Origin of the sequence: Streptococcus sp. M143 (genome assembly GCF_000162495.1) — a bacterium.
GTDB lineage: Bacteria > Bacillota > Bacilli > Lactobacillales > Streptococcaceae > Streptococcus > Streptococcus dentisani.
Genome location: NZ_GG730093.1, coordinates 62465 through 109260, shown reverse-complemented (window position 1 = coordinate 109260; position 46796 = coordinate 62465). Strand labels below are relative to the sequence as shown.

39 protein-coding genes and 1 pseudogene (1 of these 40 cut by a window edge) are annotated in these 46796 nt (G+C 43.1%); 13 read left to right on the top strand and 27 right to left on the bottom strand.

Going from position 1 to position 46796, the window contains the following annotated elements:
• Positions 1–3 precede the first annotated feature (3 nt).
• The 5 genes and pseudogenes from HMPREF0850_RS0103125 to HMPREF0850_RS04720 all read left to right on the top strand — a co-directional run bounded on the left by HMPREF0850_RS0103125 (position 4) and on the right by HMPREF0850_RS04720 (position 4695).
• Positions 4–1683 carry a DUF2971 domain-containing protein gene (locus HMPREF0850_RS0103125; RefSeq protein WP_009013835.1) on the top strand — a complete coding sequence of 560 codons (1680 nt, stop codon included), beginning with the start codon at positions 4–6 and terminating at the stop codon, positions 1681–1683.
• A 155-nt stretch (positions 1684–1838) separates the two neighbouring features.
• Positions 1839–2165 (top strand): PadR family transcriptional regulator, encoded by a 327-nt coding sequence (locus tag HMPREF0850_RS04735; RefSeq protein ID WP_000273860.1) that lies wholly within the window; start codon positions 1839–1841, stop codon positions 2163–2165.
• Complete coding sequence (locus HMPREF0850_RS04730) at positions 2152–2745, top strand: DUF1700 domain-containing protein (protein ID WP_000198660.1); 594 nt, start codon at positions 2152–2154, stop codon at positions 2743–2745. Before HMPREF0850_RS04735 ends, HMPREF0850_RS04730 begins: the two co-directional genes overlap by 14 nt.
• Complete coding sequence (locus HMPREF0850_RS04725; RefSeq protein ID WP_001229031.1) at positions 2738–3670, top strand: DUF4097 family beta strand repeat-containing protein; 933 nt, start codon at positions 2738–2740, stop codon at positions 3668–3670. The genes HMPREF0850_RS04730 and HMPREF0850_RS04725 overlap by 8 nt, the downstream gene beginning before the upstream one ends.
• 62 nt (positions 3671–3732) lie before the next feature.
• A pseudogene (locus tag HMPREF0850_RS04720) lies at positions 3733–4695 on the top strand (DUF6574 domain-containing protein).
• A gap of 62 nt (positions 4696–4757) precedes the next feature.
• On the opposite strand, the gene HMPREF0850_RS04715 reads toward HMPREF0850_RS04720, so the two are convergent.
• The 11 genes from HMPREF0850_RS04715 to HMPREF0850_RS04665 all read right to left on the bottom strand — a co-directional run bounded on the left by HMPREF0850_RS04715 (position 4758) and on the right by HMPREF0850_RS04665 (position 18631).
• A complete protein-coding gene (locus HMPREF0850_RS04715; RefSeq protein WP_001140320.1) occupies positions 4758–5618 on the bottom strand; it encodes a DUF4299 family protein in 861 nt (286 codons plus the stop codon).
• Between the two features lie 121 nt (positions 5619–5739).
• The gene (gene trhO / locus HMPREF0850_RS04710; RefSeq protein ID WP_001030024.1) at positions 5740–6726 is read right to left on the bottom strand and encodes an oxygen-dependent tRNA uridine(34) hydroxylase TrhO; all 987 of its coding nucleotides are present in this window, start codon (positions 6724–6726) and stop codon (positions 5740–5742) included.
• 131 nt (positions 6727–6857) lie between these two features.
• Positions 6858–7154, bottom strand: a complete 297-nt coding sequence (locus tag HMPREF0850_RS04705; protein ID WP_000188099.1) for a bacteriocin immunity protein — start codon at positions 7152–7154, stop codon at positions 6858–6860.
• A gap of 68 nt (positions 7155–7222) precedes the next feature.
• Complete coding sequence (locus tag HMPREF0850_RS04700) at positions 7223–7912, bottom strand: CPBP family intramembrane glutamic endopeptidase (protein ID WP_000760549.1); 690 nt, start codon at positions 7910–7912, stop codon at positions 7223–7225.
• A 234-nt stretch (positions 7913–8146) separates the two neighbouring features.
• The gene (locus HMPREF0850_RS04695; RefSeq protein WP_000800427.1) at positions 8147–9631 is read right to left on the bottom strand and encodes an ABC transporter substrate-binding protein; all 1485 of its coding nucleotides are present in this window, start codon (positions 9629–9631) and stop codon (positions 8147–8149) included.
• A 107-nt stretch (positions 9632–9738) separates the two neighbouring features.
• On the bottom strand, positions 9739–10662 hold the full coding sequence (locus HMPREF0850_RS04690) for a carbohydrate ABC transporter permease (RefSeq protein ID WP_000818345.1): 924 nt from the start codon (positions 10660–10662) through the stop codon (positions 9739–9741).
• 13 nt (positions 10663–10675) lie between these two features.
• The gene (locus HMPREF0850_RS04685) at positions 10676–11605 is read right to left on the bottom strand and encodes an ABC transporter permease (RefSeq protein ID WP_000714584.1); all 930 of its coding nucleotides are present in this window, start codon (positions 11603–11605) and stop codon (positions 10676–10678) included.
• Between the two features lie 201 nt (positions 11606–11806).
• Entirely contained in the window at positions 11807–13687 is a 1881-nt protein-coding gene (locus tag HMPREF0850_RS04680) for a beta-N-acetylhexosaminidase (RefSeq protein WP_000234376.1), read from the bottom strand.
• Entirely contained in the window at positions 13681–14550 is an 870-nt protein-coding gene (locus tag HMPREF0850_RS04675) for an ROK family protein (RefSeq protein ID WP_000582504.1), read from the bottom strand. The genes HMPREF0850_RS04680 and HMPREF0850_RS04675 overlap by 7 nt, the downstream gene beginning before the upstream one ends.
• Positions 14551–14649: 99 nt before the next feature.
• Positions 14650–17295: an alpha-mannosidase gene (locus HMPREF0850_RS04670; protein ID WP_000432722.1), complete on the bottom strand. Its 2646-nt coding sequence runs from the start codon at positions 17293–17295 to the stop codon at positions 14650–14652.
• Positions 17296–17350: 55 nt separating this feature from the next.
• Positions 17351–18631 carry a glycoside hydrolase family 125 protein gene (locus HMPREF0850_RS04665; protein ID WP_000640548.1) on the bottom strand — a complete coding sequence of 427 codons (1281 nt, stop codon included), beginning with the start codon at positions 18629–18631 and terminating at the stop codon, positions 17351–17353.
• A 170-nt stretch (positions 18632–18801) separates the two neighbouring features.
• Here HMPREF0850_RS04665 and HMPREF0850_RS04660 point away from each other — a divergent pair, with 170 nt between their 5' ends.
• Positions 18802–20886 carry a GH92 family glycosyl hydrolase gene (locus tag HMPREF0850_RS04660; RefSeq protein WP_000803443.1) on the top strand — a complete coding sequence of 695 codons (2085 nt, stop codon included), beginning with the start codon at positions 18802–18804 and terminating at the stop codon, positions 20884–20886.
• Between the two features lie 44 nt (positions 20887–20930).
• Here HMPREF0850_RS04660 and HMPREF0850_RS04655 read toward each other — a convergent pair whose 3' ends face one another.
• Positions 20931–22610: an alpha-L-fucosidase gene (locus HMPREF0850_RS04655; protein WP_025168364.1), complete on the bottom strand. Its 1680-nt coding sequence runs from the start codon at positions 22608–22610 to the stop codon at positions 20931–20933.
• A gap of 753 nt (positions 22611–23363) precedes the next feature.
• Here HMPREF0850_RS04655 and arcA point away from each other — a divergent pair.
• The 5 genes from arcA (at position 23364) to HMPREF0850_RS04630 (ending at position 29868) form a co-directional block, all read left to right on the top strand.
• Entirely contained in the window at positions 23364–24593 is a 1230-nt protein-coding gene (arcA, locus tag HMPREF0850_RS04650; RefSeq protein ID WP_000094626.1) for an arginine deiminase, read from the top strand.
• Between the two features lie 58 nt (positions 24594–24651).
• Positions 24652–25668, top strand: coding sequence for an ornithine carbamoyltransferase (argF, locus tag HMPREF0850_RS04645; RefSeq protein WP_000149840.1), 1017 nt, complete (start codon positions 24652–24654; stop codon positions 25666–25668).
• Between the two features lie 293 nt (positions 25669–25961).
• Entirely contained in the window at positions 25962–26909 is a 948-nt protein-coding gene (gene arcC / locus HMPREF0850_RS04640; RefSeq protein WP_000019634.1) for a carbamate kinase, read from the top strand.
• A 126-nt stretch (positions 26910–27035) separates the two neighbouring features.
• Positions 27036–28517, top strand: a complete 1482-nt coding sequence (locus HMPREF0850_RS04635; RefSeq protein ID WP_001141238.1) for a YfcC family protein — start codon at positions 27036–27038, stop codon at positions 28515–28517.
• A 22-nt stretch (positions 28518–28539) separates the two neighbouring features.
• Positions 28540–29868: a dipeptidase gene (locus tag HMPREF0850_RS04630; RefSeq protein ID WP_000219480.1), complete on the top strand. Its 1329-nt coding sequence runs from the start codon at positions 28540–28542 to the stop codon at positions 29866–29868.
• Between the two features lie 56 nt (positions 29869–29924).
• Here the strand turns inward: HMPREF0850_RS04630 and adcA are convergent, their stop codons facing one another.
• The 9 genes from adcA to HMPREF0850_RS0103120 all read right to left on the bottom strand — a co-directional run bounded on the left by adcA (position 29925) and on the right by HMPREF0850_RS0103120 (position 37981).
• Entirely contained in the window at positions 29925–31430 is a 1506-nt protein-coding gene (gene adcA / locus HMPREF0850_RS04625) for a zinc ABC transporter substrate-binding lipoprotein AdcA (protein WP_000724090.1), read from the bottom strand.
• A 9-nt stretch (positions 31431–31439) separates the two neighbouring features.
• Positions 31440–32246, bottom strand: coding sequence for a metal ABC transporter permease (locus HMPREF0850_RS04620; RefSeq protein ID WP_000950023.1), 807 nt, complete (start codon positions 32244–32246; stop codon positions 31440–31442).
• Positions 32239–32943, bottom strand: a complete 705-nt coding sequence (locus HMPREF0850_RS04615; RefSeq protein WP_001269483.1) for a metal ABC transporter ATP-binding protein — start codon at positions 32941–32943, stop codon at positions 32239–32241. Before HMPREF0850_RS04615 ends, HMPREF0850_RS04620 begins: the two co-directional genes overlap by 8 nt.
• On the bottom strand, positions 32943–33383 hold the full coding sequence (gene adcR, locus HMPREF0850_RS04610; RefSeq protein ID WP_001249323.1) for a zinc-dependent transcriptional regulator AdcR: 441 nt from the start codon (positions 33381–33383) through the stop codon (positions 32943–32945). Before adcR ends, HMPREF0850_RS04615 begins: the two co-directional genes overlap by 1 nt.
• Before the next feature lie 141 nt (positions 33384–33524).
• Complete coding sequence (gene dltD / locus HMPREF0850_RS04605) at positions 33525–34793, bottom strand: D-alanyl-lipoteichoic acid biosynthesis protein DltD (RefSeq protein ID WP_000919839.1); 1269 nt, start codon at positions 34791–34793, stop codon at positions 33525–33527.
• Positions 34786–35025: a D-alanine--poly(phosphoribitol) ligase subunit DltC gene (gene dltC / locus HMPREF0850_RS04600; protein ID WP_000351972.1), complete on the bottom strand. Its 240-nt coding sequence runs from the start codon at positions 35023–35025 to the stop codon at positions 34786–34788. The genes dltD and dltC overlap by 8 nt, the downstream gene beginning before the upstream one ends.
• A gap of 12 nt (positions 35026–35037) precedes the next feature.
• Positions 35038–36282 carry a D-alanyl-lipoteichoic acid biosynthesis protein DltB gene (gene dltB, locus HMPREF0850_RS04595; RefSeq protein WP_000970400.1) on the bottom strand — a complete coding sequence of 415 codons (1245 nt, stop codon included), beginning with the start codon at positions 36280–36282 and terminating at the stop codon, positions 35038–35040.
• Positions 36279–37829 carry a D-alanine--poly(phosphoribitol) ligase subunit DltA gene (gene dltA, locus HMPREF0850_RS04590; protein WP_009013830.1) on the bottom strand — a complete coding sequence of 517 codons (1551 nt, stop codon included), beginning with the start codon at positions 37827–37829 and terminating at the stop codon, positions 36279–36281. Before dltA ends, dltB begins: the two co-directional genes overlap by 4 nt.
• A 20-nt stretch (positions 37830–37849) precedes the next feature.
• Complete coding sequence (locus tag HMPREF0850_RS0103120) at positions 37850–37981, bottom strand: teichoic acid D-Ala incorporation-associated protein DltX (protein ID WP_025168981.1); 132 nt, start codon at positions 37979–37981, stop codon at positions 37850–37852.
• Positions 37982–38272: 291 nt separating this feature from the next.
• Here HMPREF0850_RS0103120 and hslO point away from each other — a divergent pair, with 291 nt between their 5' ends.
• Both hslO and dusB read left to right on the top strand, forming a co-directional pair.
• Positions 38273–39145 carry an Hsp33 family molecular chaperone HslO gene (gene hslO / locus HMPREF0850_RS04585; RefSeq protein ID WP_000357866.1) on the top strand — a complete coding sequence of 291 codons (873 nt, stop codon included), beginning with the start codon at positions 38273–38275 and terminating at the stop codon, positions 39143–39145.
• Positions 39132–40112, top strand: a complete 981-nt coding sequence (gene dusB, locus HMPREF0850_RS04580; protein ID WP_000183322.1) for a tRNA dihydrouridine synthase DusB — start codon at positions 39132–39134, stop codon at positions 40110–40112. Before hslO ends, dusB begins: the two co-directional genes overlap by 14 nt.
• A gap of 64 nt (positions 40113–40176) precedes the next feature.
• Here the strand turns inward: dusB and HMPREF0850_RS04575 are convergent, their stop codons facing one another.
• From HMPREF0850_RS04575 to HMPREF0850_RS04550, 6 genes are all read right to left on the bottom strand, one after another.
• The gene (locus HMPREF0850_RS04575) at positions 40177–40860 is read right to left on the bottom strand and encodes a hypothetical protein (protein WP_000730904.1); all 684 of its coding nucleotides are present in this window, start codon (positions 40858–40860) and stop codon (positions 40177–40179) included.
• A gap of 303 nt (positions 40861–41163) precedes the next feature.
• Positions 41164–41937 carry an NUDIX domain-containing protein gene (locus tag HMPREF0850_RS04570; protein WP_000763401.1) on the bottom strand — a complete coding sequence of 258 codons (774 nt, stop codon included), beginning with the start codon at positions 41935–41937 and terminating at the stop codon, positions 41164–41166.
• 1 nt (position 41938) lies between these two features.
• Positions 41939–42718 (bottom strand): nicotinamide riboside transporter PnuC, encoded by a 780-nt coding sequence (gene pnuC, locus HMPREF0850_RS04565; protein WP_000736878.1) that lies wholly within the window; start codon positions 42716–42718, stop codon positions 41939–41941.
• A 9-nt stretch (positions 42719–42727) separates the two neighbouring features.
• A complete protein-coding gene (locus tag HMPREF0850_RS04560) occupies positions 42728–43786 on the bottom strand; it encodes an AAA family ATPase (RefSeq protein WP_000730559.1) in 1059 nt (352 codons plus the stop codon).
• A 144-nt stretch (positions 43787–43930) separates the two neighbouring features.
• A complete protein-coding gene (locus tag HMPREF0850_RS04555; RefSeq protein WP_001109728.1) occupies positions 43931–46363 on the bottom strand; it encodes an ATP-dependent Clp protease ATP-binding subunit in 2433 nt (810 codons plus the stop codon).
• Position 46364: 1 nt separating this feature from the next.
• Positions 46365–46796, bottom strand: the 3' portion of a protein-coding gene (locus HMPREF0850_RS04550; protein ID WP_001211263.1) for a CtsR family transcriptional regulator. It continues 27 nt past the right edge of the window; 432 of the gene's 459 nt are visible here — the last part of the coding sequence; its start codon lies off the right edge, out of view; its stop codon occupies positions 46365–46367.

Here is a 46796-nt window from a genome sequence, read left to right as displayed (position 1 = left end):
GATTTGGTCAATTTATCAACCAAGCAAACTGAGTTGAAAGAACGGAAGGCTACTGTCGAAAAATTAGAGAAATTACTGCAACAATTCCAGGATTCACATGATATAGCTTTGCCGTATGCCATGATTTTGGTTAATTTGTCAAACGTACAGACTGAGTTGAAAGAACTAGAGGCTACTGTCAAAAAATTAGAGAAATTACAGCAACAATTCCAGGATTCGCCTGATATAGCTTTGCCGTATGCTATGATTTTGTTCAATTTATCAAATAAGCAGACTGAGTTAAATAAACTCGAAACCACTGCTAAGAAATTACAGGAATTGCATGAACATGAACCCTTCCGAGAATCTGAAGAAATCGCTTTTATATATGGCGTGTTCTTAACAAGCTTATTTAATCATCAAACGGATTCAGATGAACGTCTTCAAACCACAGAAACAATTAAAAATCTCTATGATAAATTTTCCAAATTTATGATACAAAATTTTGATGATCTATTTTTTAGTAATGACAATGTTTGTGACAGTGAGGAGTACATGCTATTCAACTTTATCTTAAAAGAAGGTCTTTTAAAGAACACCAAATATGCTATTTTACAAATGTGGGCAGAGCGTTATAAAGAAGACTCGGATGAACTAAAAAACTTACTGTCTATTTACCAGTATGTTCAAAAAATTAAGTATCAACTAGGATTGAAAGATAAAAGCAAAAAGAAGAATTTTAAATTTGGGCACTACACCAAAGGGAGTGTGCTTCAAAATCTATTGAATCAGAAGGAGGGATCAAACTTTTCCATATCTGGAAAAACTCGTTTGAATAATGCGAATTATATGAATGATCCTGAGGAAGGTATCATCATAGAAAAGATCTTGGGTTTAGATAGACGAGATGCTTTGGAGCCAAGTTCATGGTTTTTAATGAGCTTTACGATTAAAACGGATGATTTAGCCATGTGGTCCCAGTATGGTGATGATGCCAAAGGTGTTTGTATTGTACTTAGGGAAGATGATTTTTCTAGATTTTCATCCTTCAATGATGTTTCTTGGCGTCAAGAAAAAATCTCTTTAGAATTTTCTGATAAGATGTCTTTAATTAAATCTGAATTAAATAGCGGTTTTGAAAAATCTATCTTTCAGAGTGAGAAGGATGATTTAGCCGATACTGTTAATGACGAAGGAACTGAACCGAATTCTGAAGAAAAGGGTAATGGTTCAAAAGGAAATGTGGATTATCTCTACCGAATAGCCTATGTCAATGACTCAGGTGGTAAGTTTAGCATAGAAAAAACAGAGCTCTTTAACGAGTATGAAATCAAAAAATTAGAAGAATTCTTGGAAGCTTTAAAGGAAAAAATAGATAAGGATTTGAACAAAGGAGATGATTTTTATCAAAAAGCGATTTCTGACTGTATAGAGGAAATTCGTTACTTGTTTAAATCTGTAGATTACAAATATGAGGACGAGTTGCGTATCTTGCGCTATGCTAATCTAGACCCAAGTAATGATAAAATAAAAATTGATAAAGAATCTGGAATTGGTAAACTTTATGTAGAACGGGAAAATCCAATTCAAATCGATGAAGTCATTTTCGGTCCTAAGTTTCCAAATCCTGAGTACGTAACTCCTCTATTAAAACTTTTGGATAAGGAAATTAAGTATAAGAAATCTACGATAAAATTTAGATAAAGGCTGGCAACATCCTCTAAACTTCTAGTTTTTACTAGGAGTTTTTTATATATAAAATTTTTACACATATTTCTTGACAGGGCTTTCATATTGAGATACAATATATTTGAAAAGAGTATATATAAAATTTTTATATAATATAAAGGAGGTTTCCCATGTACTTCCCAACATCCTCTGCCTTGATCGAGTTTCTCATCTTGGCTGTACTGGAGCAGGGAGATTCTTATGGTTATGAGATTAGCCAAACCATTAAGCTCATCGCCAATATCAAAGAATCTACGCTCTATCCTATTCTCAAAAAATTGGAAGCCAGTGGCTTTCTAACCACCTACTCTAGAGAGTTTCAGGGGCGTATGCGCAAATACTACTCCTTGACCAATCGGGGCGTAGAGCAGCTCGTTACTCTAAAGGAAGAGTGGACGCTCTATACCGACACCGTCAACGGCATCATAGAAGGGAGTATCCGCCATGACAAGAACTGACTATCTGACTCAGTTAGAAACCTATCTCAATAAACTGCCTGAAGCTGACCGCATCGAAGCTATGGACTACTTTAAGGAACTATTTGACGATGCAGGTACAGAGGGTGAAGAGGAGCTCATCGCCAGTCTGGGAACTCCAAAAGAAGCAGCTCATGATGTCCTCTCTAACCTCCTCGACAAGAAAGTCAATGAAGGTCCTGCTCAAAAGAATGACCGTCAACTGCTACACATTGCCCTTCTAGCTCTGCTAGTAGCTCCTATCGGAATTCCGGTCGGGATCGGCATCCTCATGGCAATCATCGGGCTTTTTATCGCAGCGGTCGCTGTCATTCTAGCCTTCTTTACCGTCTCTGTGACGGGTATCCTGCTGGGCGGACTCTTTATCGTAGAAAGTTTTAGCATCCTAGCCGAAGCTAAATCTGCCTTTATCTTAATTTTCGGGGCTGGTTTGCTTGCTATCGGTGCTTCTTCTCTTGTTCTACTAGGCATCTCCTATGTAGCTCGTTTCTTTGGCCTCCTGGTCGTCCGCTTGGTGCAATGGATTCTAAAAAAAGGAAAGAGAGGTGACAGACATGCGTAAATTGACGAAAGGATTTCTCATCTTTGGTGTGGTTGCTACTATTCTTGGTTTTATCATGATAGTTATCGGCGCCCAGTCCAATGGTATTCAAAGCTTGCTTGCCATGTCAAAAGACCCCGTCTATGACAATCGTATCGAAGAAGTGACCTTTGGAAGCGAAGTGGAAAAACTTGATTTAACCCTTGAGGAGCACAGTCTGACCATCACAGAGTCTGTAGATGACAAGATTCACATCACCTATCATCCGTCGGTGTCTGGCCGTCACGATCTGACTACTGGCATAAGTGACAAAACACTGACCGTCACTGACAAACAAACCTCCCAACATCGTTTTCTCGGCTCAGGAATCGAAGGCCTTCTTCGTATTGCCAGCAGTTATTCTCACCGTTTTGACGAAGTCGTTCTCTCCCTCCCTAAAGGAAGAAAGCTACAAGCTATCACTGTATCGGCCAATCGTGGACAGACCACTATCATAAATGCTAGCCTTGAAAATGCGACCCTCAATACAAACGGCTATCTCCTCCGAATCGAAGGAAGTCGTATCAAAAACAGCAAATTCACAACGCCCAATATCATCAATATCTTTAAAACAGAACTGACAGATAGTCAGGTCAAGACAGAAGGGAGACATCTCCATGTTGAAGATATCCAAATCCACGGCAAGGTTGAGTTAGACTCTCATAATGACCTAACACTCTTTCTTTCTAAGACAGAATTCGATCGTATCAATTTAGACATTTCTTCTAAGCATGGCGGTATTTATCGTAAAGCTCAAAGAGAACACCCTAGACAAAAAGAGAATGAACTTGCCAACCCTTACAAAACAGAAAAAGCAGATGTCAAGGACCTGCTCATTATAAAAGCCAACCAGGATATCTACCTACCCAAGGAAGAAGAATACTCTGCTCCACCTAGAAATCATTGACAAAAACGCTTTCATCTGCTAGTCTAAAAGTAGAAAACAACCATAAAAAAGGAGGTTCCATCATGACACAAGAATGGTTTGAAAGTGCCGATCTTGAGAAGAAATCACCTCAGACGAAATCGGAAAACCAGCCCAACGAGCCTGAGACTTCAGAAACTGTGGAGACCGAGCTACAAGTAAACGAAGAAACTTCTGTCTCACCTAAAGAGCTGGAAACGCATGAGGAGGAAACTCCCAAAGTAATTGAGGAAGCCCAAACCGAGGAAGAGGGAGAAGGGAAAGCTGAAGAGGAACGCAAGCAAGAAAACACTGCAAAAGAAAAAAGCATCCTCAGCAAGGCTTTAGAAAGCCCTTATATCCCAGATATTGACCCTCGTAAAACAGCCAGATTCAAAGAAGAAATCGCACTGTTTTGAACTTGGCTGTTGGATGCTATCCAAGAACCAACTGCCAGCAAGACTACGGACCAAAAGCATCGTTATAGTGTCTTTGCCCTGCTCACCCTGCTATCCTCGTTTAACCTTTTCTTTAGTATCTACCATATCAAGCACCTCTACTATGGCTATATGATTTCTATGGCTAATAGCTCTCCTAACCAGCTCCCACCTTTAGATTTCTTTGCTGGACTTTCTATCTTGGTCGCTAGCGCTCTATTTTACTTTTCTATCATTTTGGGAGGCTTTACCGTCCGACGTGTGCTGGATCAGGAGAACGACTTCACATTCCAAGAAGCTTTCGATCGTTACAGCAGACTCTTTGCTATCCCGCTTGTCCTAACAGCTCTAGCGAGTTTCTTTGCACTCTTTGGTGGCTTGCGATTTGCTGGTATCCTCACTCTTCTAAGCATGGCCATCTTTGCCCTTGGCAATCTCTTTGTGATTAGCAAGCCAAGTAAGACCAGCAGCCTCGACCCATTTTATCGTTTTCTGCTAGCTGTCTTACTTGATGGCGCCATTCTCTTACCCTTCTTCATTGCAGAGCTCGCGCTGACAGTTGACTACCTTCGTATCCTAACCTTCTTTTAACCAAAATCCCTGCCATTTGTTAATGACAGGGATTTTTTATACTAACTCTTTTTTAACCGTGTCTACTTGACGGCTGCCAATTCCTCAAAATCTTTTCCCAAAATAGCTTGTACTTCTAGTTGATTAGCATCTAGTTGCTGATAAAACGCTTCTGGTAGTGACTCTAGGAATTTTTCGTAGTCTAGACGAGCGATGGATTCATAGTCTTCTGCTTTGGACCCATCACCAGAAATCGCCACTAGGTCAATCTCCCAAACAAGCTCCTTGCCTGCCAACTGCTCGGTATAAGGTGCTGGTACAAAGGGCTCCTTAGGTAAAATCGTCTTGACTCCCTGGGCTAGGTGGTAGATACCGTGCACCTTACCTTGGGCGTCTGGGTAAAATTTCACACTGGCAAGGTAGGCATCAGAGCCTTGAACCTTCTTGACCAGCTCTTCAAAACGTGCCAATCCATCCTCAGCCAAAAAGCTCTCGAGGTATTCCTTGTTGAGATAGATAGGGGCCAAGAGCCCTTGACAATAGACTAGACGAGTCGCTTTATCCGCTAGATAATTCTGAACTGTTTGTCGGAAATAAGCTTCAAAGTCAAATCCTTCTAGCCCTTCTACCACTTGCCCCAACTTGTTCGATAGGGCTTGGAGGAGAGCCTCTACAATCTCCCAGTCCGCTCTGGTAAGAAAGTCTGGAATCACCACTTGATAGCCTTTTCGGCTATCCGCATAGTTCACTTTAAAGAGAAATTGCGACTGGCCTACAATCCCACACTCGATATACTCGAGACGATTGAGGGGCTGACGGAGATAGACCGCATCATAACTATGCGTCTCCAAACCATCTACCAAGGCTAAGATGGACTTGGCAGTCAAGACCTCCTGTTGTCCTAGAATACTTTCTTTATTTGGGATAAAAAATGTTTTCGCCATAACTGGCCTCCTTTGAAATCGTTTACATACAGTATACCCTATTTTCCTGAAAGATACAGAAACAAATTTAAGATTTTTAGATAAAAAGCATAGAAAAACAGCCCCTGAGGACTGTTTGATCTTATACAGTAGCTGCTTGATCCAAGCTTTCACCGATAGCTGCTAGGCGCTCAACAACTTCTGCTTGTGTCAATTCATTTTCTGAAACATAGCGGTTACGTGGGTGAACACGGCACTCGTGTGAGCATCCACGAAGGTACTTGTCTTCATTTTCTTCTGATGTTAGGATACGACGGTTACAGAAGGGATTTCCACAGTTGACATAACGTTCACATGGTGTTCCATCAAACCAGTCTTTCCCTACGATGGTTGGATTGACATGGTTGACATCAACTGCGATACGCTCGTCAAAGACGTACATTTTCCCATCCCAAAGCTCGCCTTGAACTTCTGGGTCTTTACCGTAAGTTGCGATTCCTCCGTGCAATTGACCGACATCTTTGTAGCCTTCACGGACCATCCAGCCTGAGAATTTCTCACAGCGAACCCCACCTGTACAGTAAACCACGACACGCTTGTCCATGAATTTTTCCTTGTTGTCACGAACCCATTGTGGCAACTCACGGAAGTTGCGGATGTCTGGACGGATAGCTCCACGGAAGTGTCCTAGGTCGTACTCATAATCGTTACGTGTGTCAAGGACCACTGTATCTTCGTCAAGAAGGGCTTCTTTGAACTCTTTTGGAGACAAGTAAGCACCTGTTGTTTCAAGTGGGTTGATGTCATTATCAAAGTCGTTGTCTTCCAAACCAAGGTGGACAATTTCTTTCTTGTAGCGAACAAACATCTTCTTGAAGGCTTGTTCACTTTCTTCGTCAATCTTGAACCAGAGGTCTTCCATGCCTGGGAGGCTGTGAACATAGTCCATGTATTTTTGAGTTGTTTCGTAGTCACCTGAAACGGTTCCGTTAATCCCCTCGTCAGCGACTAGGATACGGCCTTTGAGACCGATTGATTTACAGAAAGCCAAGTGATCTGCTGCAAATTGCTCTGCATTTTCAATTGGGGTATAAAGGTAGTAAAGTAAGACACGAATATCTTTTGCCATAAGATTTGTTCTCTTTTCTATTCTTAAATTTTCAGAATTTTTCATTCAACTATACCAGTATACCCACTTGGGAAAACGAATGCAATTTATTTGACCGGAAATTGTATAGAGAGACCTGCCACTGCACTTTATCAGTAACCATAGCGAATCGCAGATAATTCTCTCAATTTTTTGATTTGCTTAGCTTGATTTTCTGACAAAATCAACTTATTATCAATCAACACACGTGAGATGTCAACATTCATTTGGCTCAATATAAACGGAGTAGAGGTCCCATCGTCCTCTAATCGTCTTTTATAAATCACTAACTGATTTTTCAAGGGAGTCAGTTGAGGCGCATCCTTTATATCTTCCAGTAGATAATCTATGATAGCCATTGCTTCACAACGCCGTTCACTTCCTCCTGCAAACCATTTTAATGGTGTCATTCTTATTTTCCTCCTGAAACTCGCTTATAAATTGAAAAACTATAATTCCTAACTCTCATGCTAATATTTTACCCAAACACCCTATGTAAAAAAGTCAGCAGAAATGGCAATGTCGCTACAATATTATTAATCACATGCACCGCATAGGATGGATAAATGCTCTTGGTATAGCGGGTCAAACCAGCAAAAATGATTCCAAATGTTGTAAAAACGAAAATATCTAACAGACTAGGCAGACTTAAAAAATGAGGAAGAGCAAACAAAATGGAAGGAAGAAGTAAATCAAGGCCAAATCGCGAATGTTTAAAGAAGGCGTGTTGAAGTAATCCTCTATAGATTAACTCTTCCATCAGTGGCACTAGAAAGAACAACGTTATATAGATACCTAGCTCAGCAAAATTGGTTTCACTATAACCAATCAATACGGCCCAACCTTCAGCAGTTGACTGAACATGTTTAGCTGTCTGAACGTTAAAAGAGATCTGGAACACTACCACTAATACTGTCAAAATCGAATACCAAAGCCATTTTTTTCTTGGAATGTGAAAGAGATAGCCATGGCCTGTCTTAATCAAAATCCAAATCATGACTCCGCTAAATAGCAAACTCAAGATATTTCGAATCCAGAAGAAATTGCCTATCTGAGAAGAAAATTGCCAATAATTTTGGACGATAAGAGTTAGCTGAGAAAGGCCAAATACGAAAAATAAGTAAGACAAGACTGCACTTATTTTGAAGACAAGCTGATACTTTTTCATGTGAACCCTCCTTTATAAACTCATAACATCTCTAATATAGACCATATTTCTCCAAATCCTTACTCCAAATCCTCAATGGTACTTGAGATTTCCTGAATGGTTAAATTAAGGGAAATGAGAAAACAGGAATATCTATGTCTTTATTTCAAAAAATCACTACCTCCCCTAGAAAACTAAGGAAGGCAGTGATCACATTTTTAGGAATTAGGAATGAATACACGAAATCAGTTTGTCTTATGATTTTTTGCTTTTCAAGAATTCGTCATATTGTTTTTGCATTTCATCCAATACTTTTTGGTATGCACCTTCAGATTTCAATTTTTCCATCAATTCTGGAATAGCTTTTTCTGGGTCTACAGTACCAGTGTTGATAGCTGTATCGAATTGTTGCATTGTGTTAGTGATTGCTGAAATTTCAGATTTCACACTGTCAGTGTTAAAGATGAATCCAAGCGCTGGAGATTCTTTAGCTTCTGCCAATTGTTTCTTAGAATCTTCGATTTGTTGATCTGTAACGTTTTCGTTGATGTAAAGGATCCAGTTGTTACCAGTGTTCCAACCTGACATGTGAGTGTTTCCTTTGTATCCATCAAGGACGCGAACACGGTTTTCTTTACCTTCAACTTTTTCCCAGTTCTTGCCTTCTGGACCGTAAACAAGTCCGTTCAAGAGTTCTGGGTTTGTGTTCAAGAGGTTCAACACTTCCATTGATTTTTCTTTGTTCTTAGAGTTGTTTGAGATGACAAAGTTAGCAACTTGTGTTGTTTGGTTTTTCTTGATAAAGTTAGTGATTGGTTTGATTTGGATGTCTTTGTTAGCAACACGTGAAAGCAAGCTGTTACCGTAGTCAGCTGGTCCTACTGTTTCTTCACGAACGAACCAAGTATCTTGTTGAAGGTCGAATGAAGTGTCACTTGTTGCTACGTCTTTTGGAATGTATCCTGCTTCATAGAATTTGTGAAGAGTCTTCAAGTGTTCTTTGAAACGAGGTACTTCGTAACGGTTTACGATCTTAGTAGTGTCTCCTTCAAGGTCGATAACGAATGGAAGTCCGTTTGGTACTGGGTAGTCAAAGTTATCAGATGGGATGAAGTTCTTCGTAACCGCAAATGGTACTACGTCCGGAGCTTTTTCTTTGATTTGTTTCAAGACTGGTTCAAGTGTTTCGTACGAAGTGACACCTGAAATGTCAATGCCATATTTGGCAAGAAGAGCGCCGTTAAAGGCAAAGTTTTGAGATGATGCAACGTTGGCTGCAACTGGAACAGCGTAAATCTTACCGTTTACAGTGTTCCCTTTGATGTAAGCTGGGTCAAGTGCTTTGTAAAGCTCTGCTCCTTCTTTCTTGTACAAGTCTGTCAAGTCAGCGTAAGCACCTTTTTGAGCATTTACAACATAGTTATCTGCAAAAGCGATATCGTAGTTTTCACCTGATGATGTGATAACTGACATTTTCTTACCGTAGTCACCCCATCCAAGGTATTGGATATCCAATTTAGCACCAACTTTTTCTTCGATGATTTTGTTGGCATTTTCTAGCAATTCATCCAAGTTGTCTGGTTTGTCACCGATTTGGTACATTTTAAGAACAGGTTTTTCTCCTGATCCTGAGTCAGCAGCTTTTTTGTTGTTACCTGAAAGGTTTCCACAAGCGGCAAGGCTTGCAGCCAAAGCGACTACGCTAGCAGATGCAAAAGCATATTTTTTCCAGTTTTTCATGATAAAAACTCCTTTTTTATTTTTAAACTTATAAACGATTTAATGATTTGTAACTTCAGTCACTAAGATGAAGTTGGGAAGGGAGAAACGGTGTTTCTCAGCAAGTGCTATTCTTTCACACCACCGATTGTCAACCCTTTAACAAAGTAGCGTTGGAAGAATGGATACAGAATGGCAATCGGAAGGGTTGCAACAACAACCATGGCCATACGACCTGTTTCTTTCGGTAGAGCGACTCCCAGTTGACCAGATAGGCCGACTGCTTTTGCGATGTAGTCCATATTTTGCTGGATTTGCATGAGCAAATATTGCAATGGATACAAGTTATCACTCTTGATGTAAAGAAGGGCGTTGAACCAGTCGTTCCAGAAACCAAGAGCTGTCAAAAGCGTGATGGTTGCGATACCTGGAAGTGACAATGGCAAACAGATCTGGAAGAAGATCCGAGCTTCACTGGCACCATCGATACGAGCGGATTCGAGAATAGCTTCTGGAATGGTCTTCTTGAAGAAGGAACGCATCAAGATGATGTTGAATGGTGAGAGGAGCATTGGAACAATCAAGGCCCAAACCGTATCACCAAGTTGGAGCAAACGAGTCACCACGATATAGCCTGGCACCAAACCAGCATTGAACAACATACTAAGAAGGGCAAATATCGTAAAGAATCTGCGGTACTTAAAGGTTGTCCGTGAGATGGCGTAGGCATAAGTTGTCGTGATGAAGACGTTGGTCACTGTTCCGACTACGGTTACAAAAACTGAGATAAAGAGCGCTTGGAGGATCTTATCTTTAAACTGAGCCAAGAACTCAAAACCATCTAACCCAAACTGTGATGGGAAAAAGCTATATCCATACTGGAGGATGCTCTTTTCGTCTGTCACCGAAATGATGATAACGAAGATAAAGGGCAAGATACAAGAAAGAGCAATCAAACCAGAGATGATACTGAAGAAGATATCCGCCTTCTTACTAAAGGAGTGAATGCCGACATTATCGATTTTTTCTTTTTTAATTTTCTTTTCTGCCATATTCTCCTCCTTTCTAGAACAAAGCTGAGTTTGGATCGACTCGTCTTGCAAGCAAGTTTGATAGGATAACCAGTATCAAACCGACAACGGATTGGTAAAGACCGGCCGCTGAAGCCATACCGATATCTGCTGTCTGAGTCAAACCATTAAAGACATATACGTCCAAAACGTTGGTTACATTGTAAAGCTGACCAGCATTGTGTGGGATTTGATAGAAGAGACCAAAGTCTGCACGGAAGATATTTCCGACTGCAAGGATGGTCAAAACTGTTACAAGCGGAGTCAACTGAGGAATGGTTACGTTGCGAATGCGTTGCCACTTGCTAGCCCCGTCCACTGTTGCTGCTTCGTAATAAGTTGGGTCAATTCCCATGATCGTCGCATAATACATGACACTGCTATATCCAAAGCCTTTCCAAATACCTAGGAAAAGGAGAAGGTATGGCCAAATGCCTAAGTCAGCGTAGAAGTTGACTTCCTTCATGCCAATGGAGGTTAGGAAATGGTTGAAAACCCCTTTGTCAATGTTTAGGAAGGCATCTGTAAAGAAACTGATGATAACCCATGACAAGAAGTAAGGGAACAACATAGACGTTTGGAAAATCTTAACCATTCTCTTAGAGCGAAGCTCGCTGAGGATGATGGCAATCCCTACTGATACAATCAAACCGATAAAGATAAAGCCGAGATTATAAAGAACGGTATTTCGAGTGATGATAAAGGCATCTTTTGAACTAAACAAGAATCTGAAATTATCTAACCCGACCCATTTACTATTCACAATACTATCTATGAAACCATTACTGGTCATATGGTAGTCTTTAAAGGCAACCACATTCCCAAATACTGGAATGTAAAAGAATAGAATCAGCCAGAGAGCCCCTGGTAAAACCATCAAGAGAAAGATCCAGTTATCTCTCAAGGTCTTTGAAAACTTTTTCATAATTTCCTCCCTTTTTATTCCTAAAAACTGATTCTATCGAATTTTTAGGTTTGATAACGATTACATTATTAGTATACTCCTATTTGAAGGCTAGGTTAAACTACTAATTATAGAAAAAACTCCACAAATTATTTTATGTGGAGAAGTTTTTTATAAGAAATAGGTTTCACGAGAAACACTTTGCCACAGACAGGGTGTTTTCTAGGTCGTATAAATCGTCGAAGCTGTCGCAATAGTGTGCCACTGGTTGGCTGTTGTGGCTGCAAAGTCCTTGTCTCCATAAAAATCGTTAAATGGAAGGATTTCGACTTCTAATTCTTCGATGCGGTCATTCTGACCTGCCAGATAAGCCTCGATGCGACTTTCTGCTCGCTTGATCCTTTGCAAGAGTCCACCCATACGGATATCGACCGTATCCAAACCAAAGACCTTGTTTTCCTTCAACCATTGGTGGCTAAAGAGTTTGTGGAAAGTTTCAATCTCACTTCTGAGTTTTGGTAATTCTTCTCTGGCGATTTGCTGCAAGATGACTTTGTCACCGGATTTGTAAGCTTGACGGATGCGTCGTCCCACATCCACTTTAGAGCTTAAAATCTGGTTCAACTGAGCCTGTGTTTCAAAGAGATAGGCGTAGATGCCAGCTTTTCCTTTGATTTTAGAAAGAGTCTCCGCAGCATGCGCAAAGTGAGGTTTGTCTTGTTCAGGTGTCATGTGTCGGTCAAGGATCGGACAGAGAATATCCTGATAAAAGGCATAGCGGTTGGGATTGATACCACTGAGATTGTCTGGTAGGTCTGGCAAAAGGTTGGCTAGGTCAATCTGCATAAAGTCCTCAACTGATAGACCTGTATTGGTCTTGAAGTGAGCAGACAAACGGTCTAGGTCATTGCGGTAGCTAAGTTCTGCCCAGATTTGCAGGCTTGGTAGGATAGAAAACTGAGCTGTCTCACCGCCATTATCTCCCCAACCAGTCACGATGACTTCTTTGATTTTATTAGCACGGCAAGCTTTATTAGCCTCAATAGCTACTAGACGACTGAAATGGTTGTGAGGCGTAAAACCAATCCACTTCCAAGCCCCGCCTGCAAAGGCGATATCTTGGCTAATCTTGTGGTGATTGCGGAAATTACGATTGTACTTTTCTTCGCTATCTTGGTAATAATCCCAGTAAACCAAGGTCACACGGTCTTTGAGACGGTCTAGGTAGACACGAGTTTCCTCAGGAATTTCCACATCACGGTCGTACTGGCCATCTGCCGACATGAGTTTAAAGAACATATCGCTCCACATCTGGCAGTGGAAACCATACTTATCGGCAATATCCAGCACGCGCTCCAAGTGTTGACACATGAGGAGACTACGATCCACCACACCGTTTAGAATGAGGTAGCGTCCCAAACCAACCAAGTGGGCTTCGTCCATCCCGATATTGACCTTGCGAGTCTGCAGTTTAGATAGCGTCGCAAACATGCCGTCAATTAGATCGTAAACTTTTTCTTCGCCAATGAAGAGGATATCTTCTACATCGCGGAGCTCTTGCACTTCTTTGACACCCCATTTGACAAAGGCTGACAAGTGGGCCAAGGTCTGGATGCAAGGCACAAAGGTCATGTCAAACTGCTGGGCATGGGCTTCGATTTCCTGCAACTCCTCAGCCGAATAGGCCCCACGGAAATAGCCAAAGTAAGGTTGTCCTTCAATCTGGTAAGTGTCTTCCATATAAAGCTCAAAGGTTGAGTAGCCCATGAGAGCTAACACTTCAATCATCTTCTTGGCAGAAGCGACATTTAGAACTGCATTTCGAGAACAGTCCGCCATGTAGGCTAAATCTTCGTAAGCTGCCTGCTCCTCAATCTCTACCTTATCACCTTCTACTAGAGCTGTTGCCAACAAGGACAAAGCGCGATAGAGTTGGTGAGGTTTGCGATAAGTTAGTTGATAGTGGTCCTCCTCACCCTTGATAGAGATAGAGGCTTGGTCAGACTGAGCGACTGTCACTTCCACATCTGGTAGGGAAATGTGCTTTTTAAGCCACTCTAATGCTTGCGCTTGTTTGGGACTAAGTCCTGTAAAAATTACCATTGGTTTTCCTCCTGCAACCAGTTGACAAGGGCACCATAGAGATTGGCATCTGCATGATAGGTGCAAGCTTGGATAACTGGTGCGACCGTGTATTCTTCGTAGGTTTTGACAAATGCATCGACAGCTTTTTTGACCCCTTGGATGAAGTCTGGATTTTGACTAATAGAGCCTCCCAGACTAATGACATCTGGATCGATCAGATACTGGATATTGAGCAAGCCTTGCGCCAGATTGCGGTTCATGCGCTCGATAGCTTCTTGGCAAAGAGCATTCCCAGCTGCAGCTTCTTGGTAAATCTTGCGACCGTCCCAGCCAGTCTGACCAGATTTTTCAATCACGTATCGCACCATATTGCCAGTTGACGCTAGTTGCGACCAGTTGTTGAGCTTTTCTGCTGGGGCAATGGTTGTCATGTAGCCAAACTCTCCTCCCAAGCCGTGGCGACCTCGGTGAAGCCTACCATTGATAATCATGGCACCGCCGATTCCTGTCCCAATCACGACACAGGCTGCATTTTCAATTTCTGGGTGAACTAGCAATTCACTAAGTCCAACACAGTTGGCATCATTTTCCAGATGAACAGGTAGCTGATGATGAGCAAGCATCTCATACCAAGAAAAGCCATGGATGTAAGGCACGGCACTGATTCCCTCAATCACACCTGTTTCTTGATTGACCGCGCCTGGAACACTCATGGCGATCCCACTATAATCTTGTTCTGACAAGCGTTGGTCTAGCCAAGCTAGTAAATCCTCCAAACTTTCTGGCGTCGGAGTACTTGTCTTATCTAGTATTTTTCCATCAGGAGTCAGACTGGCAAACTTAATCCCAGTCCCTCCGATATCAATGGTTGCAATGATCATTGTTCTTTACCGTAAAAAGGGGCGAATCAGCAGTTAGTCCTTACTCTTTCGCCCCTCCTTTCTATCTCATAGTATTAGTTATCAAACACTTTAAAACTATTAAATGTCTTCTTTTTTGATCAATTCTGTGCGAATTTCTTGTGGCGCTAATAGTCCTGAATGAACTGGATAAGGTCGCTCAAGTAAGTCAAGAATGGTTTGTTGGTGTTCTGATATACGCACATTTTCTTGACTCATATTGTAGTAACGGAGGACATATCCTTCTTCATTTTCAGCTACCTTAAAGGCTGTCGGGCAGACTTGTGGTAAGCTGAGTGCCGCATGACTCAAGAGGCTGCCAGTCGCTGCCACACTTCCTTCTTGTTTAGCAACTTGAAGACTAGTGAATGGTGTTTGGAAGGCTTTAGCACGACGGAAGGCTGAGAAGCGTTCCCCTGCTTGGTGGCATTCAAGTGTAAACTCGACTTCAAACTCACGCAAGCATTGAGCTTCTGGTGTTGGGAAGTAACCCCAGTCACCTAACTCACCTGAGGCACGAAGAATGGTCACTGCAATGGTGTCATCTCCAAGGATTTCATACTCGTGCAATCCTTTATTGGCCACCGTCACTCCTTTTTCATCATCATAAAGACTGACAAAGGCTTGTTGGTGTTGTGGATTTTCAGGATTTTCCCAAGAAGCAGCTGGTTTGTTTGGTCGTGTCACCACCTCATAGATGCTTTCAGAATCATTGCTTGGACGTGTGTTATGAGTCTTAACCAAGAGACGGATACGGTGGTCCTTGGCTGTGTTAGTAAAGCGAGTCTTGAAGCGGATTTGTGGATTGTCAACAAAGACGGTCATTTCTGTTTCAAGAGGAAGGGTTGTCCATTCTTCTGAGCGCCCAGCTTCACGCGTCATAAACTCGATGATGCCTCTTTGTTCTGCATCCAGTTTTTCGTCTGCACTTACTGGAATTGTCAATTCATGCTTGAGCAAGATCTTGGCAAAACGAGCTGTATTTTCCAAGACTTCATAGCCTTTCAGCTCGGCGTAGATAGGCTCTGTTCCTTTTGGTTGGAAATAGATATACTCATTTCCGATGTCACCACGGTCTTCAAAGCGAATAACATCCTCATAAGCTTCATGAGTTGTCTTGTCGTAGACCGTGATATTTTCATCCACACTGACCGTTACAAATGGCGTATCAATCACTCCATTTTGGTAAATACCATCACGGTGTTCTTGTTCTCCCTCAAGCAATTGGAAAGTTGTCCAAGAAAGTGGTGCCAGATGAATAGGTACTGTCACGCGCACTTGACGAGCGATACGAGCCTGACGGAACTTGTCTTTTGGCAAATCATACTCAAAGTTAGCTCCCAGATCTTCGATTTTTGCTTCTACAGCATGGCCTTCCAAGTCTTCGACACGGTAGTTTGGCAAGGTCAAGGCTGCCATTTTCTTGTAGCCTTCTGTTGGGTGCAATTCCTTGAAATCACAAACCGCCACATCAATCACTGTGCTGACAGTGTCAACCTTGTCATGCAAGCCTGTATTGATAACCGTAAAGAGATGGTCGCTTTGGGCTTCGTGAGTTGCGATTTTACCCTTCCACTCGTTGAGAAGATTGGTCTTAACGAAATTTCCAACTTGGTTGACCTTGGCAAAACGTGTTTCCATCTCGCGGTGAACTTCGTCCACACTACAGCCACAGATACTATCATGGGGCGCATTTTGTAGAAGGACTTTCCAAGCATAGGTCAACTGGTCCTTGTGGTTGTGGCCGCCAGTGATGACAGTCAATGGCTCCACTACTTGTTCTAACAAGTTGCTATTTTCTTGGAAGGCTTGTTTGAGGTAAATGCGTGATGAGGAAGTGTTGGCAAGTGTGTACCAACCATCTGTTTCTTGACTGGTCAACTCACCTGTAACGGTAGATAGTTGCTCAGGTAGAGCACTTTCTACTGCATGGACATAGTCATCAAAGGAACTATGCACAAAGGTCACATCTGGAAAGAGTTCATTGGCCACACGAATGGCTTCGCTCAGATTTCGCTGTACAGGTTGGTGGTCACAGCCGTTCATCATCAACCACTGGTTGGTCGAAGCGTAGTCACGCACGTCTGCCAATTTTTGTTTCCAAAAGGCCAGAGCTTCATCCTTATCAACAGGGATTTCATTCCCATTACTGTACCAGTTGGCAAAGAGGATACCGAGGACACGACTTCCGTCTGCACCCTGCCAGTACATTTCTGAAAACTGAGAAGTAAACTGCTCATCTTCGAGGACTTGGTTGTCAAAGCCAATCGGCTTGACACCACGGCCAAAGGCTGCCACGTGAATGCCTGATTTTTGAAGGATTTGAGGAGCTTGCCCCATATTTCCAAAGGTATCTGGGAAGTAACCAATCTGAGTGGATTTGCCCCATTTTGCACATTCTGCTTGACCAATCAAGGTATTGCGGACATTGGCTTCACTGGAAATCAAGTAATCATCCTGCAAGATGTAAAAGGGACCAATTTTGAGTTTGCCTTGATCGATGTAACCTTGAACTTTGTCGCGATTTTCAGGGCGAATTTCCAAGTAGTCATCAAGGACAATGGTTTGTCCATCCAAGTGGAAGCTCTTGAACTCAGGATCATTCTCAAAGAGGTCAAAGAGATTGTCAAATAACTCCACCAACTGCATCCGGTGACTTTCAAAAGGTAAGTACCACTCACGATCCCAGTGGCTATGTGAGATAATATGTACAACAACATTTTCCATGAAGTAAAACCTCATTCTAACTTAAATTTTTATTTTTATCTAACTAAAGAACTGACTAGCGAATATCTAGATAATCCAAGACCAACTCACAGAACATCATGTTGGCCCATGAGAACCATTCGCGAGAGTAGAGAGTTGGATCATCTACGTGGAAGCTTTCGTGCATGACACCTGTGCCACCATCGCAGGCAACGAGCTGATCGAGCAAGAATTTCTTCTCCGCCTTATCTCTTGTTGTCAAGCCTTGGATAGAAAGGGCGATTGGCCAGATATAGCGATAGAAGGTATGAGAACTTCCGAGACCACTAGCGTATTCTCCTTGGTAGAAGTATGGATTTTCAGGGCTCAAAATGGTACGACGAGTTGCTTGGTAAACCTCATCGTCAATCGCACAGTAACCAAGATATGGAGCAGCCAGTAGACTTGGTACGTTTGGATCATCCATGATGCTAGCATTTCCTAGACCATCCACTTCAAAGGCGTAAATCTTTTCGCCCTTGCTATTGGTGGTATAGGCATAGTTTTTGATACCTGCTTGGATCTCTACTTGCAGACGTTTAGCGTCTGCGATAATGCTCGAGCTATCTGTTAGGTCTAATTCAGCAAAGATTTCTTGCACATAACCCAAGACAACGACTGCAAACATATTGGACGGAATCAAATAGCTATACTGACAGCAGTCGTCACTTGGGCGGAAGGCTGACCAGGTCATGCCTGTCACTGCAAAGTTAGGCCCAAAACCATCATTTACCAGAGTATCTTCTTTTCGATCTGTGTCGCGGACAAAACGATATGGAGAGTTGTTGTGGTCCTGCTCTACTGTCCAGAGATGAAGAATTTCCTTGGTCGCAGCGACAAAAGTGTCATCAAACTGACTGGTCTCACCAGTCTCTTTCCAAAGGAGATAAGCCAACTGCAAAGGATAGCAAAGCGAGTCCACCTCATACTTGCGTTCCCAAATCCAACCATTAAGCTCTGTATGGTCAGTCTCGTGGTGCCCCTTCCAGTTTTCCTCAATGTTGAAGGAGTTGGCATACGGATCTTTGAGTACTAAGGTCATCTGACGCTTAACCAAACCTGCAATGGTCTGACGCAGGAGGACATCTCTTTTAGCCACATGCAGGTAGGGTCTGAGTTGGGCTGTCGAGTCCCGAAGCCACATGGCAGGAATATCCCCTGTTAATACAAAGGTTGAACCATCTTCTAGAATCTCGACCGTATTGTCCAAGGTGTCGGTGTAGCAACGCTCAAAGACATCCACCCACTCCGGATGGTCCTTAGCCCGCTCCGCTACTTCATCTAGCCATTCTCTAACAATTTCTTTCGAATAAATCATCGTGCAGTTTCCTCTTTCAAACAAGTTTCATGTTCAGTATAAAGCTTTTAGCTTAGAAAATATATACACAAATGTTAGTCATTTCTCTACAAAATTGCTTTCTTTTGAGCTCCATATCTAAAGCCCCCCTTTTTCTGATATAATGTAGAAAAACAGCTAAAGGAACGACTATGAAACCACTACTTGAAACCATCGATACTCGTTTTGGCACTGCCAGCAAACGTGCCTTTTCTCGAGGAAATGCCCTGCCCTACACAGGCGTTCCTTTTGGGATGAATTATTTTGTTCCCCAGACCAGTGATCAGGAGGGATCTTGGTTTTTCGATCCGCATCTGCCCATTTTTCAGGGGATTCGATTGACCCACCAGCCCAGCCCTTGGATTGGTGATTATTCTTGGCTCCTTCTGACACCTGTCACAGGTCAGCTTAGGGGAGACAGTCTCTTTCACCGCCAGTCTTCTTATGATATAGATAAAGCTTGCTTCCTGCCTCACTACTTGAAGCTCTTTTCTCTGCGCTATCAGATTGAAACCCAGCTCACACCGACTTGCTATGGTGCCTCTATTCGTTTAGAGCAAAAGCAAGGCAAAGCCCTCTCCCTCTATCTTCACGCAGCGGATGAACTGACAGTTGAGCAAGTAGATAAGCGGACTCTAGCCCTAAGACAAGAAGGAAAAACTGAGACCAATAAAAATCCGCTGATACTCTTCACTGCCCTACAAATAAATACGGATATTCTTGCTGTCAGCCAAGAAAGCGGAGAGTGGCGAATTGAACTCGCAGACAGTCATGCTGAGATACAGCTAGCAACTTCTTTCATATCACCTTCTCAAGCGCTATTTAATCTACCTCAAACGGACTTTGATAGCTGTAAAGCAAATGCCCAAGCAGACTGGGAAAATCTCCTCCACCGTTTTGATGTTCTTGAGACAGGGGAAGCCGACCGAACCTTCTTTGACCACTGCCTCTACAGACTCTTCCTCTTCCCACAGACATTTTATGAGGTGAACGAGTCAGGGCAGGCCATCCACATGGATTTGGCTTCTGGTACTGTCAAGCCCGGCGTCCTCTTTAGCAACAATGGCTTCTGGGATACCTTTCGCACCACCTTCCCCCTCTTTGCCCTTATCATACCGGAACACTATCACCGTTTTTTAGAAGGCTTCCTCAATAGCTACCGCGATACTGAATTCCTGCCTAAATGGCTAGCCCCAGATGAACGTGGCATGATGCCAGGGACTCTATTGGACGGTATTATCGCAGATAGTGCCTGCAAGGATATGGCTCCCGACTTAGAAAAAGAACTACTTCAAGCCATGCTTGAAACAGCCAGCAAGTCCGACCCTCTCGGCATCAATGGTCGCCATGGACTAGCCCAATACCAAGAACTGGGCTACCTATCTACCGACCACCACGAAAGCGTCAGCCATACCCTAGACTACGCCTATAGTGACTTTTGTATCGCCAGTTGCGCCGAAAAACTAGGGGAAAGAGAAATAGCTGAGACCTACATGTCTGCATCACAAAATTACCGCCATCTCTTTGACGCTGAGACAGGTTACATGCGTGCGCGAGACAGTCAAGGAAACTTCCGCCCTGACTTTTCTCCTTATAGTTGGGGACGAGACTACGCCGAATGCTCTGCCATTCAAGCGACTTTAGGCGTCCTCCACGACATCCCAGGTTTAACCCAGCTTATGGGCGGAAAAGAAGCATTTAGCCACTATCTTTTGAAAGCCTGTCAGGATACTCCTTTCTTTGAAACGACAGGTTATGGTTATGAGATTCATGAAATGAGCGAGATGGCTACCGCTCCTTTTGGGCAAATCGCCATTTCCAACCAGCCTAGCTTCCACATTCCTTATCTCTTCCGCTACAGCGACTACCCTGACTACACTGCCCTTCTCATCAAGCCCCTGCGTCAGAAAGCCTTTCACCCAAGTTGGCAAGCCTATCCTGGCGATGAAGACAATGGTAGCCTCTCGGCCTGGTACATCTGGTCGGCTCTTGGATTCTACCCGACCTGTCCAGGAAAACCAAGCTACGACCTCGGAATTCCCCTCTTTGATCATCTCCGTATCTACCTAGCTAAGGAAAATAAATGGCTAGATATCCATGCCGAGCAAAACCACAGCCACTTCAACTTTGTCAAAGAATGTCGATTGGACAAGACCACAGTATCTAGTATCCAACACCAAGACCTCTTGAAAGCTGAGCAACTAACCTTCACTCTCAGCTGGTTACCAAACCACTAATAACCAAAAGAAAAGAACCTTTGAACGATTCAAAGGTTCTTCTTTTATGAAACTTGAACTTGAAGTTGATCAATAAGCTGCCCCTCTACCGTCAAATTCAGATAAAAATCAAGGATTTTATCTCCTGCAAAATACAAGGTTGGTAGCGTCAGCCTTTTTTCAGTCTCACCAGCTTGAAACATAAGGACTTGAATCTCATCCTGATAAGCGACACCATGCACACCCGTCCCTGGTTGAATCGAAATCTTAGCTTCCAAAGGACTGCTAGATTCTCTTCGCTTAACTGTAAATTGGACATTTTCTCCCTTGGTCACAGCCAGACTTTTTTCTGAGAACTCTAGTTGCTGAACAGCTTCTTTTTTTGACAAGCTAGGTGTTTTATAGAGTGAAATTTTGGTCAACAAAGGCAAAGCCTGTGCCTCTGTAATAGTCACACGTATCTTCTGCGCCTCAACGACCGATCCTCGTAAGAGACGTTTGTGGCCAACAGTATAACCAGATCCAAACTCCTGCCAGACACCATCCAACTCTACCTGAACATGGAAAGCAGCGATGCGTTGCCCCAGCTTCAAATCTTCTCTTAACTCAATCACATCAAAAGCTTTAGGAGCCCCTAAATCGAGCTCTAATTGGACTGGCAACTCTGCATCACTTGCCCATGAACTGGTCTTCCGTCCATCTGTCAGGTGAGAACAGGCAAAGTCTGGTGATAGATCAGGGCCAGATACCTTGACTCCCAAAGCCAAATCTTCTTTATAGAGCTCATCACGGTAGGCAGCAAATTCATAGAGACGCTGGATATCCTTTTCGTCAAAGAGGCCATCTTGGTTCGGTGGGATATTGAGCAAAAGAGGGGTGCCCCGCCCCACTGAGTGAAAGTAGATTTCAACCAATTCCTCAAGAGACTTGGGATCCTGATTCTCATGGTAAAACCAGCCCGGGCGAAGGGAAACATCTGCCTCCCCGATTGAAAATAGCGTCCCAGAGGGGTCTCCGTGCTGTAGATAATCTAATGCAGCTTCAGTCCCCAACTGATCCGGTTTGACTTTTTGCCATAGTGGATCTCCTGCATAGCCTCGTTCATTTCCAATCCAGCGGATACTAGTTCCCTCAGTTGAGAAAATCAAACAATCCCCCTGCAAGTCACGAATGGTTTCAAACCAAGTCTCAAACTCATAGTTGACCTTCTGGGCCCCTTCGCCTCGAGCACCATCCATCCAAACCTCAGCGAACTTGCCAGCATTGCCATAGGCAGGATTTGACAAGATTTCCTTCAACTGAGCCAGATAGTAGGCATTGTAGTCCGCTTCTCGATCCACGTGATAGAGGGAACTGTGAGCATCCCAAGGAGATAAATACACTCCCATATCCATGTCAAACTCAGTTGCAGCTTTAGAAACCTCAAGGAGCAAGTCCCCTTTTCCATCTCGCCAAGGACTAGCCTTAACTGAATAGTCCGTGTAAGCGGTCGGGTAGAGCACAAATCCATCGTGGTGCTTGACCACCAAAATCAGCTTTTTAAAACCCGTTTCTTTAAGTACCCGAACCCATTCACGCGCATCCAACTTGGTCGGGTTAAAACGCTTGGGATCCTCTTGCCCACTTCCCCATTCTTGGTCATAAAAGGTATTGGGGCCAAAATGGATAAAGGCAGCTAGTTCATCCTCTAAATAAGCTAGCTGGGACTGACTTGGTAATGGTCCATGTGGTTTTATTTTTGTCATCATCTCATATCTCTTTCTCTGATTATTTCTCTTGTTCACAAAATTATCCACAACTTGTGGATAAGAAAACATGCCTAAAAACTAGCTTTTCTAGACTCCGGCTCTTTGACTTTGAACCTATCACCTTCAGCAAACTCTGCTCAAATCCCCACTGCACTAGGATTTCTACTGGAAAGCTGGCTCGTCACTAGTTTCTGGGACCATTCTCAGGAACCCCTAGGATATTAATTAAATCTCCTGCTCTCCCCAGACTTATCCACAACTTGTGAATAACTCCTTCTTCCTAGTTCTTACCGCGTTGACTATAACAAAAAATCTAGGTACCGTCAATAAGACAAGGCTGTCTCCCTAAATACTCAGAAAAGATTCTATAATTTGTACAATATACATTTTATGCCATTCAAAAGAAAGGCTTTCAGATAGATTTCATATAATTTTCTAAGTGGCTTTCAATCATTGTTCTTCTCAATTCCTCGTCAGAAATGACTTAAAATCTGGACATTTCTTCTTAAAATGTGAAATTTAGCATAATTTCTTCAAAAAATATTATATTCTTTATAGTAGAAGTTTATACATTTATTTCCTCTAATTCCTTTTGCTATCGTATAATAACATAAAATACTACTAAAACCTTGTTTTGTCCGAATTTTTAATCATTTTTTACTATTGACACGCCTCTGAGAATATGATATAACGTAAATGTAAGCGGTACCAAAAAGGTGCCACCGTGAAAATTTTTAAGGAGGAAAACACATGTCTTCACATCCAATTCAGGTATTCTCAGAAATTGGGAAACTGAAAAAAGTTATGTTGCACCGTCCAGGCAAAGAGTTGGAAAACTTGTTGCCGGACTATCTCGAAAGGCTTCTTTTTGATGACATTCCATTCTTGGAAGATGCTCAAAAAGAACATGACGCATTTGCTCAAGCTCTTCGTGATGAAGGAATTGAGGTCCTTTACCTAGAGCAATTGGCTGCTGAATCATTGACTTCCCCAGAAATCCGCGATCAATTTATCGAGGAATATTTAGACGAAGCTAACATCCGTGGCCGTCAAACCAAGGCGGCTATTCGTGAATTGCTTCACGGTATCAAGGACAACCAAGAATTGGTTGAAAAAACTATGGCAGGGGTTCAAAAAGTTGAATTGCCAGAAATTCCTGAAGAAGCAAAAGGCTTAACTGACTTGGTTGAGTCAGACTATCCATTTGCTATCGACCCAATGCCAAACCTCTACTTCACTCGCGACCCATTTGCAACTATTGGTAATGCCGTATCACTTAACCACATGTATGCAGATACTCGTAACCGTGAAACTCTTTATGGTAAATACATTTTCAAACACCATCCAATCTATGGTGGAAAAGTAGAATTAGTCTACAACCGTGAAGAAGATACACGTATTGAAGGTGGAGATGAGCTCGTTCTTTCTAAAGACGTTCTTGCAGTAGGTATCTCTCAACGTACAGATGCAGCTTCGATTGAAAAACTCTTGGTGAACATCTTCAAGAAAAATGTTGGCTTCAAGAAAGTATTGGCATTTGAATTTGCTAACAACCGTAAATTCATGCACTTGGATACTGTCTTCACCATGGTTGACTATGACAAGTTCACAATTCACCCAGAAATCGAAGGCGATCTTCGTGTGTACTCTGTCACTTATGAAAATGAAAAACTCAAGATTGTTGAAGAAAAAGGTGACTTAGCTGAACTTCTTGCGAAGAACCTCGGCGTAGAAAAAGTTCATTTGATCCGTTGCGGTGGTGGCAATATCGTAGCAGCTGCGCGTGAACAATGGAATGACGGTTCCAACACTTTGACTATCGCACCTGGTGTAGTCGTCGTTTATGCCCGCAATACCATTACCAATAAGATCCTAGAAGAATACGGGCTTCGCTTGATTAAGATTCGAGGAAGTGAATTGGTTCGGGGCCGTGGTGGACCTCGTTGTATGTCTATGCCATTTGAACGTGAAGAAGTATAATCGCTGTTCAGTATTTGTCAATAAAAAATGTAAAAAAATAGAAAGAGGAAATAATAGAATGACACATTCAGTATTCCAAGGACGCAGCTTCTTAGCAGAAAAAGACTTTACTCGCGCAGAGTTAGAATACCTTATCGGTCTTTCAGCTCACTTGAAGGATTTGAAAAAACGCAATATCCAACACCACTACCTTGCTGGTAAAAATATCGCCCTCTTGTTTGAAAAAACTTCTACTCGTACACGTGCAGCCTTTACAACTGCAGCTATTGACCTTGGTGCTCATCCAGAATACCTCGGAGCAAATGACATTCAGTTAGGTAAAAAAGAATCTACTGAAGATACTGCAAAAGTTTTGGGTCGTATGTTTGACGGGATTGAATTCCGTGGTTTCAGCCAACGTATGGTTGAAGAACTAGCAGAATTTTCAGGTGTTCCAGTATGGAACGGTCTAACTGACGAATGGCACCCAACTCAAATGCTCGCTGACTACTTGACTGTTCAAGAAAACTTCGGTCGCTTGGAAGGCTTGACATTGGTATACTGTGGTGATGGACGTAACAACGTTGCCAACAGCTTGCTCGTAACAGGTGCTATCCTTGGTGTTAACGTTCACATCTTCTCACCAAAAGAACTCTTCCCAGAAAAAGAAATCGTTGAATTGGCTGAAGGATTTGCTAAAGAAAGTGGTGCACACATCCTCATCACCGAAGATGCAGACGAAGCTGTCAAAGGTGCAGATGTACTTTATACAGACGTTTGGGTATCTATGGGTGAAGAAGACAAATTCGCAGAACGCGTTGCACTTTTGAAACCTTACCAAGTCAATATGGACTTAGTGAAAAAAGCAAACAACGAAAACTTGATCTTCCTCCACTGTTTACCAGCATTCCACGACACTCACACTGTTTATGGTAAAGATGTTGCTGAAAAATTTGGCGTAGAAGAAATGGAAGTAACAGACGAAGTCTTCCGCAGCAAGTATGCTCGTCACTTTGACCAAGCAGAAAACCGTATGCACACTATCAAAGCTGTTATGGCTGCTACTCTTGGAAATCTCTACATTCCTAAAGTATAAAACTTACTCGTATACACAACACAGGGGTTGAGACGAAAGCTATGATAGCTTATCAGTTCTAGCGAAAGAAAGCAAGAATCCTCTTTGACAGATTTGCCACCTTACTCTTGTCACCTTCCTGCTTCCTAGTCTCATTCTGATAAACGTCGGCTGTGCGTTCAACCCCTTTTATTAGTAGTAATGACTAATTTGTCTTTTAAAAAGACGCTACCTCCACTTCATATTTTATCATCATACCTGCCTGTAGCTCTTGGAGTTCTGTCAGGTTTACCATATTAAAGGAAGGAGAGCTCATGTCTCATAGAAAAATCGTCGTTGCTTTAGGCGGAAATGCCATCCTCTCCACTGATCCATCTGCCCAAGCTCAACAAGCTGCTCTGGTAGAAACAGCTCGTCATCTGGTCAAGTTGATTCAAAACGGAGATGAACTGATCATCACTCACGGAAATGGTCCTCAGGTGGGTAATCTCTTGCTTCAACACTTGATGGCAGATTCGAAAAAAAATCCTGCCTTCCCCCTTGATTCTTTGGTTGCCATGACCGAGGGTAGTATCGGTTTTTGGCTACAATGTGCTCTTGATAACGCATTGCTCGATGTAGGACTTGATAAAAATGTCGCTTCTGTTGTTACCCAAGTTATAGTAGACAAGGAAGACCCTGCCTTTATCAATCCCACCAAACCAATCGGTCCATTCTACTCAGAAGAGGATGCCAAAGCTGAGAGCGAAAAAACAGGAGCAACCTTCAAAGAAGATGCCGGTCGTGGCTGGCGTAAAGTGGTGGCTTCACCAAAACCAATCGACATTAAAGAAATCAACAGCATCCGCACCTTGCTCGATAATGGTCAAGTTGTCATCGCAGCAGGTGGAGGAGGTATCCCTGTTGTTAAAAATGAAAACGGTTACCTACGTGGAGTCGAAGCCGTTATCGACAAAGACTTTGCGTCTCAACGACTAGCAGAACTCGTCGAAGCTGACCTCTTTATCGTCCTTACTGGCGTAGACTACGTTTATGTCAACTACAATAAACCAGACCAAGAAAAACTTGAACACGTTACCGTCAGTCAACTAAAAGAATACATCAAACAAGGACAATTCGCACCGGGTAGCATGCTACCAAAAGTCGAAGCTGCTATCGATTTTGTGACCAACCGCCCAGAAGGCAAGGCTGTTATCACTTCCCTCAGCAATCTAGGCGCCTTGATCGAGTCCGAAAGCGGAACAATTATTGTTAAAGACTAGCCATTTTAACCCAAGTACAAGCTCTAACTAGGAGTACTCAGGTAAACCAACATCATTCGTTTTTATACTTTGTGGCATAGTTTAGGAGGAAAAACAAATGAGTGAAAAAACAAAAAAAGGTTCCAAATGCCTTCATCTTACACTGTTTTGATCATTATTATTGCTATCATGGCAATCTTGACTTGGATCATTCCAGCAGGTAAGTATGACACGAACGAAGCAGGTGGCCTCATTGCAGGTACCTATCAAACTGTTGACTCTAATCCCCAAGGGATTTACGATATTCTAATGGCTCCAATCCGGGCGATGCTCGGTCACGAACCAACTAAAGCCGCTATTGACGTAGCCTTCTTCATCCTCATGGTTGGAGGATTTCTAGGTGTCGTCAATGCGACAGGCACATTAGATGTTGGTATTGCCTCTATTGTTAAGAAATACAAAGGACGCGAAAAAATGCTGATCCTCATCCTCATGCCCCTCTTTGCACTTGGAGGAACAACTTATGGTATGGGTGAAGAAACCATGGCATTTTATCCACTCCTTGTTCCTGTTATGATGGCTGTTGGTTTTGATAGCATTACTGCCGTTGCCATCATTCTACTAGGTTCTCAAGTTGGCTGTCTTGCCTCTACTCTCAATCCCTTTGCTACTGTTATCGCTTCTGATACCGCAGGTGTGTCATCTATGGACGGGGTTATCCTTCGTATCATCTTCTGGTTTGTTATGACAGGTATTAGTACTTACTTTGTCTACCGCTATGCAGAAAAGATTCAAAAGGATCCCACAAAATCACTTGTCTACTCTCAACGTGAAGAAGACCTTAAACACTTCAATGTCACTGATAACGAAAATGCTCCATCTGTCTTGAACAAGAAACAAAAACATGTTCTTGCCTTGTTCATCTTGACTTTCATCATCATGATCGCCAGCTTTATCCCTTGGGTAGACTTGCACATCACTCTATTTGAAGACTTCAAGAATTGGTTGATTGGTCTCCCTGTTATCGGTGGAGCTATCGGTTCATCTGCTCTACCATTCGGTAGCTGGTACTTCCCAGAAGGTGCGATGCTCTTTGCTGTGATGGGTATTCTTATTGGTGTTGTTTACGGCCTTAAGGAAAGCAAGATTATCTCTACTTTTATGGCTGGTGCAGCAGATCTTCTCACCGTAGCCTTGATTTGTGCAGTGGCTCGTGGTATCCAAGTTATCATGAATGACGGTATGATTACTGCAACTATTCTACACTGGGGTGAAGTCGGACTTCAAGGTCTCTCTTCTCAAGTCTTCATCGTTTTGACTTACCTCTTCTACCTTCCTATGTCATTCCTTATCCCATCTTCATCTGGACTTGCCAGTGCTACAATGGGAATCATGGCACCACTTGGTGAGTTCGTTAACGTAAAACCTAGTCTCATCATCACTGCCTATCAATCTGCATCTGGTGTACTAAACCTTGTCGCTCCAACTTCTGGTATCGTTATGGGGGCTCTCGCGCTCGGCCGTATCAGTCTAGGAACTTGGTGGAAATTTGTTACTAAACTCATTGTCGTTATTGTCATTGTGAGCATGCTTCTTCTTATCCTAGGTACCTTCCTACCATTCCTTTAGAACAAAGTGTGAGGTAAAACGAATGACCGTCTACATCACTGACTCCATTAAACAGAGCTTTATACAGAGTCTAAAGACTCTCATCTCCTACCCATCTGTCCTCCAAGAAGGGGAAAATGGGACACCTTTTGGACAAGCTATCCAAGACGTTCTAGAAAAGACGCTGGAAATCTGCCGTGAACTTGGCTTTAAAACTTATATTGATCCCAAGGGCTATTATGGTTATGCAGAGGTTGGTGAGGGAGAACTCCTTGCCATCCTCTGTCACTTGGATGTTGTGCCTGCAGGAGATTTAACAGATTGGCAATCTCCTCCATTTGAAGCAACTATCAGAGAAGGAAAACTCTACGGACGAGGGGCACAAGACGACAAGGGGCCTTCACTGGCAGCTCTCTATGCAGTGAACAGCTTGCTTGACCAAGGTATCCAGTTCAAAAAACGCGTACGTTTTATCTTTGGTACGGATGAAGAAACCCTTTGGAGATGTATGGCACGCTACAACACCCTCGAGGAACAAGCCAGCATGGGATTTGCACCGGATTCGTCATTTCCTTTGACATACGCTGAAAAGGGGCTCCTTCAAGTCAAGCTTCATGGCCCCGGTTCTGATCATCTCAAGCTCGATGTCGGAGGTGCCTTTAATGTTGTACCAGATAAGGCAAGTTACCAAGGTCCTCTTTATGAAGCGGTTTGTAGGGGGTTGAAGGAAGCAAATTTTGATCACCAAACCACAGACCAAACCGTGACCGTACTCGGGGTACCTAAACACGCCAAAGATGCTAGTCAAGGTGTCAATGCAGTCATTCGGCTTGCTAGTGTACTCGCACCTCTCCAACCCCACCCTGCCCTCCATTTTCTAGCTGATCAAGCTGGGCAGGACGGCAAAGGGCTGAAAATATTTGGAGAAGTTGCTGATGAACCGTCTGGTTCCCTTTCCTTTAATATTGCAGGGTTGACCATCAATCCCGATCGCTCCGAAATTCGGATCGACATACGTATACCTGTGCTAGCAGATAAGGAGAAACTGGTGACACAGCTCACTCAGTGCGCCAAAGACTACCAACTTGACTACCAAGAATTTGACTATCTAGCACCCCTCTATGTCGCAAGAGATAGCCAACTCGTTACTACTCTTATGCAAGTTTACCAAGAAAAAACCGGAGATAAAACTCCTCCTCTCTCATCAGGTGGTGCTACCTTTGCTCGCACCATGCCAAACTGTGTAGCCTTTGGCGCTCTTTTCCCAGGAGCACAACAAACTGAGCATCAGGCAAATGAAGCAGCTGTCCTAGACGATCTTTATCGCGCTATGGACATCTACGCAGAGGCGGTTTACCGTCTCGCAACCTAACCAGATAATCGTTTCTACCAAAAAAATCCCGCAGATTTGCGGGATTTTCTCTTGCATCAATGCGCCAACATTTCTTGGGCGATTTCTTGACCAGATAGCTTATCTGGATAGTAGGTTGGCCAGTTGTCCATCTCCTCAAAGAGGGCTTCTTGGCTAGTACCTCCAAAGAAGATATGGAAATGTTCTGCCTTGACTAGGGCGATATTGTGGTCACTAAACTGAACATACTTGAACTGTCCAGCGTCCGCATCTGTTGCTTCAAAGAGGAAGCGCACACCACGATTGCCTTTCTTATAAGTCAAGATTTTCTTGCCGACATACTTGTAGGTGAATTTCTTGCTTTGGCCACCTTGAACAAATTCCATAGTGTTATCCGTGATGTTGATCTTAGTCACATCTGTCTGATAGCCTTTTCTATAGTAGGCCTTGTACTCATCCTTGGTCATCTTACCAGTCAACTTAGCCTTGTAGTCAAAGACTTGATCGAAGGTTCCATCTTCAAGGAAAGGATAGACCGACTGCCAGTTACCTGCATAGTCACTCAAGGTACGGTCTTTGACATCTGCATCCTCAAAGTAACCATTGTGAACTGTCTTGGTGTTTTCTTCCTTTTCTGGCTCAATTTCTGGTCCTTCTTGGTCTGTTGTTTGTTTCAAAGCCTTGAGGTTTTTCTCCATCACGGAGATATAATCCTCACCAGCCTTGGTGTCCTCTTCTGTCAGACTTTCTAAAGGATTGAGGACATCTGTTTTGACACCTGCCTCTTTTGAGAGTGTATTGGCGAGGGCTTGTGAGGCATTTTCTTCAAAGTAGATATAAGAAATCTTGTTTTTCTTGATATACTCGGTCAATTCTGCCAAACGTGCTGCTGATGGCTCTGCATCTGGAGAGAGACCTGAGATTGCGACTTGTTTGAGTCCATAGTCCAAAGCCAAGTATCGGAAAGCTGCGTGCTGGGTTACAAAGCTCTTTTGTTTAGCTTGAGACAAGCCATCTGTGTAGGCCTTGTCCAAGGCTTGCAATTTTTCAATATAGGCAGCCGCATTCTTTTCAAAAGTCTCTTTTTTATCAGGATAATCTGCTGACAAGCTGTCACGGATATGCTCTACCAGTTTGATGGCGCGTGCTGGTGAAAGCCAAACATGAGGATCGTAGTCGTGATGGTGACCCTCACCGCCATGATCATGCCCTTCCTCTTCTTCCTCACCACCTGGCAAGAGGAGCATATCACCTGTCGCCTTGATAGTTTTCACCTTTTTCTTATCCAAGGATTCTAGCAATTTTGGAACCCAAGTTTCCATATTTTCATTTTCATAGACAAAGGTATCTGCGTCTTGGATTTTGGCAACTGCCTTGGCAGACGGTTCGTATTCGTGAGGTTCTGTACCAGCACCGATGAGGAGTTCTACATTAGCAGTATCTCCTGCGACTTGCTTGGTAAATTCGTAGACAGGGTAAAAGGTTGTCACGATATTGAGTTTCCCATCTGCCTGCTTTTGATTGGAACAAGCCACTAAAAACAGGGCACATAGACTAGCTAGCAATAAGCTAATTTTTTTCATTTCATTCTCCTATTTGATAAAACGTTTCAGTAGACTGACTAACAAAAAGACGGCTACAAAGATAATGGTGATACTAGCGCTAGCAGGGGTTTCCGCATAGTAGGAAATATAGAGCCCTGCCACCATTCCTAAAAAGCCAATAGCACTGGCAAGCAGCATAACGGATTTAAAGTTTTTCCCCAAACGAAGGGCAATACTAGCTGGCAAGACCATAATGGTCGACACCAAAAGAGCTCCTGCTGCTGGTATCATAAGGGCAATGGCCACCCCTGTCACCATGTTAAAGAGGATGGACATAGTACGAACTGGCAAGCCATCCACAAAGGCCGTGTCCTCATCAAAAGTCAGGATATACATTGGTCGCAAGAACAAGAAAGTCAAGAGCAAAACGACCGCCGCAATGGCAAAGAGGAATATCACCTGCTCCTGGCTAATAGTCACAATAGACCCAAAGAGATATTGGTCCAAACTCATGGAGCTCGAACTTTTCCCCTTACTCATTACGATAAGAGACACTGCAAGCCCTGTAGACATGAGGATGGCTGTCCCGATTTCCATAAAGTTCTTATAGACTGTACGGAGATACTCTAGAAAGACCGCAGCGATCAAGACGATAGCAATGGTTGAAATAGTTGGAGAAATTCCCAAAACCAGACCAAAGGCTACCCCTGATAGAGAAACGTGACTGAGTGTATCACTCATGAGACTCTGACGACGTAAGATAAGGAAGGTCCCAAGAACTGGAGAAAAGAGACTCATGGCAATGACCGCCAAGAAGGCACGCTGCATGAAGTCATAAGATAACAAACTAAGCATGTTCCACCTCCTGGTCGCTTTCGTGAACGTTAAAACAACGCCATGGCGAGTCTTGATTGCGAACTAGATGGATATTGCGATCCGCATAGTCCTTGACCTCCTCAGGATCATGGGTAATCATCAAAACAGCCTTGCCATGATGGTGGGCACTATGGTGCATGAGTTCGTAAAATTCATTTTTGCTTCCAGCATCCATCCCTGTCGTCGGCTCATCCAAGACAAAAATATCTGGGTCAGAAGCAAACATCCGAGCAATAACTGCTCGTTGCTTTTGCCCCCCCGAGAGGGAGCCAATTCGTTTGTCACGGTGTTCCCACATACCAACCGAGTCTAGACTGGCCTTGATATGTTCCTCATCATGAGCATTCAAGCGACGGAACCAGCCCTTTCGAGGATAGCGACCCGACTTGACAAATTCATAAACTGTGCTTGGAAAACCAGCATTAAAACTAGCAATCTGCTGGGGAAGATAAGCTATCCTTAGCTTTTTTCCATGAGTATTTGTCTTTGAGATGGTTACCTTGCCAAATCTTGGTTGCAAGATGCCTAGGCTCGCCTTGATAAGCGTTGTCTTGGCAGCCCCATTTTCACCAGTCAGGGTGACAAACTCCCCACTATCAACACTGTAGTTGATATGCTCGAGGACAGGTTCCTTGTCATAATAGAAAGACAAGTCCTCTACTGTAATATACCGCATTATTTGATTTCTCCTACTAAAGCAGTTAAAAACCGCTGGATAACTTCTTGTTCATTTGGAGTAAACTGACTTGCCACTTGTTCATAGGCTGAGAGCGTGTGCTCATGGTGGTGGTGGTGTTCCGCCGCTACTGGTCGAGCCAAATCAGTCAACTGATAAAAAATCACGCGCGCATCCTTTGGATCTCTGGATGTCTCTAACATGCCCTCTTTTACCAAAGACTTGATAGCCTTGGTCACTGCCGCCTGACTGACATTAAGGCGACGAGCCAACTCCGAGTTAGTTAGGGATTCTTCCGACAAGAGCATGAGGATGTGTTCCTGAGTATTGGTCAAGGCTACATCACTGGTACAATGCCCGATCAGAATTTCATGCTGGTTCTCAGATCTCAAGATCACCTCGTTTAAAAAGTTATCGATTTCCTGTGCAAGCTGTCTCATGTGTTACTCCTTCCCTAGCTATCTTTTTCGTAAAAAAGCATAGATAGCCACCGATTCTTTACTGGTTAATTATATCACAAATCAAAAAAGAGTCAAGGGAGAACATGAGAGCACATTTCACACTTGAACTCTTTTGATTTGTTATTGGAAATCTTTGATATTTCCATCATAGGTCGCCCAGTCCTTGCTAAAGAAGCAGTCATTCATCTTATAGTCTGGAGCTGGTTTTGGATCCGTCAAGAAGGGATTCACAACCTTATCAAAAGCCAACCAGCCCAACCAACCTAAGTGGATGGTATCCTTGATAAAGTAAGGTTCTCCTCCGTTTTTTGAAAAGTCAGCAATGTTGGTAAAGCCTTGACTTTCTAACTGGTAACGAATTTTCTCCACTGCATGTTGATACATTTCTTCACTGAGCTCTGTATATTCCATCCATTTCTTGTTGACAGGCTGGATAACAAAGAGCACATTGACTTTTGATTTGGCAAATTGATTGAGAACCAGCTGCAAATCATTGTATTCAGACGACTTTAGGAAGTTATAATTTTTTTGATACCCTTCCCATTTTTTTAAGTCTTTTTTGACCTCATACGTGTAGAAATGATTCTCCATCCCCATATCGTTATTGGTCGTATTTGCCTCTGCATCCTTACGGGCAATTTCTTCTAAAGCGTCATAAGAAAACTGATCAGGAAGATCTTTTAAATAGTTTTCTACATGTTCTTTGTACTTGAGTTTCCCCCGAATGGAAAATTGACCAAAAAGAGAGGACTGCTTTTCATTGAATCGTGCAAAGACGTTGATGATAAGTCGATCAGCATCTGACAAGTCCTCTCCTTTTGAAAGCTTTTGAAGGATGCCTTTCAATGCCACACTCGGATTCTGCTTCAACAAACGCGTCGCAGCATGCTTAGCCGAAATGTCCCCAGATTGATTTTCCAAAAAAGCTGTCAACTGGTCGCTATTAAAAAATCTCTGAAACGCCGCTGGCTCATAATCCGTCTCTGTAAACCACTGAGGAGAGATGACAAACACCACCTGCTTTTCCTCGATTTCTGGCAGAATCTGCTGCAAACCGAAATATTGATTAAGCGAGGCCGCTCCTGCCTGACCCATAAAGTAAGGACGATAGGGACGATTGTATTTTTCTGCTAAAACAGCTGGATGGACACTATCAAATCGAATCCATTCACTGGACCCTAGAAAAGGGACAAAACGCATATTGGGATCCGTTAGCGCCCTCACTTTTTGGCTTCTCTCTTTAAAACTTTCTCTACTGATGGAAGCTGCAGAGTACTTCTCCTCCGTCAGATTATGGCTTGTTGTACTTGGATAAAAAAAGATGAGTAGAAGAACCAAAAATCCAGCGATGAAGATAGGCCCGAAGATCAGCCACAAGCGTTTAAGCATTCTTCAACTCCGTAATACCTTCTACGATTTTATTAGCTGTATTCCAGTCATCACGACCGAACTCTGTCACTGGAACACGAATATCAAAACGGTTTTCAATCTCAACAATCAATTCAACCGTTCCCATACTATCCAAGACACCGGCATCAAAAAGATCTTCATCCATCATGTCAGAAACATCTTCCATAAACAACTCATCAATAATTTCAATAACTTCTGATTTGATATCCATTTTTATATCCTTTTATTTTTTAAACCATAAATCATTCAAAAATCCAGAAAAGATTAAGAATGAAACCATCACGACATGGAAGGTGACAACCATGCCAAGCAACTGAATCCAGCGATTCTCAGGTAAGGAACCCTTCCCAGCTTTTTTTCGTTCTTTATTGAGCGCTTTTTTCTTACGAACCCAAGCATCATTGATGACCAGCCCAATCCCATGAAAAAGTCCATAGGCGATATAGTACCAGGTCACACCATGCCAAAATCCCATAATCAGCATATTGAGAATGTAGGCTACACTTGAAGTCACATTGCGATTTTTAAAGACCTTCTTTCTGGTCAACACCATAACCATCCGCATAAAGACAAAGTCACGGAACCAGAAAGACAGACTCATGTGCCAGCGATTCCAAAACTCTTTTAAATCCCTTGACAAAAAGGGCTTATTAAAATTGATGGGACTATGAATCCCCATCAAGTTTGAAATTGCTAAGGCAAACATAGAGTAGCCCGCAAAATCAAAGAAGAGCTCCAGACCGAAGGTGTACATGACCGCCAGAGCATAATGGTTAAAGAAACCACCTGTCTGCAAGGCCAAATTTTTCAGCGGAGGCAATAATGTCTCTCCTAAAATATGGGCCAAGATAAACTTGTAGAGAAAGCCAAGCATGATATACTTGACAGCCTCTTCTAGCATGTCCATCAGCTCATCCCGCTCAGGAATGTTCTCATAATTTTCATTGAAGCGTTTAAAACGATCAATGGGACCACTTGAGAAAGTCGGCATAAAGAGAAGAAAACGCAAGAATTGCCAGATCGTTAAATCCTTGATGACACCGTCTCTCAACTCAACGATGACCCCTACTGCACGAAAGGTTAAGTAAGAAATTCCCAAAAATCCAAGCAAAGACTGCGTTCCATTGATAGCTGGCTGAACCTTGACAAAGATAATGGGAAGTAGGGACAGAAAACTAACTAGGTAAAAGACCCACTTGCCATCCTTACTTTTTCGATAATGCTTGTAGAAGAGTACGAGCAATATTTCCCAGCAAAGGTAAATACCTAATGCAACCAATTGATTGGTCTTCCCACCCACCAACATGGTTACGATAAAGAAGAGACTAACCAGCACCTCATACCAGGAAAAACGTTTCTTGAAAAAGAGCCCGATAAATATCGGTAGGGTCGCAGCAATCACATACAAAAAATAATAAAGATTGCCATAAGGTTCCAAATGAGGTAGCTGTTTGTAAAGCTCCATCATCTATTGTTTACCTCATTAATCAAGCCCTTAATATCAATTTTACCATTAGGCGTTAGTGGCAAACTGTCTCGATAGAGAAACTTGGATGGCATCATATAAGACATCATGATATCTGCTAAGTCTTCCTTAATAGCCTTGGTAATATCGATATCACGTTCAAACTGCTGACGGACACCGTCCTTTAGGATGACATAGGCCAGTAGATTTTGCACCTTGTGATCCTTGTTATAGCGTGGAACAGCAACAGCCGACTCGATATAGCGAGATTTGTTGAGATTTTGAGAGACATCTTCAAGCTCAATGCGATAACCATTGAACTTAATCTGGAAGTCCATGCGTCCACCGTAGAGAAGCAAGCCCTCATCTGTCATAGTTCCTACATCCCCTGTATGGTAGGCCGGAAGACCTTCGAATTCAAAGAAAGCTTCTGCTGTTTTTTCAGGATTATTCATATAACCTTTTGAAACAGCTGGCCCAGAAACGATGATTTCTCCCTGTTCACCATTTGGAACTTTCTTACCTTCCTCATCAATGATAAAGGTCGGAGAATCCGCCTTGGTATAGCCGATTGGCAGGCGTTTGAGAGTCTTCAACATCTCGTCTGTTACAGCAACTGCTGACAAAGCTACTGTCGCTTCTGTTGGTCCGTAGGCATTGATAATACGGGCATGTGGGAATCGCTCACGTAGTTTTTGAGCTGTTTTGACCGTCAATTCTTCACCATCAAAGTAGAAATGCGTGATTCCTGGCATTTTCTCACTGTTAAAGTCTTCTGACAACATGGCCATATCTGCAAAGGAAGGTGTTGAGGTCCAGATAGCAATGGGCAAGGAAAAAATCGTCGCAAAGAGTTTTTTGAAGTCCTGAGTAATGGCTGAAGGAAGAGCGAAAAGCGTGCCACCAAGTGCCAAAGTCGGTGCCCAGTACATGACAGATAGATCAAAAGAATAAGGGGGCTGAGCCAGCATTTGTGGACGACTTGGCGTCGCAAATTCCTTATCTGTAATCATCCAGTTGGTAAAGCTGAGGAGATTATCATGGGAAATCTGCACTCCCTTTGGCTTACCAGTCGTACCAGAAGTAAAGATGATGTAGTAGTTGTCATCTCCCTTGACTGGATGGTTCATCTCGTAGCTAGAAGCTTGAGCAAAAGCTTCATGAACTTGCTCTAAATTCAGCATCGGTGTGCTTGTTTGCTCTAATAGAAATTCTGAAATGGCAATAATCAAACTTGGCTCTGCAACTTCTACGATAGCATAAACTCGTTCCAAGGCCGAATGGCTGTCAATAGGAATGTAGGCATGCCCCAACTTAGTCAGCGCTACAAAGGTAGCCAACATCTCATACTCCTGACCACCAAAAACGACGACTGGAGATTTCTCAGGCAAGCCAAGTCGATCGATAGCTGCAGCTAAACTATCTGAATCAGCCTTCAGATCACCATAAGTGTGCTCTTGACCTAAAACATTGTAGACAGGATATGTTGGATGTGTTTGAGCAAAGTGCTCAATCGTTTCAATCATATCTTTTATCGGTTTATTAGACACGGTTTTTCTTCTCCTTCAAACTAGAACTCATTATAAATAAAGGTTCCTTGACTCTGACCAAGGTAACTAAAAAAATAAAGCAAACCAAGTAAGATTACAAAATATAGGACGGTCTGTCCCAAAAACATATATAATTTTCTGTGTTTTCCCATAGTTAGTGTGTTCAATTTTCTATGATTTTTCAAAAAAGCTATGCAACTATGCATTTACTACCTTATCTTCCTAACATTGTACCATTTTATCAACCTTTTTTTCAACTGTTTACCATAACTTAAAAGTTCGTTTTAGCTTATTTTAAGATAAGTTAAAATATTAATAAAAATTGTTACCAACAATTCTATTTCTTCAAAATCCTAACACCTATTATCACACATTAAACGATTAAAAAATGACAGCAAACACACGGCTCCCCCTTTGAGCATTTTTATGCTAAAATAGTAGCTATGGATAAAATTATTAAAACTATATCAGAAAGCGGAGCCTTTCGTGCTTTTGTCCTTGATAGCACTGAAACTGTCCGCACTGCTCAAGAAAAACATCAAACTCAAGCCAGTTCAACTGTTGCACTTGGTCGTACCCTTATCGCTAGCCAGATTCTCGTAGCCAATGAAAAAGGAAATACCAAGCTAACGGTTAAAGTTCTTGGAACAAGCTCTCTCGGTGCCATCATCACGGTCGCAGATACCAAGGGCAACGTCAAAGGTTACGTTCAAAATCCAGGCGTTGACATCAAAAAGACCGCAACAGGTGAAGTCCTTGTTGGACCTTTTGTTGGAAACGGTCAATTCCTCGTTATCACAGACTACGGTACTGGAAATCCTTACAACTCCATGACTCCTCTCATCTCTGGAGAAATCGGTGAAGACTTGGCCTATTACCTGACAGAAAGTCAACAGACCCCTTCTGCAGTCGGCCTCAATGTTCTTTTGGATAAAGACGACAAGGTCAAAGTTGCCGGCGGTTTCCTTCTCCAAGTATTGCCAGGGGCCAAGGAAGAAGAGATTGCTCGCTTTGAGAAACGCATCCAAGAAATGCCAGCTATCTCAACCCTTCTAGAAAGCGATGACCATATCGAAGCCCTCCTCAAGGCTATCTATGGTGACGAATCTTACAAACGTCTATCTGAAGAAGAAATTCGTTTCCAATGTGACTGCAGCAAAGACCGTTTTATGAACGCTCTTGCCAGCCTTCCAAACTCAGACCTTGAGGAAATGAAAGAGGAAGACCACGGGGCAGAAATCACTTGTCAATTCTGCCAAACAACTTATAACTTTGACGAAAACGACCTGGAGGAACTCATTCGTGACAAATCTTAATACACCTTTTATGATTGGAAATGTTGAGATTCCCAATCGTACTGTTTTAGCACCCATGGCTGGTGTCACCAACTCAGCCTTTCGTACCATCGCAAAAGAGCTCGGAGCTGGACTCGTTGTGATGGAAATGGTCTCTGACAAGGGCATCCAGTACAACAACGAAAAAACACTGCACATGCTTCATATCGATGAAGGCGAAAATCCCGTTTCTATCCAACTCTTTGGTAGTGATGAAGACAGCCTCGCACGCGCAGCAGAATTCATCCAAAAAAACACCAAGACCGATATCGTCGATATCAACATGGGCTGCCCAGTTAACAAAATCGTGAAAAACGAAGCTGGCGCTATGTGGCTCAAGGACCCAGACAAGATCTACTCTATTATCAACAAGGTCCAATCTGTCCTTGACATCCCCCTCACCGTCAAAATGCGTACTGGATGGTCTGATCCATCCCTAGCCGTGGAGAATGCCCTCGCAGCTGAAGCTGCTGGTGTCTCTGCTCTCGCCATGCATGGCCGTACCCGCGAACAAATGTACACAGGCCACGCAGACCTCGAGACCTTGCACGATGTAGCCCAAGCACTGACTAAGATCCCATTTATCGCCAACGGTGACATCCGTACAGTTCAAGATGCTAAACAACGCATCGAAGAAGTTGGTGCTGACGCAGTTATGATTGGCCGAGCAGCCATGGGAAATCCCTACCTCTTCAATCAAATCAACCACTACTTTGAAACAGGAGAAATCCTTCCTGATTTGACCTTTGAAGATAAGATGAAAATCGCCTACGAACACTTAAAACGCTTAATTAGCCTCAAAGGAGAAAAAATTGCAGTCCGTGAATTCCGTGGTCTCGCTCCTCACTACCTTCGTGGTACATCTGGTGCAGCCAAGCTTCGTGGAGCTATTTCACAAGCTAGCACCCTAGCAGAGATTGAAGCCCTCTTGCAATTAGACAAAGCATAATAGAAAAAACCGTAACTCGCTTGGAGTTTACGGTTTTTTAGATACTAGGAAAACCTAGGTACTATTATTGAATCAAGGCAACGCTCGAAACTTTACCATCCGCACCTGTTGTAATTTGGATGATTTTTCCGCCACCGATTTTGGCATTATACTTGCCATCATCAAGAGTGTAAGAGTAGCCTCTGATAGAATAGTTTTCTTTCTTTCCATCTGTAGTTTCTACTGTAAATTGTCCCCCTGATGAAACCGTAATAGTTTCGCCATTCGCTCCCTTCCAGTTGCCTGCAGCTGCTGAGAAATCACCATCTACCATGGTTAAAACACCCTTGTAGCGTTTGTTGTGTTCTGCTTGCTTGTCTTGAAGTTTGCGGTCAGTTGTTGGATCATAGCCTGACTGGTTAGACTGGGCTTGAGAGCCTTGCTGAGTTGAAGGTGCCTGAGATGGAGCTTGCTGACTAGGGGCTGCTTGTTCTTGTCTTGATTCAGGTGCTGGTTTCGCTTGTGACTGATCCGCCGCTGTAGAAGACTGACCAGAAGATGCCTGGGCCTTTTCAGATGAAGCTGAACTTGAAGATTTTTGAGTCTTGCTTTCTTTGCTAGAAGAAGCTGCTTTAGAGCTTGATGATTGACTTGTCTTTGCAGAGCTACTAGTTTGAGTGGTTTCGTTTTTATTTCCACAAGCTCCTAGTAGCAAGGTAGAAGCCAACACAGTCGCTGCCATCAATTTGATATAGGTTTTCTTTTTCATTTTTACTCCTTTGTAATGTTTTTGAAATATTAAGAAATCTTTTTGTAATATAATTGTAACATTAGACTTTGAATCTGTCAACTATTTAGAGAAACTAGTTTAAAAAATTTCTCTCTACTATTTCAATTCGTAATCGAAGCGAAAAAATAGAAAATTTCTTAGATTAGAGCCATTTTTTTACATCACTCTTGTGTAATTCGCTTGCATGATTTTGGATAAAGGCCTACAGTACTATTGAAATAGGATAAAAACATCTAATAATAGCAAATAAAGAGGTCGGGAACTTTGTCCCGACCTCACTTTTTATTTCAATCGATAGGTTTTTCTTGGTTTCTTTTTGGGTACTCGTTTGAGTCCGACTTCTTCTACATATTCACCGTATTTTACGAGAAAGTTATTGCTGACGATGGGCCGACCGGGGTTGATAAGATTGACCAGTTCAGTCCCTTCATAGACAGTGAACTCCTCCTCCAACAGATAAAGGAAGGTCGGATTCCAGTCAAGTCGCCCTTGGATTCGTTTGATGGATTCTTGGATAATGGCATAATGGTCAAAGGCGAAGGCACGCTCCTCCAGCTCGACTCCCTCAAGGTAGCATTTGCCTGTCTGAAAATCGACATCTACGAAAATGACATCCTTGGCATCGTCACCTGCCTGAACGAGGTCTAAGGCACGACTAGGTAGATACACTAAGTGGGCAATGGTCACTGTCCAACCCCGTGGATCACGACCGGGGGTCGATACGGTCATCAATTGCTCGATTTTCTCCAAAGGTAGATCGAGATTGACTTCTTCTCTCACCTCGCGCTGACAGGCATGTGCAGCGTCCTCTCCCTTATCCATAAAGCCTCCAACCAAGGCCAAACAGTTTTGATAAGGGTGAGCCTTGCGACGGATCAGCAAGAGCTTGATCTTTCCTTCGACAAAGCAGTAGGCAACCATATCCACCGTCACACTAGGTTTTTCATATTGAGGGAGTTCCTGCTTGTAGTACCAGTCTAAAAACTCTTCCTGACTGGCATGGATTTCATAATATTCTTTTTCCGTCATCCCTTCTGGAATCTTTATGTCTGCCATCTTATGCCTCCTTTCGAACTGCCTTAGTCCATTGGTACCAACCCACTAGACTGTTGAGTGTGTAAACCCAGTACATCCCTTGGATGTGGATATTTTCACCCCACCAGAGATAAATACTAAAGAGATTGGTTGCAATCCAGAAAATCCATTGCTCACGGTAGAGACGTGTCATCAAGAGCTGACCAACACCATTGGTCGCATCGGTTACACTATCACGAAAAGGGCGAGCGCTATTGATACTTTGGTAAGCCAATCCCATACCAATCCAAATGATAGCAGTCAAGACCAAGTACTTAAGCCAGTCAAGAACAGATAATTTCTTAGCTTCAAAGTGGGATTCTTCTGGTTTTCCTTGGTCATTGATACGATTGGACAGCCAAGCATAGAGACCAATCGGCTGCATGACAAAGAAGTAAACAGTCGTCAAGACTTCTCCATAAAAAGTCGCGTTCATGGCCAAGATCAAGTAGATAGCCGAGTTAATGGCCCCAAAGAGATAATTGCTTGCACGCCCTTCTGCTACCAAGATGACACAGACAATCCCAGTCCAGGATGCAAACAAGCTCAACCAGTCATGACTTTCCGTATTTTGTGTAAACTCCAAGATCAAGGGAACACTTGACAGAGCGATGAGGTATAACCACTGGAAAAGGCTACGGCCGACAAAGAGATCTTTCCAGAGCAGGCGCATGATTCCTGCAAAACCAATCTTGCGAGCTTCGGCATGGACATTTTTAAAGTTTTCGATAAATTGTGTGATTTTTTCGGTTAGTTTTTTCATAATTTTCTCCTAATCTGCTTGGTAAATGGCATCAATAGCCACTTTTGCTGCTTCATAATTGCCTAGATAATCCTCTGCTAGATAAACTAAAGGAATAGGCGTTAAGTATCGCTCTCTCATCTGGTCCAAATGCTGGGAAAAACTGTAGCGAATGTGGTCCTCTGCCATGGTCATATCTCTAAATCCGTCATTGACATAGGAGCCAACAGGCTGCACAAAGAGAATCAAATCCCATTTTTCCTTGGCCAAGATTGAAACAAAGAGATTGTCAAAGGTTTCCCCTGATAAGTCCCCTTGGTCCTCAGTCTCCATGTAATAATCATAGTAGCCCTTAGTTACCAAGGAGTTGGTATCGGCTATCACCAGGCCTCGATTGGCATTGCTGTCGATTAACTTTGAGGTCTGGTCATACTGTCCCAACAGGAGATAGTAGTAATCCTTTGGAGTCAATTCATCATCGCGGACGTTATTTTTAATCTGATACTCACGCGCGTATTCCAGACTGACGGGCGCATCGTAATACCTTGCCAAATCCTTGGCCAGAGTGGTCTTCCCATTGCTGGCACTTCCCATAATCAACACTTTCTTGGTAAACTGACGACGGAAGGGTTGAGCGATGTATTTCCAATATTTGCTTGGATTTTCTCGAATCATAGTCGCTGAGATATCAAACTTTCTTTCTTGTAAGACGGTTCCAAATCCACGTTTAGATAGCTCTTGCTGGTATTCTTCTTCTCCCACAAAAAAAGTCAGTTCTTGCTGGGTTTCATCATAGGAAATCTCCGCTAACATCTGGTCTAACCACTCCTGCCAGCCCATAGGGTAACGGGGAAGATTGGTCTCATCCAGCTTACAGACAGAGGTCAATTCGTCATCACGAAAAGCCTCTCGGATATAGCGAAATCGTTTTTGAAGACTTAAACCTACCTGATCACCTCGGTCTCCCTCGTAGCCTGAAACGACTACCCAGACCTGATCACACTGACGCTTCGCTCGCTGGATCAGATCGATATGCCCCTGATGGAGAGGGGCAAAGGTCCCAAATACCACTGCTGTTTTCTTTTTCATACTCGTTTGCCTTTTTATAATTTTTGATATTTTTGTTTTCTATGTTTTTATTATATACTATATTTTTGTTTTGTCAATAGTTTTTTATCATTTTTTATAAAAAAGTAGCAAAAAAGAATCAGGATTGCTCCTGATTCTCCATTTTTAAGCAATATCAAATTTCAATTGTCCAGCTTTGACACCTATCTTGAGGGTCTTGCCTGCTACCAGTTCTCCCTTGAGGAGGAGTTCTGCCAACTTGTCTTCCACCTCTGTTTGCAGTGTTCTGCGAAGTGGGCGAGCTCCCATTTCTGGATTGTAACCGTGACTAGCTAGCAACTTCAGTGCCGAAGCTTGTAGTTTCAAGTCGATGCCCTTCTCTGCTAGACTAGCAATCAATGGTTTAACCATAATCTTAACGATTTCCTGCATGTGTTCGCTATCCAAGCTGTGGAAGACCACCTTTTCATCAATACGGTTGATAAACTCTGGTCGATAAGTTTTTTTCAACTCTTCAAAGATTCGTTTTTCCATATTTTCCTGGTCGAAACGAATGTCTTTCGCGCCAAAGCCAACAGTCTTGTCATCACGAAGAGCCGTCGCGCCAAGGTTTGACGTCATGATAATAATGGTATTTGAAAAATCAACCTTGCGCCCCTTGCTATCTGTCAAGACACCGTCGTCCAGAACCTGCAAGAGGACATTAAAGATGTCTGGGTGGGCCTTTTCTACCTCGTCAAAGAGGAGCACAGAGTAAGGTTTGTTGCGAACCTTCTCCGTCAACTCCCCACCTTCTTCGTAGCCCACATAGCCTGGAGGAGCTCCATTGAGACGGCTAGCTGCAAATTTCTCCATATATTCACTCATATCAAAGCGGATAAGGGCTGATTCGTCATCAAAGAGGACTTCTGCCAGAGCCTTGGCCAATTCGGTCTTACCGACACCCGTCGGTCCTAGGAACATAAAGGAACCAATCGGACGCTTGTGACTGCGAATCCCTGACTGATTGCGGCGAATCGCACGGCTAATACTTGAAACAGCCTGATCTTGACCAATCACCCGTTTGTGAAGTTCGGCTTCCAGATTCAGGTATTTCTTAGCATCTGTTTGCGTCAATTTTTGGACTGGAATCCCTGACAAGCGACTCAAGGTAGTCAAAATTTCAGTCTCTGTCACCAAGTCTTTATAGACAGGGACTTCCTGCTCTTTTGCGATTAACTGGGCAGCTTGTTTCCACCTGCCATCCATCAGAGCCTTGTCAGCTGGACTCAAGTCGGATTCGTCTGCTTTCACATGCTTGGATTTGTTTTGCACTGTTGCTGCCGCTTCATCCAAAAGGTCGATAGCAGAGTCTGGTAAGTGACGACTGGTCAAGTAACGATGCGCCATCTTGACAGCTGTTTCAACGGCTTCATCTGTGATTTGCACACGATGGTGTTTCTCATAGGTCGCTTTCAAACCTTGCAAAATAGTCATGCTGTCAGCTAGACTTGGCTCTTCAATCGTAACTTTGGCAAAACGACGAGAAAGGGCAGCATCTTTTTCGATGTGTTTTTGGTATTCTTCCTGAGTGGTTGCACCAACCGTTCTCAAAGTTCCACGCGCCAAGGCTGGTTTCAAGATATTGGCCGCATCCAGAGTCGAGTCAATACCGCTTCCAGAACCCATAATGGTGTGGAGTTCATCGATAAAGAGAATCACTTTGCCATCTTCCTCTATATCCTTGATGATGTTGTTCATACGTTCTTCAAAGTCACCACGGAAACGTGTCCCTGCAACAACATTCATCAAATCAAGCTCTAGAACACGCATCTTTGCCATTTCTGCAGGTACGTCCCCACTAGCAATACGCTGGGCAAGTCCAAGTGCCAGAGCTGTTTTCCCAACACCAGCATCACCAACCAAGACAGGATTGTTCTTGGTCTTACGACTCAAAATCTGAATCATACGTGAGATTTCCTTGTCACGACCGATAACTGGCTCTAACTTGCCAGAGCGCGCTTGCTCCGTCAGGTCATGCGTGTAATCCTCTAGGCCTCCACTTTGAGCTTGAGGCATGCCCATCATATTGGCCATGGAATTTTGCTTGTCAGTTACTGTGCGATGGCGTTGACGCAAAGCCTTAAGGTCTTCACGAGTCCATCCTGCACGCTCTTCTAGATTGCGACGAAGAGCGGCAATTCTGACCTGATCTTTCTGGTCTTCATAAGAGAAGCCCGCTCTCTCCAAGATACGAGTTGCCAAGGCATTGCCATCATGCAAGATTGCATATAATACATGTTCTGTCCCTAGCACCTTTGCGTGGACCACTGAGGCCACGTACTCTGCTTCTGCAAAGAGGACCTCTAAACGATGGGAAAAGGGTAATTCCGTAAAGGTTTCATCTTGGCTATAGTCGGTTTCAGTCAGTTCTAAAGCAACCTCTTCTAAACGGTCCATTTCATAAGGATAATCATTTAGAGTCGCACCTGCCACGCTGTAACTGTGATTGGACATGGCAATCAACAAGTGCCATGACTCTAGGTAACGAGCTCCAAAATGGCTCGCAACCATGTAGGCACTTTCGATACATTCATTCAATGCTTTTGAATAGTTCATCTTACTTCTCTTTTCTATCTACCTCTTGTAATAGCTGTCGGAGCATATTGGCACGGACAACTGAGGATTCTTCCCCTAGGACACGATCCGTTGCTACTGAAGTCAGCAAGGTCATCTCCTGCTTGGTCATTAAGTCCTGCTCCACCAAAAGCTGGAGAATATCCTCATAGATCTCCTGACTAACTCGCTCACCAATCGAGTAAAGCAAATCGCGGAGCATCTCATGATGACTGGAAAACTCAATTCGCCCTATGCGAATGTAGCCTCCGCCACCACGCTTGCTCTCAACCAAGTAACCTCTACTTTCCGTAAAGCGGGTCTTAATGACATAGTTGATCTGACTCGGTACAACCTGAAAGGTATCTGCCAACTGGCTCCGTTGCAATTCCACGATACCAGACTGGTCTAAAATCGCCTTGATATAGGCTTCGAT

Coding starts and splice junctions, on each gene's coding strand:
- HMPREF0850_RS04620 (WP_000950023.1), bottom strand. CDS start 32,246: ATGCTTAGTTTGTTATCTTATGACTTCATGCAGCGTGCCTTCTTGGCG.
- HMPREF0850_RS04630 (WP_000219480.1), top strand. CDS start 28,540: ATGACCGTCTACATCACTGACTCCATTAAACAGAGCTTTATACAGAGT.
- argF (WP_000149840.1), top strand. CDS start 24,652: ATGACACATTCAGTATTCCAAGGACGCAGCTTCTTAGCAGAAAAAGAC.
- HMPREF0850_RS04695 (WP_000800427.1), bottom strand. CDS start 9,631: ATGAAAAACTGGAAAAAATATGCTTTTGCATCTGCTAGCGTAGTCGCT.
- HMPREF0850_RS04575 (WP_000730904.1), bottom strand. CDS start 40,860: ATGAAAAAGAAAACCTATATCAAATTGATGGCAGCGACTGTGTTGGCT.
- pnuC (WP_000736878.1), bottom strand. CDS start 42,718: ATGAAAAAACTAACCGAAAAAATCACACAATTTATCGAAAACTTTAAA.
- HMPREF0850_RS04715 (WP_001140320.1), bottom strand. CDS start 5,618: ATGGCGAAAACATTTTTTATCCCAAATAAAGAAAGTATTCTAGGACAA.
- adcR (WP_001249323.1), bottom strand. CDS start 33,383: ATGAGACAGCTTGCACAGGAAATCGATAACTTTTTAAACGAGGTGATC.
- HMPREF0850_RS04690 (WP_000818345.1), bottom strand. CDS start 10,662: ATGGCAGAAAAGAAAATTAAAAAAGAAAAAATCGATAATGTCGGCATT.
- HMPREF0850_RS04570 (WP_000763401.1), bottom strand. CDS start 41,937: ATGGCAGACATAAAGATTCCAGAAGGGATGACGGAAAAAGAATATTAT.
- HMPREF0850_RS04665 (WP_000640548.1), bottom strand. CDS start 18,631: ATGATTTATTCGAAAGAAATTGTTAGAGAATGGCTAGATGAAGTAGCG.
- HMPREF0850_RS04705 (WP_000188099.1), bottom strand. CDS start 7,154: ATGACACCATTAAAATGGTTTGCAGGAGGAAGTGAACGGCGTTGTGAA.
- HMPREF0850_RS04680 (WP_000234376.1), bottom strand. CDS start 13,687: ATGGTAATTTTTACAGGACTTAGTCCCAAACAAGCGCAAGCATTAGAG.
- trhO (WP_001030024.1), bottom strand. CDS start 6,726: ATGGCAAAAGATATTCGTGTCTTACTTTACTACCTTTATACCCCAATT.
- HMPREF0850_RS04655 (WP_025168364.1), bottom strand. CDS start 22,610: ATGACAAAAATAAAACCACATGGACCATTACCAAGTCAGTCCCAGCTA.
- hslO (WP_000357866.1), top strand. CDS start 38,273: ATGGATAAAATTATTAAAACTATATCAGAAAGCGGAGCCTTTCGTGCT.
- HMPREF0850_RS04615 (WP_001269483.1), bottom strand. CDS start 32,943: ATGCGGTATATTACAGTAGAGGACTTGTCTTTCTATTATGACAAGGAA.
- HMPREF0850_RS04675 (WP_000582504.1), bottom strand. CDS start 14,550: ATGATCATTGCAACCATTGATATCGGAGGGACTGGGATTAAGTTTGCC.
- arcC (WP_000019634.1), top strand. CDS start 25,962: ATGTCTCATAGAAAAATCGTCGTTGCTTTAGGCGGAAATGCCATCCTC.
- HMPREF0850_RS04730 (WP_000198660.1), top strand. CDS start 2,152: ATGACAAGAACTGACTATCTGACTCAGTTAGAAACCTATCTCAATAAA.
- HMPREF0850_RS04635 (WP_001141238.1), top strand. CDS start 27,036: ATGCCTTCATCTTACACTGTTTTGATCATTATTATTGCTATCATGGCA.
- dltB (WP_000970400.1), bottom strand. CDS start 36,282: ATGATGGAGCTTTACAAACAGCTACCTCATTTGGAACCTTATGGCAAT.
- dltD (WP_000919839.1), bottom strand. CDS start 34,793: ATGCTTAAACGCTTGTGGCTGATCTTCGGGCCTATCTTCATCGCTGGA.
- dltC (WP_000351972.1), bottom strand. CDS start 35,025: ATGGATATCAAATCAGAAGTTATTGAAATTATTGATGAGTTGTTTATG.
- HMPREF0850_RS04700 (WP_000760549.1), bottom strand. CDS start 7,912: ATGAAAAAGTATCAGCTTGTCTTCAAAATAAGTGCAGTCTTGTCTTAC.
- HMPREF0850_RS04735 (WP_000273860.1), top strand. CDS start 1,839: ATGTACTTCCCAACATCCTCTGCCTTGATCGAGTTTCTCATCTTGGCT.
- arcA (WP_000094626.1), top strand. CDS start 23,364: ATGTCTTCACATCCAATTCAGGTATTCTCAGAAATTGGGAAACTGAAA.
- HMPREF0850_RS04685 (WP_000714584.1), bottom strand. CDS start 11,605: ATGAAAAAGTTTTCAAAGACCTTGAGAGATAACTGGATCTTTCTCTTG.
- HMPREF0850_RS04670 (WP_000432722.1), bottom strand. CDS start 17,295: ATGGAAAATGTTGTTGTACATATTATCTCACATAGCCACTGGGATCGT.
- adcA (WP_000724090.1), bottom strand. CDS start 31,430: ATGAAAAAAATTAGCTTATTGCTAGCTAGTCTATGTGCCCTGTTTTTA.
- HMPREF0850_RS04725 (WP_001229031.1), top strand. CDS start 2,738: ATGCGTAAATTGACGAAAGGATTTCTCATCTTTGGTGTGGTTGCTACT.
- HMPREF0850_RS04555 (WP_001109728.1), bottom strand. CDS start 46,363: ATGAACTATTCAAAAGCATTGAATGAATGTATCGAAAGTGCCTACATG.
- HMPREF0850_RS04660 (WP_000803443.1), top strand. CDS start 18,802: ATGAAACCACTACTTGAAACCATCGATACTCGTTTTGGCACTGCCAGC.
- HMPREF0850_RS04560 (WP_000730559.1), bottom strand. CDS start 43,786: ATGAAAAAGAAAACAGCAGTGGTATTTGGGACCTTTGCCCCTCTCCAT.
- HMPREF0850_RS0103120 (WP_025168981.1), bottom strand. CDS start 37,981: ATGGGAAAACACAGAAAATTATATATGTTTTTGGGACAGACCGTCCTA.